Source organism: Mycobacterium sp. NGS40 (genome assembly GCF_059812735.1).
The window spans coordinates 1-57,671 of record NZ_JCALDG010000023.1 but is presented as its reverse complement, the minus strand read 5'-3'; the positions used below and the strand labels follow the sequence as shown (position 1 = coordinate 57,671).

The following is a 57,671-nucleotide window of genomic DNA, read 5'->3' as shown; positions in this document are numbered from 1 at the left end:
AGCCGCACGTGTTCGCCTGCGAACCGCAGGTCGCACGCGAGGGCGAGTTCGAGGCCACCGCCCATGGCGTTACCGTTGATCGCTGCGATCACCGGCAACGGCAGTGCTTCCAGATCGTTGAGGGCCCGTTGAATCGCGTTGACGAAATACGCAAATCCGGCAAGATCGATGTCGCGCATCACCTTGATGTCGGCGCCGGCGACAAACTGTTTTCCGTGTCCGGTAACGACGATGGCGCCGACCTCAGGCTGCAACGCTGTCTCCGAGGCTGCCCTGCTGATTTCGTGTACCACCTGCAGATCCAGCGCGTTAGCCGGCGGGCGGTCCACCGTCAACAGCGCGACACCTCTATCCACCTCGACGCGGACGAACTTCGTGTCGCCTACGGCGATAACCATCGAACCTCCAGTAGCGCTGACGCTTGCACCCTTGCACGCCAGACCTTATCGTAGTACTGATTATAAGGCAATGTGGCTATCCGCGCCGCCTACTGAACCGGGAGGCGCAGGACTGCACGCATGCCAGCTGCACCACACCAGGGGGCGTGTAGTCGCCGGGTGGTCGTCATGACCGAAACAAGGGAGTTCCGAATGCTCACGTTCCGCGGAAAGCCGACACCGGAGCAGTCGGCATTTGTCGAAGCCGTCGATGGCTTCTGCCAGCGCGAATGCCCACCGCACAAGCTCCGCGAGCTGACCAAGGGCGGGACCGTCGCCCACAATGACGAGCTGTACGGCAAGCTCGCCAGCACCGGCTGGCTCGGACTGACGATCCCCGAGGAGTACGGCGGGGTCGGGGGAACACTGTCAGAGGTCGCGCTGCTGACCGAGCGCCTGGCCTACCATCGCGTCCCGGTCGGCGGGTACCTGACCACGGTGATCACACTGCAGGCGCTGATCAAGTACGGGTCAGAAGAGCAGAAACGTGCCGTCTTGCCCGGCGTCGCTGCCGGCGACATCCTGTCCATCGCGATCACCGAGCCCGACACCGGCTCTGACGCAGCTGCGGTCAAGACGCGTGCCCGCAAGGAGGGCTCGCGGTGGACGCTCAGCGGTGAAAAGACCTTCACGAGCAACGCCAACCATGCCCGCTGGGTACTCGTGGTGACCCGCACCAACACCGAAGCGCCCAAGCATCAAGGGCTGAGCCTGTTTCTGCTGCCGATGGACCGGCACGGCATCAGCTTCGAACGGCTCGACATGCTCGGCCATATCGACACCAACATCACTCGCTATGAGGATGTCGATGCCGGCGATGACGAGATCGTCGGAGGAATCGACCAAGGGTGGCGGGTGCTGGTACGCGGCCTCAACAGCGAGCGGCTCATCATCGCGGCCGAGGCCCTCGGCATCGGGCAGCGCGCGTTCGACGACACGCTCCGTTATGTAAAGGAGCGGCGCCAGTTCGGCCAACCTATCGGTCGCTTCCAAGCACTCCAACACGGCCTTGCCGAGAGCGCGACGAAGTTGCTGTCCACCCGGTTGCTGGTGGAGCACACCGCCGCGTTACTCGCAGCCGGAGACCCAGCGCCGGGTGAGGCTTCCATCACGAAGCTGCAGGCGACGGAGACCGCAAAGGACGTAGCACTGCAAGGTATGCAGTTCATGGGCGGTATGGGGTACAGCATGGAAAGCGAGATGCAGTCCTATGTCAGGGACGCTCTGGTCATGACAATTTTCGGCGGCACGTCGCAGATTCAGAAGAACATCATCGCCGCCCAACTCGGACTTGCCGACTGATCCGAGAGTACTGCGGCACAGCAACGTTCGCGCTTTTCCGGGCGCGGGATGGTCACATCAAGAGGCACATCGAACAGGGATGAAGGGAACAATCATGGCAGTCGAGATCGACTTGACCGGGCGCTCCGCGATCGTCACCGGCGCGGGCAGCGGAATCGGGCGCGAGGTAGCAACTCTTCTCGCGCGCGCCGGCGCGAAAGTTGCGGCGGCGGATGTCAACGAGGCTGCCGCCAAGGAAACGGCTGCGATCGTCGAACAGGCGGGCGGCACTGCGATCGCCGTCACGGTGGATGTGCGCGACCCCCAGCGCGCGCGCGATGCGGTGAGCGCCACGGTAGAGCAGTTCGGTGGTCTGGATATCCTCGTCAACAACGCCGCGGCCTGGAGTGTGGATCTCTTCAAGAACCTCACCTACGAGCAGTACCAACTCGACGTCGGCGTCACCCTGATCGGCACGATGGTGATGACCAAGGCGGCCTACGACCACATGCGTGAGCAGAAATCGGGAACGGTGGTGAATCTGATCTCAGACGCCGGCCGGATCGGCGAACCATTCCTCGTTTCCTACAGCGCCGCTAAAGGTGGGGTCGTCGGCTTTACGAAGGCATTCGCCAAAGAAGCCGGCCGCTACGGCATCCGATGCAACGCGGTGTCGCCGGGCACCACGAAGACCCCAGGCGCCAGCGCACTGATCGAAAAGTGGGGTGGTGAGGAGACTTTGGTCAAGGCCTACCCGCTGGGCCGACTCGGCGAACCTATCGACCAGGCCAACGCGATCCTGTTCTTCTGCTCGGATCTCAGCTCGTGGATCACCGGTCAGATCCTCAGCGTCAGCGGTGGCTACAGCATGGTGGACTGATCGTCACCCTCTACAGCCCTCCGCGTATAGGATTGCGTTTTTTGTCATGTCAGCGAAGTGGTCAGGTAGGGGAATCACCGCATGCCGTCCCGTAACTTCACCGGGCGCGAAGCAGCGGAACAGAACCGCGGTGGTCCGCCTGGCCGGACCTACAGCGAACCGAGGCACACATAAACGAGGCATACGAGCATGACCGTCGCGGATGCTACCCCGCTGCCGTGGTCAGACGGCGACCGTCGGCGGTCGGGCCGGCACTTCTACTGCTCGCTTGGCAGCGGTTGTAGACCGCAGAATCAGCGGCTGGCGCTAACCGGCTTGGTAGCTTGGTAGAGCGCAGCGAACTGCTCGCGGAGCTGGTATTTGAGTATTTTGCCGCCGACGGTCTCGGGTAGCTTTTCGGCGAACACGACGCGCTTAGGGGTCTCGAAACCGGCGAGCCGCTGGCGGCAGAAGGCGACAATGTCCGACTCGGTGGGCGCGCGCCCGGCGTGGGACGTGACGATTGCTGTGACGGCTTCACCCCAGTGGGGGTGGGGCAGTCCGATGACCGCCGCACGCGCTACGTCGGGGTGGGTGTGCAGCACAGCCTCTACGCGCATGCTCGAGACGTTCTCTCCACCGGTCTTGACGATGTCTTTGTAGCGATCGACCATGATCCGCAGCCCGTCGCGGTCAATCGATGCGCTGTCGCCGGAGTGAAACCAACCGCCGCGGAATGCCTCGCGGGTGGCGGCTGGGTTGCGGTAGTAGCCGGCGGTCATGATGGGCGATCGGTAGACCGCCTCACCGGGCTGCCCGCGCACAGGTTGGCCAGATTCGTCGACGACGTCGGAGGCCAGCAGCGGGCTGGGCACACCGACGTAGTTGGCCTGCGGCGCGGTGGCGCGGTGCGCCTCGGGCCATTTTGCGGGCCAGAACCGGTGACATGCGATCGCCTCGGTCTGACCGAAGATGCCCATCGCCACCAGTTCTGGGCCGCAGCGCTGCACCAGCCGGTCGAGCAGCTCCGGGGCCAGTGCTCCCCACCCGTACACCAGCACGCGCAGGCTGGTTGGGTCGAACTCCGGGTGGGCCTCGAACTCGTCGGCTAGGGACGCAACGAACTGCGGTGAGCCGGCCCACAGCGCCGTGATCCGCCGGGCGTCGACAGCCTTGGCTACCACCTCGGGTACAGGCTTTCGGCCGATGAGCAGGCGGCCTCCGCTGAGAAACGCCGAGAACATGAAGATCTGGTCGCCGACGTGATAGGTGACCGGCAGGAACGTGGCAAGGCGCAGGTCGGATTCCACGGTGAGACCGCGAGTCAGCGAGAGTGCGAAGTTCATCGCCGCCAGGTAGGTGCAGTGGTGGGACATCATTGCGCCTTTGGGCATCGATGTGGTGCCGGAGGTGAACAACAGCTCCCAGATGTCGTCGCCGTGGATCTCCACGTCGGGCTCGGTGTCGGGTTTGCTGTCGATCAGCTCGGCGAAACTTGGCGAGCCAACCACAGGGGCGCCGCCGATGGTGATCGTCACACCTGGGCGCAGGCCGGCCGCGCTGAATCCGCGTTCGGCGCGGGGCCATAGCTCGGCGTCCACCACCGCGAAGGCCGGTTCGGTTTGTCCGATGAGGTGTTCAACCACATCGGGAGCCAGGTTGGGGTTGAGGGGGACGGCCACCATTCCCGCCTTCGCGATGCCGATCTTGGCGAGACAGGCTTCGACGGAGTTCTCGCAGAACAGCAGCACCCGCGCGCCAGGTTGGAGCCCCGCGCTGGCGAGCGCGTGCGCGAATTGGTTTGCGGTTTGGTCTGCCTCACGATAGGTCAGCCGGGCAAACCGCCGGTCCCCATAGGCACCGGGCCATCCGGCGATCGCGATCTGGTCGGGATAGCTCCAGGTGAGCCGTTCGAGCACATCACCTACCGATGTCCGTTCCCAGCGGCGCGTTGCTCGCCTGCCTCGCAGGGTGGTCACATCCGGGTCCATTGCAGCTCCTTGTGCGCGAGTCACGTTCAGAATGTCACGCCGATGCCGCGCGATCAATGCTCTAGTTACTCCTGGTTCACAATGTCTGGTGCTGGCGCCACCCCGAGACAGCCGTGCGCGGCCGTCCTGAGCAGCTCGGCGAGCCGAACTGGCGGTAGTCCGCTGCGGAAGAACAGGGTCGACTGGATGGCGCCGATGGCGGCATGCACCGCGACCCGCAACTCGGCGTCGGCCAGGTCGGGACGCAGGTGGCCGAGCACGTGGACCCACTCCTCCACGTAGTGTCGTTGGTCTCGGCGCAGTCTTCGCTGCTGTTCCGGCGCAACGTTGTGCCCCTCGCGGTGGTAGACGGCCAGCACCGCGCGGTCTTCGACGGCTATCCGGACATGGTCGTCGACCAGCGCCGACAGGGCTTCGGCATCGCTCGGCGCTGTCGAAATGATCGCCCCGGCACCGTGACTGAGCCGTCGCATCACCCTGTCGAGAAGTGCTACCAGGATCGCGTCCTTGCTGGGGAAGTGGCGATAGATCCCCGAGCCCACGATGCCCGCCCGGGCTCCGATGTCGACGAGGGCCACGCCGTGGTACCCGCGCTCGGCGACCAGTTCGGCCGAAGCGGTCAGGATCCGCTCCTTTCGTTGCGGGTCGCGCTGCCGTGCGTGCGTCGCACCGTCCCCCATCTGGCCCTCCTCGCCGTGCATGTCGTACAGTCTCCTACGTGAACAGTGAATCACATACCGTGCTTCTCGAGGGAACACTGTGCCGGTGCTGACATCGCAGCTCGATACGTCGAGCGAGGCTTATCAGGCCAACCGGGAGGCGCAGTTGGCGCTGCTTGCACAGCTCGACGAGCAGGTTGCACTTGCGGTCGCCGGGGGTGGTGAGCGGTATCGGCGGCGGCATCGTGAGCGGGGGCGGCTTCTGGTCCGGGAGCGTATCGAGTTGTTGCTGGACCCGGCCAGCCCGTTTTTGGAGTTGTCGACGTTGGCTGCCTGGGGGACCGGGTTCACCGTCGGCGCCAGCGTGGTGACGGGCATCGGGGTGGTGTCGGGCGTGGAGTGCATGGTGATTGCGCACGACCCGACGGTGCGGGGTGGGGCGATGAACCCGTATTCGCTGCGAAAGACGCTGCGCGCGCTGGAGATCGCGCGGGTGAACCGGCTGCCGGTGATCAACCTGGTGGAGTCCGGCGGGGCGGACCTGCCCCAGCAGGCCGACCTGTTTGTGCCGGCCGGCCGTATCTTTCACGAGCTTACGGAGTTGTCGGCGCTGGCGATCCCCACGGTCGCCTTGGTGTTCGGGAATTCGACGGCGGGCGGGGCGTATGTGCCGGGGATGTGTGACTACGCGGTCCTGGTGGACCGGCAGGCCAAGGTTTTTCTGGGTGGTCCGCCGTTGGTCAAAATGGCGACAGGTGAGGTGGCCGACGATGAGGCGCTGGGCGGTGCCGAGATGCATAGTCGGGTGTCGGGGTTGTCGGACTATTTCGCCGCGGACGAGCGCGATGCGATACGGATTGGCCGCCAGATCATGTCGCGGATCAACTGGCGCAAACTCGGCCCCGCTCCTGTGGGGTGCGCGGCGGCGCCGCTGTATGACCCGGAGGAGATTCTCGGGATCGTCTCGGCCGATGTGAAGGTGCCGTTCGACCCGCGTGAGGCGCTGGCGCGGGTGGTGGATGGCTCGGAGTTCGACGAGTACAAGCCGCTGTACGGGACATCGCTGGTCACCGGGTGGGCGCAGGTGCACGGCTATCCGGTGGGGATCCTGGCCAACCATCGAGGCGTGTTGTTCTCCGAGGAGGCCAAGAAGGCCAGCGAGTTCATCCTGCTGGCCAACCAGACCGATACGCCGTTGGTGTTTCTGCAGAACACCACGGGCTACATGGTCGGTGCGAGCTACGAGCAGGGCGGCATCATCAAGGACGGCGCCAAGATGATCAACGCGGTGACCAACAGCACGGTGCCGCACCTGACGATCACCATGGCCAGTTCGTTCGGTGCCGGCAACTACGGCATGTCCGGGCGCGCGTATGATCCGCGGCTGCTGTTCGCCTGGCCCGGGGCGAAGCTGGCGGTGATGGGCGCGGCGCAGTTGGCCGGGGTGATGTCGATCGTCGGGCGGGAGTCGGCGGCGTCGATGGGGCGGCCGTTCGACGAGGAGGCCAACCGCGAGCGCACAGCGGCGATCGAGGCCCAGATCGACACGGAGTCGCACAGTTTCTTTGTCACCGCCCGGCTGTATGACGACGGGATCATCGATCCGCGCGACACCCGCACCGTGCTGGGCATGTCGCTGTCGGCGGTGCACTCCAACACCGTGGCCGGCCGCCGCGGCTTCGGCGTCTTTCGGATGTGAGGCAGATGATCCAGAAACTGTTGGTGGCCAATCGCGGCGAGATCGCCGCCCGGGTGATGCGCACCGCGCACGCCATGGGTCTGGGGACCGTCGCGGTCTATTCCGACCCTGACGCCGACGCGCCGTTTGTCGGCCTGGCCGATGAGGCTGTGCGGCTGGCGGGCGCCGCGCCGTCGGATACCTACCTCAACGCCGAGGCGATCATCGATGCGGCCCGGTTGACGGGGGCCGATGCGGTGCATCCGGGCTATGGGTTCCTCTCGGAGAACGCCGGGTTCGCGGCCGCCTGCGCCGAGGCCGGGCTGACGTTCGTGGGGCCACCGCCGGCGGTCATCGCCGCGATGGGCTCAAAGGTCGAGGCGAAAGCGCTCATGGAGAAGGCCGGCGTGCCCGTGCTGCCCGGCGCAACCCTGGACGAGGACTCCGATCTGGCCGCCGAGGGTCAGCGGGTGGGCTACCCGCTGCTGGTGAAGGCGGCGTTCGGCGGTGGCGGGCGCGGCATGCGGATCGTGGAATCCGCCGACGCGCTGGCCGACGCGGTGGCGGCTGCCCGCCGGGAAGCGGCCTCGGCCTTCGGCGATGCGACGGTGTTCCTCGAGCGCTACGTCGTGAATCCGCGGCACGTGGAAGTGCAGATCCTTGCCGACACACACGGGGCGGTGGTGCATCTGTTCGAGCGCGACTGCTCGATTCAGCGCCGCCACCAGAAGATCGTCGAGGAGTCCCCGTCGCCGGCCGTCGACGACACACTGCGCGCCGAACTCGGTGCGGCCGCGGTGGCCGCGGCCAAGGCAATCGGTTATGTCGGCGCGGGCACCGTCGAGTTCGTGTTGTGGGCGGGCGGGTTCGCCTTCCTGGAGGTCAATACCCGGCTGCAGGTGGAACATCCGGTCACCGAGCTGATCACCGGCCTGGACCTGGTGGAATTGCAGCTGCGGATCGCCGACGGCGAGCCGCTGCCACCGGAGGCGTTCGATGCCCGCATTCGCGGGCATGCGATCGAGGCGCGGCTGTATGCCGAGGACGTCTGCGCCGGCTTCCTGCCCGCCACCGGCGTGCTGCACCGCTTCGCCGTACCGGATGACCCGGGCGTGCGGGTGGACACAGGCGTGGCCGACGGCTCGGTGGTCAGCCCGCATTACGACCCGATGCTGGCCAAGGTGATCGCGCACGGACCCACCCGGGCCGACGCCGCACGAAGGCTGGCGCGGACGCTGGCGCGCGCTCAGCTGCACGGCGTGACCACCAACCGCGACCTGCTCGTCGGGATCCTGCGCGAGGAGGAGTTCCTGGCTGGCAGCACCGACACGGGCTATCTCACTCGCCATGACCCGTCGGTGCTGGCGGCGCGCGTGCCTGGCGCGCTGGCCGTGCATGCGGCCGCGGCGGCGCTGGCCGCCCAGGTGCTAGACAGGTTGTCGAGCCCGGTGTTGCGGACCCTTCCTGCGGCGTGGCGCAACATTGTGAGGACGTCCCAACGCGCCAGCTACCGTTGCGGTGAGCGTGCTATCGGGGTCGCCCACCGCCAAGTCGGTGATCGGGTGCTGATCGAGGTGGACGGTGAGCCGCTGTCTGGGGTACGGGTGCAGGCGGCGGCGCCGCAGCGGGTCGTCCTGGAGATCGATGGCGTGCGTCGCTCGATCAGTGTGCATCGCGCTTGCGGTGTGTCGTATGTGGATAGCGCTTTGGGTTCGACGGTTCTGGTCGAGGTGCCGCGGTTCCCCGATCCGTCGTCGGCGCGGCACGCCGGCTCGCTGGTGGCCCCGATGCCGGGAACGGTTGTGCGGGTACTGGCTACCCCCGGCGCGGATGTCGCCACCGGGCAGGGGTTGATCGTGTTGGAGGCGATGAAGATGGAGCACACCGTCACCGCGCCCGCCGACGGGACCGTCGTCGACGTCTGTGTGGCGGCCGGTGATCAGGTCGACGCCGGCCAGACACTCGCCATTGTCGAGGACAGCAGCGCGGCCAGTGACGGAGGGCAGCAGTGAGCGATCCGGTGACCTACCAGGTCGTCGACGGCGTGGCCTGGTTGACCATCAACCGGCCCGAGGCGCGCAACGCGCTCAACGCCGCCGTGCGCGAGGGCCTGTGGGATGGGATCCGTCGGTTCAACGACGACGCGAACGCCCAGGTTCTGGTCCTGACCGGGGCGGGGGACAAGGCGTTCTGCGCGGGCGGGGACCTCAAGGAGATGGCCCAGGGCGGCCTGACCGTGCCGCCGCCGGATTTCGCCCCGCAGTTCGGCCGCAACATCGATGTCGCCAAGCCGACCATCGCCGCTGTCAACGGGGTCGCGTTCGCCGGTGGGTTCCTGCTCGCCCAGCAGTGCGACCTGGTGCTGGCCGCCGAGCACGCGACGTTCGCGATCACCGAGGTCAAGGTCGGCAGGGGAGCGCCCTGGGCCGCCCCGCTGTCATGGTTGGTGCCGCCGAGGATCGCCCTGCAGGTCCTGCTCACCGGGGATTCGCTCAGCGCGCACCGGGCACACGAGGTGGGGCTGGTCAACGAGGTGGTGCCGGCAGCCCGGCTGCGCGAGCGCGCCCAGGAGCTCGCGGAGCGGATCGCCGCCAACGCGCCGCTGTCGGTGCTGGCCGCAAAGCGCACGGCCTATTTGTCGGCGCACCACCGGCTCGATGAGGCCTACGCGCGCGCCGAGCAGATCTGGGCGCCGGTGTATCACTCCGAAGACGCGCAGGAGGGGCCGCGGGCGTTTCGGGAGAAGCGGGCACCGGTGTGGAAGGGACGCTGAGCGTGGCGGTATCGATGAATGCGCTGGCCGATGACCTGGCCGCCGAGACCGCCGACCTGCGCGACCTGCTACTGCCGCTGAGCGACGCCGATTGGCGCCGGTCTACGCCAGCGGAAGGGTGGTGTATCGGCGACCAGGTATCGCACCTGGCCTACTTCGATGACGTCGCCGTGCAAGCGGCGACCGACGCAGACGGCTTCCTCGCCGAGTTGGCCCGGCTGAACGCCGACGGCGGGGTCAACCCGGATTCGATCGCCACGCGCTATCACGAGATGTCCGGCGAGGAGCTGCTGGCCTGGCTGGACCAGGCGCGAAGCCGCCTGCTGGCCGTGTACAGCTCGCTCGACCCGTCCACACGAGTGCCGTGGTTCGGCCCACCGATGAGCGCCGCGTCGTCTCTGACCGCTCGGCTGATGGAGACCTGGGCGCACGGCCAGGACATCGCCGATGCGCTCGGCATCGGCCGCGAACCCACCCACCGGCTGCGCCACGTCGCCCACCTGGGCGTGCGCGCGCGGGCGTTCAGCTATACGGCCAACGGGCGTCAGGCGCCGGATTTGCCGGTGCGGGTCGAGCTCACCGCACCAAGTGGCGCGATGTGGAGTTGGGGCCCCCAGGACGCCGTGGATCGGGTGAGCGGGCCTGCGCTGGACTTCTGTCTGGTGGTGACCCAGCGGCGGCACCGCGACGACACCGCGTTGGTGATCAGCGGGTGTGCGGCGGGGGAGTGGATGGCCATCGCCCAGGCGTTCGCCGGACCCGCGGGAGCGGGCCGGAAGAGGGGACAGTTCCGATGACGGCGACAACCGATCGTGCCTCGGTGGTGCGGATCGCCAACTGTTCCGGGTTCTACGGCGACCGCATCGCTGCCGCGCGCGACATGGTCGAGGGCGGCCCCATCGACGTGCTGACCGGGGACTATCTGGCCGAGCTGACCATGCTCATTCTCGCCAAGGCGCAGCGGAAGGATCCGGGCGCCGGGTACGCGAAGACGTTTCTCACCCAGATCGAGCAGGTGCTCGGCACCTGCCTGGATCGCGGCATCAGGATCGTGGCCAATGCCGGCGGGCTGAACCCGGCGGGCCTTGCCGGCGCTGTCCGCGACGTGGCGGCTGAGCTCGGGCTCGACGCGCGGGTGGCCCACGTGCAAGGTGACGACCTGCGCGGCAAACTGACGGCCATCACCCCGCCGGTGGGCGGGGAGCCCGTCTCGGCCAACGCCTACCTCGGGGGGTGGGGTATCGCGGCCGCCCTCGACGCGGGTGTCGATGTGGTGGTGACCGGCCGGGTCACCGACGCGTCGCTGGTCCTCGGGCCGGCGGCGTGGTGGCATGGCTGGCGAAGCGACGACTGGGATGCGCTGGCCGGCGCGGTCGTCGCCGGGCACGTCATCGAGTGCGGGCCGCAGGCGACCGGTGGCAACTACGCGTTCGCCGAGGACCTGCCCGACTCACGCTATCCGGGTTTTCCAATCGCCGAGGTCGCCGCGGACGGGTCGTCGGTGATCACCAAACACCCGGGTACCGGCGGCCTCGTGTCGGTCGGCACGGTCACCGCGCAGCTGCTCTACGAGATCGGCCCGCCCGCCTACCTCGGGCCCGACGTCATCACGCACTTCGACACCATCACCCTCACCCAGGCCGGCCCGGACCGGGTCGCGATCCGCGGCACCCGGGGCAGCCCCCCACCGCCCACCCTCAAAGTTGCGCTCAACGACGCCGGCGGGTTCCGCAACACCATGACGATGGTGCTCACCGGGCTGGACATCGAGGACAAGGCCGCCCGCGCGGAAGCGATGCTGTTCGACGTACTGGGTGGACGCGACCGCTTTGCCGAGGTCGACGTGCGGCTGCTGCGCTTCGACACCGCCGACGCGCCGACCAATGAGCAGGCCACCGCTCACCTGCGGGTCACCGTCAAAGACCACGACCCCGCGAAGGTGGGCCGCCGCTTCTCCAACGCGGTGATGGAACTGGCGCTGGCCGGCTACGCAGGTTTCCACACCACCAGCCCGCCCACCTCGGAGTCGGCCTACGGGGTCTACCGGCCCGCGGCGGTGCCCCGCGCGATGGTCGAGCATGTCGTGGTGCTGCCCGACGGCGAGCGCCGTGTAGTGCCCGATCCACCCGCAGCCGCCGCGCTCGTGGTGGACCCCGTTGCTGCCCCGCCGGCGTGCCAGCCGGCCGGGCCGACCCGGCGCGCCCCGCTCGGCCGGGTCTGCGGCGCCCGCTCGGGTGACAAGGGCGGCGACGCCAACATCGGGCTTTGGGCACGCCACGACAACGGGTACGCGTGGCTGCGCGAGTACCTCACCGTGCAGCGGATACGCGAGCTGCTCGGCCCCGAGGTCGCCGACCTGAAGATCGACCGGTTCGACCTGCCCAACCTGCGCGCGATCAACATCGTTGTGCACGGCCTGCTCGGCGACGGGGTGGCCTCCTGCACCAGGCCCGACCCGCAGGCCAAGGGGCTGGGGGAGTACCTACGAAGCCGCATAGTCGACATCCCCGAGGCGCTGCTCGACAGCTAACCCGACCACAGACCACCCGCCGGCCGAGACCGACGCCCCATCCGCGCGCGGTTGATCAGTCGATGAGCTCGACAATGGTCGCGTTGGCCATGCCGCCGCCTTCACACATGGTTTGCAGCCCAAAACGAATGCCCTGATCACGCAGGTGGTGCACGAGCCGGGTCATCAGGATCGCCCCCGACGCGCCCAGGGGATGCCCGACCGCGATCGCGCCGCCCAGCGGATTCACCCGCGCCGGATCGGCACCCGTCTCCGCCAGCCAGGCCAGCGGCACCGCCGCGAACGCCTCATTCACCTCAAACGCCCCGATATCACCGATGGACAACCCGCCACGGCGGAGCACCTTCGCCGTCGCCGGGATCGGTCCCGTCAGCATCACGACCGGATCATTTCCCGCCACCGCGCCGGCATGGTAGCGGACGACGGGGGACAGGCCGAGTTCTTTGGCCCGCTCCGGCGAGCTGACCAGCACGGCGGCGGCCCCGTCCGAGATCTGGGAGGCGTTACCGGCATGGATGACCCCGTTTTCGAGGAAGGACGGTGTCAGTTTCGCCAGCTTCTCGACGGTGCTGCCGCGGCGCACCCCTTCGTCGGCCGCCAGGCCGGGGGCTTCCGGGACCGCGACGAGCTGGCCGTCGAAGGCGCCGGCGTCGATAGCCGCCGCGGTCTTGGCGTGGCTCGCGCAGGCAAATTCGTCGAGTGTGCGCCGAGAAAAGCCCCATTTCGCCGCGATCATCTCGGCTCCACGGCCCTGATGGAAGGTCCCTCCCTCGAGGGCCGTCTCGTAGCGGCGTAGCAGCCGTGGCCCGTAGGGCAGCCCGACGTCGCGACCGGCGCCTAACGGAACCCTGCTCATGCACTCCACGCCGCCGGCGACGACGAGATCGTACTGGCCCGACATCACCATGGCGGCCGCGAAATCCAGCGCCTGCTGGCTGGAGCCGCAGGCCCGGTTGACGGTGGTGCCGGGCACGGTGTCGGGCCAGCCGGCGGCCAGCGCCGCGGAACGGCCCACGTTCGCCGACTGGTCACCGACCTGGTTCACGCAACCCCAGATGACGTCGTCGATCAGGGCAGGGTCCACCCCGGTGCGCTCGACCAGCGCCTCCAGCACCCGTGCGGACAGATCTACTGGGTGCACATCTGCCAGCGCACCGCCCCGCTTGCCGATGGGCGTCCGTATCGCTTCGACGATCACCGCCTCAGGCATGCCAACCTCCCATACCCATTACCGAATAATCTCTAATAAGCATTGTGATGATCACCTCTGACGTGATGGATCCAACTCCGGTTTCGTGCTCGCTTTACGTCTACCGTCGGCGCATTGACCACATTTGCGGGGCGCGCTCGGTCTGTACAGCCACGTCCCAGCCCAGTGCCGGCGGCCCTGTCTCCAGCCGGAAGGTGCGCGCCATGGCGCGGGCAAGCGAAGGGTCTTTCGCCGCTTCGCGGGCAAGTTCGAACGCCTGTTCCTCGACGGCCTCGTCGGCAACCGATTCCCACGCAAGGCCCAATTGCGCCGCGCGGTCTCCATCGATCTCCGCGCCACACAGCGCCATCGCGGCGGCCGCTTCGCGGCCGGCGAGGCGGGAGAGCAGCACGAAGTGTCCCCCGCCCGGGTGCAGACCGATGCGCTGGAAGCCCGACATCAGCCGCGCGGTGCGAGCGACGATCCGCAGGTCGGTGGCCAACGCGAGGTTCAGGCCCGCGCCGACGGCCGGGCCGCGCACGGCGGCAATCGTCACCGCCCGGATCGACCCGATCCGGGTGAACGCGGCATAGATGGCGGACAGGCTGGCATAGGTGCTCTCTTCGGCGGGGTCTGATCCAGCGTCGCCGAGCGTCGTGGTGTGCGCTCCCGCGCAGAACGATCCGCCGGAGCCGCGGATCACCAGCGCGCCGATGGAGTCGTCGGCGTCGATTCGATCGGCGGCGGCGACCAGTTCCCGGGACATCTCCGGTGTCAGCGCGTTGCGCCGCTGGGGCGCGGCCAGGGTGAGGGTGGCCACGCCGCTTTCGACGGTGAGCTCGATCTCCATGTTCCTCCGTTCAGGCGGGTTACATGCCGGTGATCGTCGGCCACAGCCCGTCGCCGCCGCCCGCGATGACAGCGCGGCCCAGCTCTCGGGCCCAGTGTTCGGCGGAGCCGCACTCTTCGCGCCAGGCCCACAGCCGGCGGGTCAGGTGATGTAGGCGGTGTTCCTGGGTAAACCCGATCGCCCCGTGTACCTGATGGGCAATCCGGGCCGCTGGTCCGGCCGCGGCGCTGGTACGCGCTTTGGCCGCGGCTATGGCCAAGGTCGCGCTGTGCGGATCGGCAGCCACTGCGGCGACCGCTGCCTGGGCGGCAGCGCCGGCACCCGCAGCCAGGCAGGCCAACTCCGCGATCTGATGGGCCACGGCCTGAAACTGCCCGATGGGCCGACCAAATTGGACCCGCTCCCCGGCGTAGCGCACCGTCGCGTCCAGCACTGCATCCAGGGCACCGGAGAGTTGGACCGCGCGGGCGAGCGCACCAAGTCGGCGCAGGTGGCCCGCGGTGCCTGGCGGAACTTCGGCAAGCGCTGAGCGGGGTATCCGGACTTCATCGGCAGCCAGGTCGTCGCGCGGCTCACCGGCCAGATTGTCGATGCTCACCAATCGGCAGTCGGCAGGGTCGACAAGCGCCGCCAGCGCGGGCTGCGGATCGTCGGTCACCACCAGCACGCGTTGAGACACCCGTGCATACGGCACCCGGTTGGCCACGCCGCGGACGACGGCTCCGGCGCCGTCCGGCGTGAGGGTCAGACCGGCCCCGTAGGCGACCGTCACCGGCCCATCGGGCAGGGCAAGCCCCGACACGGTGCACCCGGCGGCCACCGGGAACAGCGTCTCCGCCAGCGGGACGGGCGCGGCGTGGCCGGCAGCGACACGCAGCACCGTGGCCGCGTCGGCAATTCCACCGCCGGCGCCCCCCAGCCGTTCGTCGACGCCGATCCGGGTCAGCCCGATTTCCTCGAGCCGCTGCCAAAGCTGTGGGCTCCACGAGCCTTCAGCCGCGGAGATCAGCTCCGGCGTGCAGTGCCGGTCCAGCAGATCCGCTACGGTGCGTTCGACCAGATCGATGTCGCTCACCGCAACCCCAGCCCGCGCGCCACGATGCCGCGGAGCACCTCGTTCGTGCCTCCGCGCAAGGTGAACCCAGGCGCGTGCAGTACCGCCCGGGCTAACTCCCGTTCCAGGGGATGAGGTGAGTTTCGGCTCGGCTCGACCTGCGCCAGCGCCCGCACGACATCGATGATGTCGTTTTCCACCGTGGTGCCCGCGTCCTTCACCAAGGCGGCGGCGACATCGGGGGCCTCCCCCCGATCAAGCGATCCGGCTATTTGCAGCGAGAGCCGGCGCAACGCCCACAGCTGCGCCACGAGCGCGCCGACTTCGGTCGCCTGACGCTCATCGTCGGGGTCGGCGCCGCGCACCAGTTCGCGCAGCAGCGGCAGCGTCGACAGGAACCGCTCCGGCCCGGAGCGCTCATAGGCAAGTTCGGAGGTGACCTGCCGCCAGCCCGCGCCGACCTCGCCCAGGACCATGTCGTCGCCGACCCGGACGTCGTCGAGGACGACCTGATTGAAGTGATGCTCGCCGTCCAGCAACCTGATCGGTGTGATTGTCACTCCCGGCGCGGTCAGATCGACGATGAACTGGCTCAGGCCCGCGTGCCGGTCTTCGTGCTGCAGCGGGGCCGTCCGGCACAACGCGATCATGTAGTGGCAGCGGTGGGCCTGGCTGGTCCAGACCTTCGTCCCGTTGAGCACCCAACCGTCTCCGTCGCGTCGCGCGCCAGTCCGGATGGAGGCCAGATCCGAACCGCTATCGGGCTCACTCATCCCGATGGCGAAGAAGCACCGGCCTGCCGCCATCGCGGGCAGGAGCTTCTCGCGCTGCGACTCGGTGCCGTAGCGCAGCAATGCCGGCCCGCTCTGCCGGTCGCTGACCCAGTGCGCCACTACCGGCGCTCCGGCGGCGAGCAACTCCTCCACCACGACGAACCGATGCAGCGCTGGTCGCTCATGACCGCCGTAGCGGCGCGGCCAGGTCATCCCAAGCCAACCGCGATCCCCGAGGCGCGCCGAGAAGGCCGGGTCGAAACCGGCCAGCCAGGCGTCGGTCTGCGGCTCGAACGCGCCTCGGCGCAGTTCTTCGTTGAGGAATGCCCGGACCTCATCGCGCAATTGTTCGGCCTCGGCGGGAAGTTCGACGTCCGGCAGCCTTAGCAGCGGCGAGGCCATCGTTGACGTCGCCATCAGCCGACCACCTGCCAAGCGAGGCTCGGTCCCGATCCGTCGCCGCGCGGGCTGTGCGTGCACTGATCATGCGGAATGGCAGGCACGATCCCGTTCTTCCGGGCTAGAGCTGGGCGAGCAGGGGAGGTACTCCGATGTCCGGCGGCCATGGTCTCAAGACTACCCTATAGATCGTAATCATTATGATCTGATGCCCCGGATTGATTACCGGGGATTCGTCACCGCGGTGCCCAGCCGATGTCGGTGGTCCGGGTGGGCCAGCTCGCGCATGCCCGATGGTGTGGAGTCCCCAACAGGTCGGCGGCGCCGTGCTCGGTCACCACCGTCGGCGCACGCTGTGCTGGCCGGACCGTCCAAGCGGTCCACGATGCGCGAGACGGACCCGTGTGTTTGCCGCCGATGGCAGTGCCACCACGCCCACCCTCCTGGTGACATGGCCCCGCCGTGCAGGAAGTCGACCTGACCACTGACCACCGATCGCGCCGCGCCGGCATTCGGCGCATTCTCGGCAGGACCGGAAGGTGACTCGACTCGCCCCGGATGAGTCGGAGCCGTTGGCTGGTCTACCCTCACGGCCGAACCGAAATGCCATAATCATTCGAACGGATTAGAAATTCACGACCCGCAGGATGGGCGGTCAGACGTTCACTGCACGGCTGTGCCGTGCCAGATCGCAGGAGGACCGACATGGCGACGAACCCGCCGCGATTGCTTTCCTCGTCCGAGGACAGGCTCCCGGGTGAGGAACCGATTCCCGCCAACGAGATGCCGCTCAGTCTGGTCGGCGCCCGATGAATTCACCGGTGACGGTGAAGGAAGCTGGGTTCGGCGTGATGCTGCCCAATTTCGATCCCCTACGGCTTGGCGCGCCGCCGCTCCTGGCCGCCGCCCGCCTCGCTGAAGACCTGGGGTTTGACTCAGGGTGGGTTGGCGATCATCTGAGCTTTCATCCGCCAATATTGGAGCCGTGCGGGGCGCTCGCGGCCGTCGCTGCTGTCACTCAGCGGCTGGTGCTGGGCACCGGCGTGTTGCTCCTGCCGATGCGCAATCCGGTATGGACCGCCAAGCAGCTCGGGACGGTCGCCGCGCTCGCGCCGGACCGCCTGATCGTCGGAGTCGGTGTGGGCGGGGAGAACCCGGCGGAGTTCAAGGCCGCCGGGTACCCCGTTGCACAGCGTGGCCGCAGGCTCGACGAGGCGATGGTTGTCGTCGACGCGCTGATGCGCGGCGAGGCCGTGGACCATCCAGGCCCATTACTTCCGGTGCGTTCGCCGAAGCTGGAGCCGGTGCCATCGTCTCGCCCGCCGCTGGTTGTCGGTGGCCGATCCGCTCACGCGGTGCGGCGCGCGGCCCGGCTCGCCGAAGGCTGGTTTGCGGTGTGGCTGAGTCCCCGTCGTGTGCGTGCGGCAGTCGAAGATCTGCGGGCTCACGCAGAGGAGTTCCGCAGGCCGGTGTGCACAACGGTGATGTTGATGTTCGCGCACATCACCGAAGACGCGGAAACCGGTCGCGCCGAACTCCAACGATTCGTCGCGGGCCAGTACGGCATGCCCGTCGAAGCAATCGAGAAATGGTGTGTCATCGGAAGCGAGGCGCGGGTGGCCGACGCGCTCGCGGAGTACCGCGACGCCGGCGCCGAGTCGTTCGTGATCATGCCGACCGCCGCCAACGTGCTGGCACAGTACGATCGCCTCGCCGCGGTTCGGGAGCGGCTTGCGACGTCCGTCTGACGAGTCGACCGCGTCCCCAGACCGAACTCGCAGCTGCCTACGGAGCGAACTCTCGCCCCAGTAGATGGCGGGCAACAACCAGCTTGGCAACCTGCGCCGTTCCATCGGCGATCTCGAACGCCAACACGTCGCGCAGCCGCTGTCCCTGCAGACTGTCGGTTCCCCATCCAGCGTGGCCGAAGGTCAGCAGCGCCTGGTGCACGACCTCACCCGCGGTCTTGGGCGCGAACCACTTCGCCATGTTCGCGGCCACCGTGTGATCCAAGCCCTGGTCCTTTCGCCACAGCGCCTCGTAGCAGATGTGACGCGCCCCGGCCAGCCTGGTGGCGTGCTCGACCAGCGGGAACGCCACGCCCTGGTTGCGACCGATCGGACCACCGAAAGCCTGCCGCGTTCGCGCATACTCCAGTGCGTCGTCGAGCGCCGCCTGGGCGATGCCGACGCACATCAGGCCGATCACCGCCCGCGAGTAGTCGAAGCCTCGCATCACCGAGACGAATCCAGCGCCCTGTTGTCCGATCAGCTCGTCGCAACCCACTGGCACCCCATCGAAATGCAGCGACGCTCGCCCTATGGCTCGGCCGCCGTGGTCATCGAGCGCGGTTCGCGCGATCCGCTCGTCGTTCAGGTCGACGTAGAACGCGCTGACTCCACGGGCCCCGGGCCCTCCCGTGCGCGCGAACACCACACCGGTGTCGGCCAACATCCCCAGTGAGATCGAAGTCTTCTCTCCCAGCAGCCGCCACCCTGCCCCGTCGCGCTGCGCACGCAGCGACAGGTTGGCCGCGTCGGACCCGTGCTCCGGCTCGGTGAGCACCAGCGCCGACAGGGTGGAGCCATCTGCGATCGGAGGTAGCCACCGCGCCAGCTGCTCCTCGTCGGCGTTGCCGACCAAGATGTCGGCGTTGAGACCGGCGATCAGCAGGATGTAACAGGCGTTGATGTCGGCCCGCGAGATCTCCTCGGCTGCTATGCCGGTCGTGACGGCGTCGGCCCCCTGGCCGCCGAAACGCCCCGGAATGCGCAGGCCGGTCAGGCCCATCGCCGCCATCTGGCGAGGTAACTCCGGGCGCATCCGCGCGGCCCGGTCATCGGCCTGATAGTGCGGAGCGAGCACCCGCTCAGCGAAAGTGGCGAGTTCACGCCGGAAGGCCTCCTGGTCTTCGTCGAAAGCGTAGTGCACGTGCGGCTCCCCGATAGGTTGCTCGGGCGACGGAAGTAGTGTCCGTCACGCCAATTGCGCTGACATTGTCCCTTGTAGTTGGATCCTGGTGAACCCCGGTTCGCCCGGCGTCGCGGCGCTTCGCCTGACCGTGGCCACCGTCAGTCTGCCAGCGGCGAACAGGCGCGGCCTCGACCGGTACTTCCCGAAACCGCTGCCAGGTAGCTGAGGCCGAGACGCCGAACAGTCCCGCACTGATCAAGCGTGGATGGCCGCCACGATCCCTCCCTTCCGGGCTAAAGCCGGGCGGGCAGGGGAACCGACCCTGGGTACGCTTGCCACGAGCCCAAGAGTGCCGTTTGGATAGTAATCATTGAGATCTAACCCGTCGATCGATCACCCGGCACCTGCGACCGCAGCCCTCAGCCGATATCGATGATCCGGGTGAGCCAGCTCGCATATCGCCGCGGTGCGTGCGACCGTGTCGAGTCCCCGCAGGTCGGCGGCACCGTACTCGGTCACCACCCAATGCACATCCGCGCGCCCGGTGGTGACTGGACCGTCCACGCGGTCCACAATGCGGGAGACCGATCCGCGGTTGGCGGTCGACGGCAGCGCCACCACGCCTACCCCTCCCGCAGACATCGCCGCGGCGCGTAGGAAATCGACCTGACCGCCGATCGCGCCGCGCCGTCGGCCGCCGATCACCTCCGCGTTGACCTGGCCGGAAAGGTCGACTTGCAGGGCCGAGTTGACGGCGACGAAGCGAGCGATCCCGCCCGCGACCGCCGGGTCGTGCACGCGCTCGACCGGCCGCACCTCGACGGCCGGGTTGTCACGCAGAAACTCATACAGCCGGTCGGTGCCCACGGCGGTGCCGGTAACCACGGCTGGCCCGCCCGGCTCCCAAGCGAGCGCACCCGACTCGGCGAGACCCACGACCCAGTCCCCGACCAGGCCACTGTGCACGCGCAGGTTCCGGTGCCCACGCAGGGCGGTCGCGACCGCCGAGGCCAGGCCGCCGATCCCCAGTTGTACGGTGGCGCTGTCGGGCACCAATTCGGCGACCTGCGCGCCGATTTGCGCGGTCACCGGATCGGGCTCCGGGTCTGGAATCTGGATCAGACAATGGTCTGCGGTCACGGTGGCGGCCAGACGCGAGTGCGGGACCGGCGGCGAGCCGCGCGTGCGGGGTACGGCCGGGTTGACCTCGCCCAGCACGACGCGGGCGACATCAAGCGCACAGGCGAGGTAGTCGACCGTGACGCCCAGGCTGTGGTTGCCGTCAGCATCCGCCGGGGACAGCTGACACAGCACGACGTCGGCACGCAGACGGCCCGACCGGAGCAACTTGGGCAGCGCAGACATATGACAAGTGATCACCTCGAGCGGCATGTCGGCCGCAGCGCCGAGCGCGCCATAGGAGCGCAATCGAAGCCCCGGGGCCGCCAGACGCGGGTTGTAGGTCAGGCCTACGAATCCGACGACCCCACCCAGCCGCTCGGCCTGCTCGGCCAGCGCCGCCGTGAGCGTCAGCGGCTCTCCGGCACCCTGGCCCCACAGAATCGTGTCGCCCGGCCGCACGAAGCGGCTCAGGTCGATGTCGGCCGCGGGCACCGTTGGAACCGGCCAGTGGACGCGCTTACCCTGATCGCCCACGCGGGTTCAGCGCTGCGGCCTTAGTTGCTCGGCCCGCGATCGCAGCGCGTAGCGCATGAACTTCCCCGTGCTGGTCAGCGGGAACGACTCGACCATCTCGACCGCCTCCGGCCACTTCGTCCGGCTAACCCCCTTCTTCTCCAGGAACGCGGTAAGTTCGGCGAGGTCGAGGTGGTCGCCCGGTGAGCTCGGGACGATAAACGCCGCGGGCCGCTGACCGAGCCGTGCATCGGGCATGGCCACCACCGCCGCCTGACTCACCCCCGGGTGCTCGTAAAGCACCTCCTCGACCTCCCGTGGATCGATCTTGTACCCACCCCGGTTGATGAGGTCGTCGCGGCGTGACACGAAATATCCGTAGCCGTCGGCGTCGAAGCGGGCCACATCGGCCGACCGGAACCAGCCGTCGACGGTGAACATCTTGGCCGTCGTCTCCGGCTGGCCGTAGTAGCCGACGATGAAGCTGGGCCCACGCGCCCACAGCTCACCCTCTCCCGGCAACGGCACCTCGCGCTCGGCCTCGCCCGCCTCCACCAGCTCCATCAGCCGCTGCTCCACGCCGCGGATGGCCTTGCCGAAACTTCGGCTGGTGATCGAGATCGGGTCGCCGGGCCGCGTCATGTGGGTCACGCCCGCCTCGGTGTAGCCGTAGAACGCATTTACATCGGCGCCGAGGTCGGCGTTGAGCCGGTTGAGGATGTCGGCCGGGCACGGGGCGCCGGCATAGCAGATCCCGCGCACCGAGCGCACATCACGCTCGCGCAGCTGCGGAAACCGGGCGAGGTCGATCAGCATCGGGGGGGCCCCGAGCAGGTAGCTGGGGCGGTCCCGTTCGAGCAGTTCAACACAGCGGCCCGCGTCCCACGCCGCCAGCAGGGTGAACGCCGCCCCCCGGTGCAGCGCCGAGAGCACACCGATTCCCAGGCCCGTCAGATGGGCGATCGGGGTGACGATGATCCACCGCGCGTCGGCGGGAAACCGCTGTTCGGCCTCGAAGTTCTGGATCCAGAAGAGGTTGTTGGCGTGCGTGTGCAGCTCGGCCTTGGGCCGTCCGGTGGTGCCGGAGGTGAACATGACGAAAAACGGGTCGGCCCCCGTCGGGCGCAGTGCTGCAAGGTCATGTTCGGGGCCTTCGGCGCTGACGAGGTCCTCGAAGCGGATCGTCCCGGCCGCGCTGGCACCGCCGACGGCGATCACGTGCTCCAGTGTGTCGATCCGCTCGCGCATCGCCAGAGCCAGTGGGACGTACTCGCGGCTTCTGAGGCGCTCCGGCACGACAAGCGCCCGCGCCCCCGTGAGACCGAGCACATAGTCGAGCTCATGCTCGTCGTAAGCCATGTGGCAGAACACGGCCAGGAGTCCGGCGCGCGCGCAGGCCAACAACGTCAGGCAAAACTCGCTGGTGTTGGGCAGCTGCATGGCCACCCGGTCGCCCGGGCGCAGACCCAACTCCAGCAGCGACCGCGCCAGCCGACACGTGCGTTGCTCATACTCACCGTAGGTGGTCCGACGCCCGTCCTCGTCGACGATGGCCAGCGCTTCTGGGCGCTCGGCGGCATGCCGCTCGAGGTCGTGCACAAAACTCTGCTCGGTCCAGGCTTCCTCGTCGACATAGCGTTGCAGATCCTCGCGTGTGACCCAGGTGTCCTCGCGCGCGGCGAGCGCATCTAGCCGCGCATTCAGTCGATCGCCCACGTTCTCACTCCTGTGTCTCGTGCTGCTCCGCACGGTGCGGCGCATGTCCTGCGCGGCGGGGGCACCGAAGGCATTGCGAACTTGCTCTTCGGTCGAGAAGACCCGTTCCCGGCGCTGTAGCGTCACCGCATACCACCGGCCGATTTGTTATAAGCATACGGAGGTATAGTACAGGCTTTGTGATCCCTGTCACCTCACCCTGCGGGCGTGCATATCAGACGATTGGCGGGTGCGTGCATGACGGTATCGACGGCTGACGAAGGCGGGGCGATGGGTTCTTCAGACTCTGCTTCCAGCACGGGCAGGCCTTCCCTTGTTTGTTTCGGCGCCGACATCGATCAGTTGCGCGACGCGGCCGTCGCAGCGGAAAAGGCCGGCTTCGAATCGGTGTGGGCCGCGGAGTTCTACGATCGATCCGCCACGATCGCCCTGGCCGCGATGGCCACCGCGACATCGACGATCGAACTCGGCAGCGGCATCGCCTACGGGTTCGGGCGAACGCCGTTGGTGCTCGCCGCTGAGGCGCGCGATCTCGACGCGCTCTCCCGCGGTCGGCTGCTGCTGGGCCTGGGCACCGGCACCACGCGCATGCAGCAGGACTGGCACGGACTTGATGGCCTGCACCCGGCAGCGCGCATCGAGGAACTTGTCGGCCTGTTGCGCAACCTGTGGCGGCTGCACGAGGGCCCGATCGCCCACGACGGGCGCTTCTACCGCCTGCATGTCCAGCCGACCGCCGCGGTGTCGGCGCCGCTGCGCACTGACATCCCGATCTATCTCGCAGGCGTGAACCGGCGCATGGTGCAGGCCGCGGGCGCGGTGGCCGACGGTCTGGTCGGCCACCCCTTGTACACCCGTGATTACGTCGAGCAGGTGGTTCGGCCGATGCTGGCCGAAGGTGCCGCGCGCACCGGCCGGCGGCCGGATGTGCCCATCGCGGGATACCTCATTTGCTCGGTGGACCTCGACGAAGAGCGCGCCCGCGCCCGCGCCGCGGCGCAGATCGCGTTCTACTCGACCGTCAAGACCTACAACCCGATCCTCGAACTCGGCGGGTTCATGCGCGAAGCGGAGGCGATCCGAGCCGCGTGGAAAGAGGGATCGAAGGACGCCATGCTGGCCGCGGTCAGCGACCCGATGATCGACGCGATGGCCGTCGCCGGTACACCCGAACAGGTGCGCCGGCAGGTCGAGCAACGCTGGGCGGGGGTGTACGACCGAACCCTGCTCTACCCGCCGACCTTTGGCGGTGAGCCCGACCTTCGCTTGTTGATCGACAGCTTTGCCCAGTGAGCAGCCGCTGCACGCCTGACTCACAGCAGCGCCCGGCCTGCGCGGGCTGGCACAGGGTGAGGTAGCCGTCAGTTGACCCGCTCGAAGACCGCGGCCAGGCCTTGGCCACCCCCGATGCACATCGTTTCGAGGCCGTAGCGTGCCTGCCGGCGGTGCAGTTCACGCGAGAGCGTGGCGAGCATCCTGACGCCGGTGGCGCCGACCGGGTGGCCGAGCGAGATGCCGGAACCATGCACGTTGGTGCGGGTGAGATCCTCCTCGGTGAACTTCCACTCACGCATCACGGCGAGCGCCTGGGCGGCGAACGCCTCGTTGAGTTCGATCACTTCCATGTCCGCGAGCGTCAGTCCGGCGCGGGCGAGAGCCGCCTCGGTGGCCGGCACCGGGCCGATGCCCATGATCTTGGGGGGAACCCCGGCGACCGCCCAGCTGACCATCCGGACGAGTGGACGAAGGCCGAGTTCGTCGGCCAGCTCGGCGGTGGTTACGAGGCACATCGCAGCGGCGTCGTTCTGGCCGCTTGAGTTGCCCGCGGTCACGGTGGCCTCGGGGTCCGAGGAGACCAGGATCGGCCGGAGTTTCGCCAGTGTTTCGAGCGTGGCGCCCGGGCGCGGATGCTCGTCGGTGTCGATGACGGTGTCACCTTTGCGGCCGGACACTGTGACCGCGACAATCTCTTCGGCGAGGACGCCGGCCTGCTGGGCCGCGACTGCGCGCTGATGGGAGCTGACCGCGAGCCGGTCTTGCTCCTCGCGTGGGATGCGGTATTCGCGTCGGAGGTTCTCGGCGGTCTCCAGCATTCCGCCGGGCACCGGGTGGAACCGGCCGCCGGCTGTGGACCGCGCTCTGACCAACCCGTCGTGCATCCGAACACCGGTGCGCGCGCCGCCCCATCGGATGTCGGTGGAGTAGAACGCCGCGTTGCTCATACTCTCCGTGCCGCCGGCGACGACCAGGTTCTGGGCGCCGGTCAGCACCTGCATCACCGCGTTGATCACGGCCTGCAGGCCCGACCCGCACCGCCGGTCCAGGTGCTGTCCCGGGACGGTGACCGGCAGCCCGGCGTCAAGGGCGATCACCCGGCCTATCGCCGGTGCTTCGCTGTTGGCGTTGCAGTGCCCGAGGATCACGTCGCCGATCCGGTCCGGGTCGATGCCGGTGCGGTCCAGCAGGCCGCGCAGGGCGGTGACTCCCAGGTCGACGGCGGTGAGGTCCTTGAACATGCCGCCGTAGCGGCCGATGGGGGTGCGAACGGGCTCGCAGATGACGACGTCACGCATCGCTCGCGCCTTTCGGGGTGTCGGTTGCCTCGCGGTCACATGAACCTCGGTGCGAGCGCGTTCAGGAGAGGTCATCGCAGGTACAGCCGCACTGTGTCGATCTCCTCGCGTAGCAGGCGGACATCCTCCTGGGTGGGGCGGGCCGTCTCACAGACGTCGGGTGCGACACGGATGTCCCAGCCGGTTGCGGCCTTGACTTCCTGGACCGTGAGCCCCGGATGTACCTCGCTGATGAGCAACTCGCCGAACTTCTCTGGCCGGCGAAGGACCGCCATAGGAGTGATGACGGTCGACACTCCATGACCAGGGGGCACCATCCGCACATCCTCGTCGCGCACGCGCACCGGGCTGGGCGAGGTGCAGAAGTCCAGCCGTTGCGGAAGTGCACCGGGGTCGTGTCGGCGCAGCACGACGATGCACTCTCCGGCGTTGGGCATGATCTCGGTGGCGCCACCGGCTCCGGGCAGCCGCACGCTCGGCTTGTCCCAGTCGCCGATGATGCTGGTGTTGAGGCTGCCCCAGCGGTCTACCTGCGCGGCGCCGAGGAAGCCCACGTCGATGTGGCCGCCCTGCAGCACGTAGCCGAAGAGCGCGTGCATGCTGATCACCGCCTCGGCGCCCGACACCAGAACGGAGTCTGCGATGCCCTCGGCCAGTGCCTCGGGGTGGGCGCCGCAGACGCCGGACTCGTACACGAGCTCGAGGCCGGGGTTGATCGTGCGCCGCGCCAGGTCGACGGCGAGGGTCGGCAGCCCTACACCGGCGAAGACCCGGGTTTTCCCGGCCAATTGGCGGGCAGCGACGGCGGCGAGGAACTCGGTGCTCGACGGGGCAACGGCGGAGGGCGGCGGAGTCGTCATGAGTGCTCCAAGACTGGGCTGGCCCGACCACCGTAGTTGACAGGCTGTGATGGCCGGTCGGCGACGCGGAGGCCCGTCCAGCGTTCCTCTCCGAGCCGCTCGAGGTATGCCTCCCGGTCGGGCACTTCGTAGACCCACTGGGAGAGCCACGCGAGGACTGCCGCGCGGTCACGGCTGATCGGCGTCCACTCGCGGTAGAAGGCGTTGTCGCGGTCGTAGTAGCCCTGGCTATACGACGGGTGCGCGCCACCCGGGCAGTGGGCGACCGCGGTGACGGCGTGCCCGGGGATGACAGTGCGGTTCGGATCCGACCTGATCACCTCGGCGTCGACGATCTCCTCGACGGTGACGATGACGGTGCGCGCGGCGTAGGCGGCCTCCTGCTGGGCGCCTAGGATGCCCCACATCTGAACATTGCCGCAGCGGTCGGCACGCTGGGCATGCACGACCGTGACATCCGGCCGGAGCGGGGGCACGACGTAGACGTCAGGTCCGCCATAGGGATCGCCGACCTTGCGGATCTGAGCGTTGAGCTTCGGCAGGTCACTGCCGGCATAGGACCGCAAGGGAAAGAACGGCAGGCGCGCGGCGCCCGCTTGGTAGCGGCAGACCATTCCGTAGTGGCTGTACTCCTCCACCTCAAGGGGTCTCGGGTCGGCCCGTTCGATGCGCCGGCGCACTTCGTGCAGGGATCCGGCGGAACCGCTTGCGAAAAACGAGGCGACCAGCCGACGCGCGCAGCCGGCCGCGATCAACTGGTCGGCCAACAGATCGGGCGTCATCCGGCAGAGCGTGAGCTCGCGGCGACCTTGGCGGATGATCTCATGGGCCGCCGCGAATGGAATCAGGTGGCCGAAGCCCTCCATGGCGATCACCATGCCGTCGGCCACATGCGCCGCGACCGCCGACGCGAGGTCGGTGACCTTGCTGGTTTCGGCCATGCGGGCTCCCTGAAGAACTCTGGTGGAGGCGAAGCGACTTTCAGCGTCCCTGATGGGAAGGTCAAAACTCCAATACTTCTTGGCTGGTCGATTCATGCACTCACTGGTATCAATCGTTCGCAACAGATATACCGCCCGACGGCAAAACGCCGCAGAATTCCAGCCTCGACCCTCACGTTCGACGACGTCGGGGTTTCTGGCGACAGCCAGCTAAGTGGCGCTGGTCAGGGCCGCCGCAGCCGGTAACCAGTCAGTGCGCTCGGTTTAGCAGGTCGGGCGTGGGCAGCGCCTCTTCCGAGGCACGCAAGACCTCCCGCAACGCCGGGTTCGTGTCGCCCTTTCGCCAGGCGAGCCTGGAGTACGTCGGCGTCCGGCCCTCCTGCAGCGGAACCACGGAAATGCCGTCCTGGATAACGTTGGCGACCGCGACGTCGACGGTGAAGGTGATTCCGACACCCGCCGCCACCAGCGCCATCACGGTCCACGAGTCCGGAGCGGTCTGCACGATGTTCGGCGGGTAGCCGGCGTCGTGGGCCGCGCGGGTAAACGCGTCGCGCAGGCTGGATCCGGGGTCGGCCGGCAGCGCGACGAATGCCTCGTCGCGGCACTCCGCCATGCTCACCAGATTTCGCCCGGCGAGCCGATGCCCCTTCGGGACCACGAGCACGTAGTGCTCCACGGTGACGATCCGGTGCGAGATCGCGGGCGGTTCCACCGACCAGCGCACGATCGCGAGATCGAGACTCCCGTCCATCACCGAACGCAGCCCCTCGGCGGCATACGTCGTGCTCTGCAGGCTCAACTCGATGCCGGGATGGCGCTCGCGAACGAGCCGACCAAGCTGACCGACCAAGAGGTGCGACGACGGGCCGGCGAAGCCCATTCGGACGCACCCGGTCTCACCGCGGCCCGCCGACTGCACGGCGCGACGCGCGGCGCGGCAGCTCTCGAGTGCCTGCCGCGCCGGATCGAGCAGAGCCTCGCCGGCGCTGGTGAGCCGCACGCTGCGGGTCGTGCGCTCAAAGAGGTGGGCCCCCAGGTCGCGCTCCAACTGTTTGATCGTGCGGCTCAATGGGGGCTGGGCGACATGCAGCCGTTCGGCCGCCCGGCCGAAGTGCAGTTCCTCGGCGACCGCGAGGAACGCCTCGAGGTGGTGCAGCTCCACAGCCCGCAACTCTTGCACAAGCGGCAACAGTGCATCCCCGATTGCGTTTTGGACGCGCAAGAGACGGTGTCGCACCGTGGAATCCGAGGAATTGCATTAGTTCTCGACGCCGTCCGAATGTTCGTCCGAAAAGACGTCGTCGCGGCCGAGCACGAGATACGGATCGAATTCCCGACCGGATCCGGGAGAAGGCCGCCGCTATGGGCTATGGGTCTGTTCGGATTCGCCATCCCGGAGGGTACGGCGGGCGCGGGCTCTCGATGTACGAAGAAGATGGAGCTGGGCTGGACCAACCCGGCCTTTCGGTCCATGCGCGGCACCAACAACGGCATCGCCGGACAGGTCCTGGTCAACTACTGCCACGCAGGAACACCGGAACAGGTACCGACCCGGTCTGGCCGGTGGCCTAATCGTCGCGTCCTTCGCACTCACCGAATTAAACCTGGCCGACCGGGCCGTCCAGATCCACGGCGGCATGGGATACATGCACGGGGTACCGGTCGAGCAGTTTAGCGAGACGCCCGGCTGTTTCGCCTCTACGAAGGCACCAGCGAGATCCAGCGCCGCATCATCGCCAACCAGCTCGTGCGAGGGTTCCAATCGTGACGCCCGGGCTCCGGCGCGGGCCGCCCCGGCTCGCCGAGATCCGGTCGCACCGTACTTGACCGGGTCGGATGCATCGTCAGCCACCGCTCGTGGTGGTGAACATGGTGTCGGGGCAGTCGATGTGGAGGGAACGGATCTTGCGGTACAGGGTGGTTCGCCCGATCCCAAGCAGTGCCGCCGCCTTGGAGCGATTGCCGTTGGCTTCCTGGACGGCAGCAAGGATTGCGTCGCGTTCGGCTCTTTCATAGCCGGTCAGCTGACGTTTGTGCGCCGCGTCCCTCAGGCTCAGAGGCAGATTCTCGAGTTGGACAAGCCATCCCGGCCTGGTGGCCGCAACGTCGACCATCGCCTGGCGAAGCTCTTTGATGTTGCCCGGCCACGGGTAGGCCATGAGCGCCTGTCGGGGGGCGGATGCCAAGGTGGTGCCGGGCCGGATTCCTTCCAGGCCGGAGAGGATGGCCTCGGCGATTGCGGGTATCTGCTCCTTCATGTCGCACAGGTTGGGCAGCGTGACAACGGTCGCCGCGCCCTTCACCAATTCGGCGACGTGATCGCTCGCCGCTCGCAGGTCGACGGTGAGCAGCAGTCGACCCTTCCCGCCGCCCGCTGCGGTGGTCAACGCCGTCAGCGCCGTGACCTTGTCGACCGACCCAGGGTCCAGCAGTTCCAGGTGGCGCACGATGACGTGGCCGCCGCTCGACAGCGCATCGGCCGCATCCGCGAGCCACCCGGTGTCGCGCTCGGCGGCGAATGCTGCGACGTCGACCACCCGCGTGGGGCACTGCGGGGTGGTCTCGGCGATTGTTCGGGCCAGGTGGTACTTCCCGGTGCCAGCCCGACCGTCGATCGCGATCGTCCTTGAAACCCGAAGTGCGTACTGCAGCCGCTCATCGATCGCCGGCAAAGGATGCAGGAACCGGCCCGTTTCCGGTGCACGTCGGCGAGCTGCCCGGCTGCTTTTCGAATCTTGACTGAACTCCAGCCGGTAGGCATGACCGGTGGGGTCGCTGAGCCGCTCCGCCACGGCGAGCACGCGTCCGCTGGGCAGGTCGAGTTCGATGGTTCGCGGCTCGCTGCCCCAGGTCTGGTTTGTCACGGCCTCCCACAGCAATGGGTGGTGCTCGGGGGTGACGAACTGAAGACCCGCGGTGTTGGAAACGACCGCTTCCGGGGTCAGTACAACCATCGGCGCCCGGCCCGCTGCGCCCGACTTGGGGTTGAGCGCGGCGAAAAGGGCCCTGTTGCGCCCTCCGTCCAGGTCGGCCATCACCTGTTCGATTTGCCGGGCGGCGTTCACCGCCAGGGTCAGCATCATCGGGTTGGTGGCTTCAACCGAGCAGGTCAGGGCGATCGAGCCGAGGACGCGACCGGCCGGAGCCATGCGGATGGGTGCACCGGCGCAGGTCAGCGGCTCCAGCAGGTCGTTGAAGTGCTCACCTCCGCGGACGAACAGCGGGGCCTTCTCCTCGAGGACCGTACCGATGCCATTGGTTCCCACAGCACACTCGGAGAAGTCGAACCCCTCTGCAGCACACGAGCCGTCGAGCTTCCTTAGCTGCACGTTGCCGGCGGCCCGCCGGGACAGGATCCGACCCTTGTGGTCGCTGAGAAAAACCGCCACACCGAGCCCGTCCAGGTCGGCCTGCAGGCGATCCAGCACGGGATCGGCCGACCGGCACAGCAGCTCGGAACGTCCATGAGCATCGAGATGCTGAAAGGCAATCCGGCCCGTGGGCACGCCCTGGCTCGCCGACCGGCGCCAGCTACGCATGATCGATTCCCGGACTGTGCCCGACACGTCGACGTGGTGCAGCACGCCTTGATCCCGCAGCCGCTCACGGGCCGCTCGCAAGCGGTCCAGCTCGATGCCACTGGAAGGCCTCTCCATCGTTCCTCCGAGGGCTGACGGGACTCACGCAACCACTGTCAGGCGCCCGGTCCGCCGAGAGGAATTCGCCCCGCCAACCCGTTCTCAAGCGAGCCGTGCCGGCGCGTCCGCAAGAGCGCCGGGAACAAGCCTACCGCTGAGGATGGTGATTTCGGGCGGCCTTTCGTCTTGGCCGGGGGTTGGCCAGCTGTGGAAGCCCGGAAACGTGTGGCCGCTGCCGCCCTGTTTCAAATCGGAACAGTCGTTGGTATTGCGCCGCTCACACACTGTAACTCAGTTGTCCACATCACAATCCCCGGGCAACTGTGATCCGAAAGGCAACGCTCGTGACCGTCTCCGCCGAAGCCGGCTTTCTCGAGGCGCTCTACCGGGACTGGACCAGCCGCATGGCCGCCGACCCGCAAATGTCCATTGGGATGCTGCGCAGCATGTTCGACGAGTGGCACCAGCCGACTAAGGAGCCCGAGGCCGTGACGTACCGGTCGGACATCGTCGCCGGTGTCGAGGGTATCTGGGCACTCCCGCTCGGCGCGGACACGTCGAGGGTCGTCCTGTACACCCACGGTGGCGGCTTCGCCGTCGGATCCGCGGCCAGCCACCGCAAGCTCGCCGCACACCTCGCCAAAGCGCTCGGGACGACAGCGTTCGTCATCGATTACCGGCGAGCGCCCGAGCATCCCTTCCCCGCGCAGATCGAGGACGTCACCGCGGTGTATCGCGCGCTGCTGGACCGAGGCTTCGCGCCCGGCAGCATCATCACCGCCGGCGACTCCGCCGGCGGCAACCTGGCCGTCGCCACCGTACTGAAGCTCCGCGACGACGGCTCGCCGCTGCCCGGAGCGGTGATCGCCCTCTCGCCATGGCTTGACATGGAGCTCGCCGGCGAAAGCTTGACCACCAACGCGGACAGCGATGGCCTGGTCAGTCGGCAGATCCTCGAGGGGATGTCGGCGATGTTCCTCGGCGAGACCGGCAAGCCCGATGATCCGCACGCCAACCCGCTGTACGCCGACTACACCGGTTTCCCGCGGCTGTACATCAGCGCCGGCTCGGCGGAAACGCTGCTGGATGACGCAACCCGGCTCGCCGACCGGGCCTCGGCGGCGGGCGCCGAGGTGACGCTCTCGGTCGTCGACTGCATGCAGCACGTGTTTCCCTGCCTCGCCGGGCGCGCCCCGGAGGCCGACGCGGAAATCGCCCGGATCTGCAGCTGGTACCGCCGCTGACCCTCCCGGCGGACGAACTCGGACAGACGAACTCGGGCACGAAGAGAACAGAGGACCGACTGATATGAGCACTCACCACGATGCGATCGTTATCGGCGCGGGCTTCGGCGGGATGTATGCCCTGAAGAAGCTGCGGGACGAGCACGGCTTGAACGTGCGACTGTTCGACAAGGCCGGCGGCATAGGCGGTACCTGGTACTGGAACCGTTACCCGGGCGCACTCTCGGACACCGAGTCGTTCGTTTACTGCTACTCCTGCGACAAGGACTTGCTGAAAGAGTGGGACTTCGACACCCGCTACGTCACCCAGCCGCAAATCCTGCGCTACCTCGAGCACGTGGCCGACCGCTGGAACCTGCGGCCCGATATTCAGCTCAACACCGGGGTCGTCGCGGCGCACTTCCACGAGAATGACAACCTCTGGCACGTCAGGACCGACACCGGCGAACTGCACACCGCGAAGTACCTCGTCACCGCGGTGGGGCTGCTGTCGGCCACGAACCTCCCCGACCTCAAGGGCATCGACACCTTCCAAGGCGTCCACGTGCACACCGGCCAGTGGCCGGCCGACCTCGAGCTGGCCGGCAAACGGGTCGGTGTGATCGGGAACGGATCCACCGGAGTCCAGGTCATCACCGCGATCGCTCCCGAGGTCGACCATCTGACCGTGTTCCAGCGCTCGGCCCAGTTCACCGTCCCCGTGGGCAACGGGCCGGTCTCTCGGGAGTACGTCGCAGACGTCAAGGAGAACTACGAAGCCATCTGGGAGCAGGTGCGCAACTCGGTCGTCGCCTTCGGCTTCGAGGAGAGCACCACCACCTACGAGTCCGTGTCGTCGTCGGAGGCGCTGGCGATCTTCGAGCGAGCGTGGGAAAAGGGCGGCGGCTTCCGGTTCATGTTCGAGACCTTCGCCGACATCGCCACCAGCGAGGTCGCGAACAAGGCCGCACAGGACTTCATCAAGGGCAAGATCGCCGAGATCGTCACGGACCCCGAGACGGCCCGCAAGCTGATGCCGAAGGACCTCTATGCCAAGCGGCCGCTGTGCGATGGCGGGTACTACGCAACCTTCAACCGTGACAACGTCGAACTCGTGGACGTCAAGGAGAATCCGATCACGGAGATCACGCCTGCCGGCGTCAGGACCGCCGACGGGGTGGAGCACGAGATCGACATCCTGATCTTCGCCACCGGGTTCGATGCGGTCGACGGCAATTACAAGCGCTTCGACCTGCGAGGCCGCAATGGCCTCACGATGGCGGACTACTGGAAGGACGGACCGTCCAGCTATCTCGGGGCGGCGGTCGCGAACTTCCCGAACATGTTCATGGTGCTCGGGCCCAACGGCCCCTTCACCAACCTGCCGCCGTCGATCGAGACACAGGTGGAGTGGTCCACCGACCTGATCGAGCACGTGGAGCAGACCGGTTACTCCGCCGTGGAGCCGACTGCCGACGCCGAGCAGGACTGGACCGCCACCTGCCGCGAGATCGCCGACGCGACGCTGTTCCCGAAGGCACAGTCGTGGATCTTCGGCGCCAACATTCCCGGCAAGAAGAACACGGTCTACTTCTACCTCGCCGGTCTGGGTGCCTACCGCAACGTGCTCTCGGAATGCAAGGACGCCGGCTACAAGGGCTTTCAGTTCAGCTGAGCGGGCCGCAGCGCGCAGGCCGTAATCCGGCCACCCGCGCCGAAGCTCGTTGACTCCCATCGAAAGGAACGTTCTGGTGTCTCGCACGGTCACCGTCAACTTTCCCGGCACCGCACGCCAACACACCATCCCGACCGGACTACACGTCGACGGTGAATGGATCGACCTCGGCGACACCTTCGACGTGGTCGACCCCGCGACGGGGGAACCATTCGCATCCGTCTCAGACGCGACAAACGCTCACACGCGAGCTGCCCTCGACGCCGCCCACGCCGCGCAGGCCGCGTGGGCCGACGTGGCACCGAGGGTGCGCGGCGACCTCATGCATGGCATCCACCAGCTGCTCTCGGAACGCGCGGAGGCCTTTATCGACCTCATGGTGCTTGAGGCGGGGAAGCCACGATCCGAGGCCGCAGGCGAGATGGCGCTGACGCTCGATTTCGTCAAGTGGCTGGCGGAGCAGGCGGCTCACGTGCATGGCTCCTTCGCCCGAGGTTCGCGCGGCAATTTCCGGATCATCGCCACGATGCAACCCGTCGGTCCCAGCCTGCTCGTATCGCCGTGGAATTTTCCCGTCCTCGTCCCGGGTCGCAAGGCCGTCGCTGCGCTTGCCGCGGGATGCACGGCAATCATGAAACCCGCGGAGCAGACGCCGCTGAGCTCGGCACTGCTGATGCAGGCCGTCATCGACGCGGGCATTCCCGCAGGCGTGTTGAATCTGGTCCATACCTCTCGTCCGGGGGAGCTGTCTACGGAACTTATGCACGACCGGCGGCTGCGCAAGGTCAGCTTCACCGGCTCGGTCGCCGTCGGCTCGTTGATGATGCGCCAGGCAGCGCGCAATGTCGTGAGTGTTCAACTCGAACTCGGAGGAAACGGCCCGTTCATCGTCCTCGACGACGCCGACGTCGAGCATGCCGTCGCAGCAGCCGTCGCCGCGAAATTCCGCAACGCGGGGCAGGCCTGTGTCGCCGCGAACAGGATCATCCTGCAGCAGGGTATCGCCGCGGAGTTCACCGAGTTGTTCGTCGATGAGGTGCGCAATCTGGTCGTCGGACCGGGGTACCGGCCGGGGGTCGACGTCGGGCCGATGATCTCCGAAACACAGCGGCAAGCGATCACCGGCATAGTCCAAAGTGTCGTCGGCGCGCAGGCCGATGTGCTTGTGGGCGGTAAGCCGGTGGGCGGCGACGGCTACTTCTTCGAGCCGACAGTCCTGGCGATGCGGGACAAGGCTCCCGAGTTTTCCGGTCAGGAACTCTTCGCCCCGGTGGCGCCCCTGTTCGTCGTCGACTCGATCGATGAGGCCGTCTCCTTCGCAAACGATACGCAGTACGGACTTGCGGGCTATCTGTTCACTCGAGACATTTCGCGCGCGGTGTCCATCAGCGAGCGCCTCGACGTCGGCATGGTCGGCGTGAACCGTGGCCTGATGGCCGACCCGGCTGCGCCGTTCGGGGGGGTCAAGAGCTCGGGTCTCGGTCGCGAGGGCGGTCACCACGCGCTCGAAGACTTCATGGAGACGAAGTACATCGCCCTCACCACGGATTGAAACCGCCGGCACGCCCGGCCAGCGCCGCAACAACTGGCCGACAACCACTATCGGAAAGAGAGACGCAGAAATGACGAACCGCCTCGAAGGCAAGGTTGCGCTCATCACCGGAGCCGCGCGCGGACAAGGTGCAGCGGAGGCCCGGCTGTTTGCCGCCGAAGGTGCCTCCGTCGTCATCACCGACGTTCGTGACGACGCGCTGGTGTCCCTCGAAAAGGAACTTCTGGACTCGGGGGCTACGGTGTCAGCCACCCGGCTCGACGTTGCCGACGAGGCGGATTGGGACCGCGCGGTCCAACACGCGACTGCCGTGTTCGGTGAACTGAACGTATTGGTCAACAACGCCGGGATCCTGGACATGGCCGGTGTTGAGCAGACCTCGCTGGAGGTGTGGAACCGGATTGTCGCCGTGAACCAGACCGGGGTTTGGCTGGGCATGAAGTCCGCCATTCCTTCCATGCGCAGGGCCGGCGGGGGCTCGATCGTCAATGTCTCTTCGATCTACGGCCTGATCGGCAGTGGTGCGGCCGCGGCCTACCAGGCGACCAAGGGTGCGGTGCGCCTGCTCACCAAGACCGCGGCGATTCAGTACGCACCCGAGGGCATTCGGGTGAACTCGCTTCATCCCGGCGTGATCGACACGGGAATGGTGGATGAAGAGGTCCCGGCCGAGTCTCGACCGGCGCTGATCGCCGCCACACCGCTGGGGCGGATGGGAAGACCCGAGGAAATCGCCAGTGGCGCGCTGTTTCTCGCATCGGACGAGTCGTCGTTCATGACCGGTTCAGAGCTCGTCCTGGACGGGGGATACACCGCCCAATAGCCAATGGGAGGCCCCGGGCGGATACTTCGCGTCTGCTGGCGATGCTGAGGTGCAGGCTGCTGACCCATTGCCCAGACGGTTGGTCGCATGTTTCGATCGGTCGAGGAAGGGTTCTGAGTTCAGTTGAACCGGTGCGACGGCGAACCCACCGCAACGTGCAGAAGGAGGAGAAAATGAAAACCAGGGCGGCTGTGTTGTTCGAGGCTGGCAAGCCCTTTGAGATCGTCGAGTTGGATCTTGACGGCCCCCGGGCAGGCGAAGTGCTGATCAGGTATGTGGCCGCCGGTTTGTGCCACTCCGATCTGCACCTGACCGACGGCGATCTGGTGCCTCGGTTCCCGATCGTCGGCGGCCACGAAGGTGCGGGCATCATCGAGGAGGTCGGCGCGGGCGTGACGAAGGTCAAGCCGGGTGATCACGTGGTGTGTAGCTTCATCCCGAACTGTGGACGGTGTCGCTATTGCGCGACGGGGCGCTCCAACCTGTGCGACATGGGTGCGACGATTCTCGATGGCAATATGCCCGACGGGTCGTTCCGCTTCCACATGGGCGACACCGATTTCGGCGCGATGTGCATGCTGGGCACCTTCGCCGAGCGCGCGACCATCTCCGAGCATTCGGTGGTGAAGGTCGATGATTGGCTGCCGCTGCAGACAGCCGTTTTGGTGGGCTGCGGTGTGCCGACCGGGTGGGGGAGTGCCAATTATGCGGGCGCCGTCCGTGCCGGTGATACCACGGTGGTGTATGGCATCGGCGGCATCGGCATCAACGCGGTGCAGGGCGCAAAGCAGGCCGGCGCGAAGTATGTGGTCGCGGTGGATCCGGTCGAGTTCAAGCGCAATACCGCGGCGAAGTTCGGCGCAACGCACGTTGTCGCGACGGCCGAGGAGGCCGCCGAAAAGGTGACCGAGTTGACCTGGGGGCAGATGGCTGATCAGGCCATCATCACCGTCGGCACCGTCGATGAGCAGGTGGTGACCGAGGCCTTCAACGTCGTCGGGCGGGGCGGCACGGTGGTGATCACCGGGTTGGCCAACCCGGAGAAGTTGACCGTGCATGTCTCTGGCGGGGTGATGACGCTGTTCGAGAAGACGATCAAGGGCACGCTGTTCGGTTCGGCCAATCCGCAGTACGACATCGTCAAGCTGTTGCGGCTCTATGACGCCGGTCAGCTGAAACTCGACGAGCTGGTCACGAAGACGTACACGCTCGAGCAGGTGAATGAGGGCTACCAGGACTTGCGGGACGGCCACAACATCCGGGGCGTCATCACCCATGCGCAGTGAGCCCGGTACGCGTTCAGACGTTGCGAACGGTACTGGCTAACCGCCGTTGTCTGATGATCGCGTTGTCGTGACGCCGTAGGGCCGGCGGGTGTTTCGGGGGCGAACGTACGGCACCGATGCCGACGGCGCGTCAGCTGCGTCGGTGGGCTCTGGCGGCGCGGTGTCATCGTCGGGGTCGAGCGGTGTGGTGAGAGACCGGGCAATCTGCTCGCCGAGTTCCTCGGGGCTGGCCGCTCCGTCGGCTCGAAACCACTTGTAGCACCAGTTCGCCGCTCCGAGGCACATGTTCACGTAGACCGTGGGGGTCATCCCCACGAGTTTGCCGGGGTGCCGTGCGAGGTGCTCCCGCAGAGCAGCGAGGAAGAGCTCCTCGAAGGTGCGTCGACGTTGCAGCACCTCGGTGAGGAGCTCGACGGGCAATTCCTGCTCCTCCTCGAAGCACACCGTGAGCAGTGCCTGATTGCGGCAGGTATAGGCCACCCGCGAGGCGATGAGACTGCGGATTGCGGCCAGCGGGGAATCCGCTTCGGCGACTGTCTTTCGGCCCATCTCCAGACTCTCGTCGAGCATGTTCAAGTAGAGCCGCACCAGCAGTTCTTCCTTGCTTCGGAAGTAGTGGTACAGCGTGGGTTTCGACAGGCCGACGGCCGCCGCGATTTCGTTCATCGAGGTGGCGCGGAAGCCACGTCTGCTGAAGATTTCCATCGACTCGGAGAGCACCCGCTGCCGCTGAGCGTCCGCTTTCCTGAGCGACGCCTTGTACGGCGCGCTCCGCGCCATATCTGCTCCCGTCTGCCGACCGACCCGGAGTGTCCACGGTATCTCTCGTAGGGGTTGACACGGGCAGCCGCCTCCGGGAAAAATCTCGACCGTCCGGTCGGTCTAATTTTACGGGGCGATGCGATGCCGTGGGAACTCGACGACGATCACGCGACTTTTCGCGAGGTATGTCGCGACTTCACCGACCGGGAGGTCCGTCCGCTGGTCGACACCGCCGAATCCGGTGGCGTCTTCCCCGCCGAACTGTGGAAACCGTTGGGTGCCGCCGGCCTGCTGGGTCTGATGATGCCCGAGGAGTACGGCGGATCGGGCGGCGACGCGCTTGCCGTCGCGATCCTTGCCGAGGAACTCACCCGCGCGAGCGGCGGTATCGCCGTGACCGCCCTGGTCAGCGCCTACATGGCGGGCCCTCACCTGGTCCGGGATGGCACCGACGAGCAGCGGCAGCGCTGGCTTGCGCCGCTCGCCGCGGGTGAAGCGGTGGCCGCCATCGCGGTCACCGAGCCGGGGACCGGGTCCGATGTCGCGGGCATTACCACGCGGGCCCGCCGTACCCACGACGGCTGGGTGCTCGCCGGGCGGAAGATGTTCATCACCAACGCGGGCCTGGCCGACGTGATAATCGTGGCCGCCCGTACCGGAGGGCCGCGGCATTCGGGTATCACTCTGTTCGCGGTTGAGCGTGACACCCCGGGCTTGGCGGTGGGTCGGCCGCTGCGCAAGATGGGCTGGCACTCCTCGGACACTCGTGAGGTCATTCTCGACGAGGTCGCCGTGCCGGCCTCCGCCGTCGTCGGTGCCGAGAACCGCGGCTTCCACCAGATCATGCAGGGATTTCAGCTGGAGCGAATCGCCCTCGCCGGGATGGGCCTCGGGCATGCCGCTGAGTGCTTGGACCTGGTCAGGGCCTACGTGCGCGAGCGGGAGGTCTTTGGCGCTCCGTTGGCGCACCTGCAGACGGTTCGACACCGAATCGCGGTGATGGAAATCGAGCTGGAGGCGGCCCGGTTGCTGACGTACCGGGGCGCGGTGCGGCTCGATTGTGGGCATCCCGAGGCGGGTTCATCGGTGGCCCGGGCGAAGTACTTCGCCGCGGTGGCGGCCAACCGGATCGTCGACGAGGCCGTGCAATTGTTCGGTGGCGCCGGCTTTGTCGAAGAGGCGCCGATCGCGCGGCACTACCGCGACGCCCGGATTTTGCGGATTGGCGGCGGCGCCGACGAGGTGCAGCTCGAGATCCTGGCCAAGGCGATGGCGTCGTGACGGCGACTACCACCACCGTGCCGAATGTGGCCGCCGATGGTCGACCGACCACCCGGGATGTCGCGGCCGCCATCGACCACGCCCGCCGCGGCGGGGACTGCACCCGCTGGCCGGAAAAGCTGCCCGTCCGGGACCGTCTCGCGGTGCTGTTCGATCCGGGGACGTTCGTTGAGGACGGCTTGTTGGCGTCGGCTGCCGACGCCGGGTTGCCGGCCGATGGTGTGATCACCGGTGTCGGCGGCGTGGAGGGCCGTCCGGTCGCCGTGATCGCGCACGACTTCACGGTGAAGGCCGGCTCCTGGGGGGCGTTGACCTGCGAAAAGCAGATCCGCATTCTCGAACGGGCTGATCGAGACCTGCTTCCGGTGGTATATCTGGTCGATTCCGCGGGCGGGCGGCTGACCGATCAGATGGGTTTTTTCCCGGGCCGCCGCGGCGCGTCGGCGATCTTTCACATGCAGGTGCGGCTGTCCGGGCGGGTGCCGCAGATCTGCTGTCTGCACGGACCGTCGGCCGCCGGCGGCGCCTACATGCCCGCCTTCTGCGACTGGGTCGGCATGGTCAACGGGAACGCATCGATGTATCTGGCCAGTCCGCGTGTCGCGGAGAAGGTCACCGGTGAGCGCACCACGCTGCAGGAGATGGGTGGGGCGATGATGCACGCGACCGTCTCCGGGTGCGGCGACGAGGTGTTCGACACCGACTGGGAGGCCATCGCGGCGGCCCGGCTGCTGTTGTCGTACCTGCCGGACGACTTTCGCGCCCCGCCCGCGCGGCGCGGGGCCGCTGAGCCCGAGCGGCCGCTGGGGGACGTGGTTCCCGACGACCCCAACACCGCCTACGACGTCCGTGACGTGATCGACGGCATCGTCGATGGTGGGTCATTCTTCGAGATCAAAGCCCGCTGGGCGCGGGAGATCGTGGTGGGCCTCGCCCGGCTGGACGGCCGTGTCGTCGGCATCGTGGCGAACCAGCCGAGCGTCCGAAGCGGGGCCATCTTCGTGGACTCCGCGGACAAGGCGGCGCGGTTCATCTCGATGTGCGATGCGTTCGGCATCTCGTTGGTGTTCCTTCAGGACGTTCCCGGCTTCATGGTCGGCGTCGAGGTCGAGCGCCAAGGCATCATCCGGCACGGCGCCAAGATGGTGGCCGCGATGTCATCTGCAGAGGTGCCGAAGTACACCGTCGTGCTGCGCAAGGCCTACGCTGCCGGTTACTACGCGATGTGTGCCCCCGGCTTCGAACCCCGGGCCACTCTCGCGTTACCGACGGCCACCATTGGAGCCATGTCCGCCGAGGCGTCGGTGAACGCGGTGTACGCCAACAAGATGGCAGCCATCGCGGACGAGGATGAGCGCGCCGCGTACATCGCTGCCCGTACCGTCGAGCAGCAGGCCGACGTCGACCTGTTCCGGATGGCCAGCGATCTCGTCGTCGATGCCGTCGTCGGCCCGGGTTCGCTACGCGCCGAGCTGGTCGCCAGGATGGTCGACGCCGACCGTTGGACCCGGTCGTCGCGACGCCGCCATCACCTGATCAGCCCCGTGTAGCCAGCTACCCGCCCCGGAGGACAACGATGTCGCAACGCAGAACTCAGGACACCCCGCGCAACACTTCGTCCGACCCGCTGACCCAGCTCATCGCCGACCCACTGCGCCCCCTTCCGCCGGCGTGGGTCGTGCCGGGGCGGGTGGCCGCGTTGGAGCACGCCCGGTCCTTCGTGACCGCCGACGACTACTGGGAGTGGGTGGCGCGCCAGCAACGCTGGTCACAACCCTGGCGCACCGTGCGTACCGGCGATATGTCCGACTTCCGCTACTTCGAGGGCGGACGGATCAATGTCGCCGACAACTGTGTGGACCGGTGGGCCGAGCAGCAGGCCACCGCAGAACGGACGGCGGTGATCTGGGAGGGCGAACCCGGTGACGTCCGCACACTGAGCTATGCCGAGTTGGCCGACGAAGTCTCACGTCTGGCGGCCGGACTGCTCGCGCTCGGCGTCCGCAAGGGTGACGTCGTGGGCGTTTACATGCAGAACCTGATCGAGGCGTTCACCACCATCCACGCCTGCAACCGGATCGGCGCGATCTACACCGTCCTGTTCTCCGGGTTCGGCGAAGACGCGGTCGCGTCGCGGCTGCAGGCGGCGCGCGCCTCCGTGGTGGTGGTGGCCGACGCGAGCTACCGGCGCGGCCGGCTCATCCCGCTGCTGGAGACCCTGCGCTTGGCCCGCACGCGCGCTCCCTCCGTGCGCGCCACGGTCGTGGTGGACCGAACCGGCAACCGCGTCGCGCTCCAGGAGGGCGAGCACGCCTACGGCGCAATCCTGGAGGCGGGCGCCGCGGGCACACCGCCGGTGCCGCTCGACCCGAACGAGGCGTCGTTTCTGATCTTCACCAGCGGCACGGAGGCCAAACCCAAAGGCCTGGTGCACACCGTCGCCGGTTTCCTCCTCGGCGCGTGGGCGAATGCCCACTGGCAGGTCGGCTACGAGCCGGATGACGTGTACTGGGTGGCCGCCGATGTCGGTTGGCTGACCTTTCCGATCCAGGCCGTCGTCGGCGGGCTGGCCTGCGGCATGACAATCGCCTGCTACGAGGGCGCCCCCGACACCCCGACCGCCGCCCGGTTTTACCAGATCTGCCAGCGGCATCGAGTCACCAAGGTACTTGCCGCACCGACTTTCGCCCGCATGCTGCGCAAGTTCGGCGACGACCTGGCCGCCGAACATCCTCTGAGCCTGAAGCTGATCACGATGCAGGGCGAGCCGCTCGACGCGGACACCTTCGAGTGGACGACGAACACCTTCGGCATCCCGGTGGTGAACGCCTACGGCCAGACCGAGACCGGCTCGACCTGGACCTACCCGGTGTATGGGGTGGAGGCACTGAAGGCCGGTTCGGTCGGCACCCCCGCCCCGGGGCATGAGTACGCGGTGGTCGATCGCGACGGCGAGCCGGTCCCGCCGGGCGTCAAGGGGAACCTGGTGCTGACCGCCCCGTTCCCCACACTTGCGCGCACCGTGTGGGATGACCACAACCGTTACCTCGCCACCTACTTTTCCGATTTCCCCGGCCGCTACGCGACTCACGACGAGGCGGTCGTCGATTTCGACGGGCACCTGTGGGTGCTGGGCCGCGCGGACGATGTCATCAATGTGGCGGCGCACCGCATCTCGACGATGGAGATCGAGGCCGTCGTCACCGCGCACCCCGGCGTCGTCGAGGCGGCGGTGGTCGGGGTGCCGCACGAGACCAAGGGGACGGTGCCGGTCGCGTTCGTGACGCTCGGCCACGACGTCGCGCTCGAGGACGTACGGGAAGACATCAAGCGCCGCGTCGTCGATGAATTGGGCGGCTACGCCCAGCTGGATCGCGTTTACCTCACCGAATCGATGCCGAAGACACGGACCGGCAAGACGATGCGCCGGTTGCTGCGCGATTTCGTCGTGCACGGGAAGCCGACCGGCGACACCAGTGCGGTTGAGGATCTGTCCGCATTGGACGTTGTCGCGAACGCGGTCCGGGAGTGAGCGCCATGCGCACCACGCGCTCCAGGACCTCCCGAGCAGGGGCGGCGACCACGCAGCCCGAATTCTCCGCTGACCCCTTTCCCGGCAGGAGGACCGATGACAGGAACTGACGAGCGCGCGGTGTCCGGCCGCTGGTTCGAAGAGCTCGAGGTCGGGACCATGGTCCGGCACGCAAACCGGCGCACCGTCACCGAAACCGACAACGTGCTGTTCACGACGATGACGATGAACCCCGCGCCACTGCACCTGGACGCGGACTACGCAGCCTCGACCGAGTTCGGCCGTCCCCTGGTCAACAGCATGTTCACCGTCGCGCTGGTGGTCGGGCTGTCGGTTCCCGAGCTGACCCTGGGCACAATCGTCGCCCAGCTCGGGCTTGACAACGTCAGCTTTCCGAAGCCGGTGTTCCCCGGCGACACCGTGCGCGTCGAAACCGAGGTCGTCGCGGCCCGGCCTTCGCGATCACGGCCCGACGCCGGTCTCGTCGTGTTCGAGCATCGGGCCTACAACCAGCGCGACGAGTTGGTCTGCCGGGCCCGGCGGACCGGCCTCATGCACCGGCGACCTCGCGGCCCTCGCGACGATGGCGTGCCGAATGGGGGCCGCACCAAGAGCACCAAGACCACTTGATCTACTCCGAACGCGGGCTCGACCGCCTTCTATGTGGTCGCGCTCGCGTGATCGCCCGTCGAACAGGAGACTCCCGGTGCTGACCGACGAACCGCCCGCACCGCTGAGAAGCGTTCTCGTCGCTAACCGCGGCGAAATCGCCGTGCGGGTAATCCGCGCGGCCCGCGACGCCGGACTGCGCAGCGTCGCCGTCTACGGGGAGCCCGACCGTTACGCCCTGCATGTGCGGGAAGCCGATGAGGCTGTCGCCTTGGGCGGCACCGATTTGGCGTCGACCTACCTCGATCGCAGCGCGCTGGTCAGCGCTGCCCTCGCGGCTGATGCCGACTGCGTGCACCCTGGGTACGGCTTCCTGTCCGAGGATGCCGATTTCGCCCAGGCCGTGCTCGACGCAGGGCTGGTCTGGATCGGCCCGCCGCCCAACACGATTCGCCGGCTGGGCGACAAAGTCGCCGCCCGCAAGATCGCGCGCGACGTTGGTGCCCCGCTGGCCGAGGGGACCACAGCACCCGTTCGCGATGCCGCGGAAGTCGCGGACTTTGCTCGGCGCCACGGATTTCCACTCGTGATCAAGGCGGCCTTCGGGGGCGGCGGCCGCGGACTCAAGGTTGTGCGCGACGAGGCCGAAATCCCCGAGGCCTTCGCTGCGGCCACCCGCGAGGCAGCCGCGTCATGTGGTCGCGGCGAGTGCTTCGCCGAGCGATTTCTCGACCGCGCCCGCCACGTCGAGGCGCAAGTGCTCGCCGACACTCACGGAACCGTGCTCGTTGTCGGGTTGCGGGACTGCTCCCTGCAGCGCCGCAACCAGAAGCTCATCGAGGAGGCGCCCGCACCGTTTCTCACCCCAGACCAGGAGCAGGCTCTGCGTCGCTCGTCACAGCGAATCTGTCGTGCCGCCGGGTACGTAAGCGCCGGCACCGTCGAATATTTGCTCGGCGCGGACGGCACGCTGTCCTTCCTCGAGGTCAACACCCGACTGCAGGTCGAGCACGCGGTCACCGAGGAGAGCACGGGCCTCGACCTGGTGGCCGAGCAATTCCGCATCGCGGGGGGAGCTGCGCTCGCAACCGACGCACCACCGGCACGCGCCCACAGCATCGAGTTCCGCCTCACCGCCGAGGACCCGGCGATGGGTTTCCTGCCTTCGCCGGGCACACTCACTCGTTTTCAGCTGCCAACCGGACCGGGGGTCCGGGTCGACACCGGCGTTGTCGAGGGCGACACGGTCGACGGCCGATTCGACTCGATGTTCGCCAAACTCATCGTGACCGGGCGCGACCGCACCCAGGCCGTCGGCAGAGCTCGGCGGGCCCTTGCGGAAACACGAATCGAGGGAGTGCACACGCCGGTCTCGGTTTACCGTCAGATCCTCGACCATCCGGCGTTCGCCGGCGACTATGCGTTCGAGGTACACAATCGCTGGATCGAGGAAGACCTCGATCAGATCGTGCTCGAGCCCGAATCAGCCGGTGACCACCTCAACGTCCGCGTGGGGCGCCGGCTGATGTCGGTGCACGTTCCCGGTCTGGCAACTCTGGGGGACAGGGCTGTGGCGATTCGCCGGGAATCGGGGCAGCTTCGGCACGCCGACGACGAAGAGGTCGCCGGTGACGGCGTCACCGCGCCGATGAATGGAACCCTGGTCCGCGTCGCTGTCGCCGACGGACAATCCATCAACAAAGGAGATTTGATCGCAATAGTCGAGGCGATGAAGATGGAGAACCCGGTGCTGGCGCACCGTGCAGGAACCGTGATGTCTCTTGCAGTGTCGGTCGGCATGTCTGTCGCGGCCGGGACCACGCTCTGCACGATCGACGACTCCTATTAGAACACCAGCCGGGTCGAACCCGATCGCGGCCAGAACATATCCCGCTGATTTCACCTACCGACAAGATATCCCGCTGATTTCACCTACCGACAAGTTTCTGATCGTGGCTGGCGATACCGATGGCGGGCGGTCCGGCAGTTAAGTCAACCCAGCGGCTTGGGCGCGGCTTGGGGTATCGCCTCCACAAAACCCAGCTGGGCACCCGATGCCGCCAACCGAACCAACCAGTGCGACCATAGCCAGTCCCGCCGCCGTAGCAGGTCATCATCGGAGCCGAAGCCCGATTCGCGCACGGAGAGCCTACTGTCGTTTGGCCCGTCGGCATGGACATCGATGGTGCTGACTAGCGGCCGCCCCCAATCCGCGGCCTGCCAACGCACCACCAGCCGCTCCGGCTCGAGCACTTTGAGGAACTCGCCGACGACCTCCGGCCACCCGGACATCCTCACCCGGATCTCGCCGTCGACGGTCGGGTCGATGGTCACTTCAGCACCCATCCAGTGTGACGCCGCGTCTTCGGACACCAACAGCTCGTACAGCTTGGCTGCGGGCACGGCGTAGCGCAGCGATTTATCCAACACCGCCTCGGTTCCGCCGGCCTCCGAATCCGGTGGCGGGCTCGTGTTTGCAGTCAATGTCGTTACTCCGTTCGCTTAGCCGGCGCGTGGCCGATGCGGTGGTCTTCCGCCCCCAGCGGGTTGCCGATAGTCAGCCGCTCAATATGACCTCGGCAGCCCAAGTACGTGCTCGGCGATGTAGTTGAGCACCATCTCCTGGGAAACCGGCGCGATCTTCATCAGCCGCGCCTCGCGGAAGTACCGCTCCACGTGGTACTCGCTGGCAAAGCCGAACCCGCCGTGGGTCTGGACGGCGTGGTCGGCGGCGAAGAACCCGGCGTCGGCGGCCAGGAATTTGGCGCTGTTGGCCTCGCGGGCACACGGCTGGCCGTGGTCGTACAACCAGGCCGCCCTGTTGGCCACCTGCTCGGCTGCATCCAGTCGCATGGTGGCTTCCGCCAACGGGAATGCGATGCCCTGGTTCTTGCCGATCGGACGATCGAACACCACCCGCTGGTTGGCGTAGTCCACAGCGCGTCGGATCGACGCTCGGCCGATTCCGATCGCCTCGTGCGCAATCAGGATGCGCTCCGGATTCAGTCCGTCGAGCAGGTAATGAAACCCCGTGCCTTCGTCGCCGATTCGGTGATCGGCGGGGATGCGCAGGTTGTCGATGAACAGCGCGTTGGAATTCACGGCGTTGCGGCCCATCTTCGGGATCTCTCGGATCTCCACGGCCGACCGGTCGAGCGGTGCCAGAAACAGTGTCATCCCGTCGACCGGGCGGGCGCACTCCTCGCGGGGCGTCGTGCGGGTGAGGAGCAGCAGGTAGTCAGCCTGCTGGGCCTTGGTGATCCACACCTTCCGGCCGTTGACGACGTAGTGGTCGCCGTCGCGACGAGCCCGGGTCGTGATCCGACTGGTGTCTGTGCCCGCGTCGGGCTCGGTGACCGCGAAAGACACGTGCAGCTCACCGGAGACAACCTTGGGCAGCAGCTGCTTGCGCAGCTGTGGGGAGCCGTGCTTGACCACGGGGTTCATCCCGAAGATCGTCAGGTGGATGGCGCTGCACCCGTTCATCGCGGCACCTGACTGCGCAATCTCCTGAAGTAACAGCGACGCTTCGGTGATGCCCTGCCCGGCGCCGCCGTACTCTTCAGGAATCGCGATGCCGAGCCAGCCGCCCGCGGCCAGCGACCGGTAGAACTCGTCCGGGAAGCGGTGGTCCCGGTCGCAGGCGGCCCAGTAATCGTCATCGAATCGTGCGGTCACCTGGCGCACGCCCTTGCGCAGGGCTTCATGGTCCGGGTTCGGGGCGAAGTCCATCTCTACCTCCACAGCCGATAGCCGGCCCAGCAGGCCCCGTTCAGGGCAATGATTATACAACTTACCTGACGGGGAGTGCGACTAGCCTGACTCGTCGCGCGATGCGTCATCCCAGAGGCCTGACTCCGCGAGTGAGCGTCGACCGGCGCGCAGCCGCATCGCAAGCTGGAGGCGGAAGCGCTGTTCGGGGTCGGTCAGGTCGACATCGATGACCTCGGCAATCCGGTCCAACCGATAGCGAAGCGTATTCGCGTGCACGACCAGCTCGTGGGCCGCCCGGCGGAGGTTTCCACCGGTGTTCAGGTAACTGGCCAGGGTCTGCCGGCCGTCGAAGCGCAGCGTCGTCGCTGCCTGCTCTAGTCGTCGGATCGGCTCCTCGAACTCGGGGTCGCCCGCTTCGGCGCCGGGGAGCAGTAAACGGTGTACGCCGATCGCGGCGAAGTCCAGGAACCGTTGGCGGGTGCTTACCGCCAGCTGGCAAGTATAGACCGCCTGCCTCGCCGAGGATGCCAGCTCCATGGGGTCGCGCACAGTTGATCCAAGCCCCACAGCCACCGCGCGTGGCCGCAGCGCGCGCACCAGCCGGTCCACGGAGCTGTCGTTGGCTTGGACCAACGCGATCACCAGGCCCATGTGTTCGCCGTGCGGGAGGCCCAACGAATCGAGCATTCGGCGCAGCGCGCCGTGCGAATCGCCATGATCGTCGGATGGTGCGTTCGCTGCCGGCACCGTATCGGCTGTTCTGATCTCGTCCAGAGCGGCCACTCGCGCGCCGAGTGACCCCACGAGGTGCTCGACCGCCAATTTGGCCGAATGCCGACTGAAGGCGCCCTTTGCCAGCAGGCTCACCATCTGACGGCGGGTCTCCGAGCTCAGTCTCGGCCATGAGGCGCGGTGCGCGATTTCGGCGGCGGCCACCGGAGCAATGTGTCGGAGCCATTCGACAGCCGAATCCGTGTTCCTGCCACGTGCCGTCGTCGAAAGGTAGCCGAGCGGTTTCTTGGAGCCGAGCCGCGCGACGATCCGGTATCCGGCTGCAGGCGTCCCCAGCCGAACCAGTTCGGGTACGCCCGGTTTTAGTTGCTCGGCCAGTCGCCGCAGCCGGCCAGGGGTGATCAACTCGGAAAGCGAGGAGGGGGGCCGGTCAGGTGGGTGCCAGATGACCGGAACGAAATCGGCGTCCTCTAACAGGATTTCGTCAGCGGCGTGTGACGATGCGGCAGCCAGCATCTCGACGAGAAGGCCGTCGGATGTGGCGAGCGCCCCACACACCGCGGCGCAATTCGCAGCCCCAGAAGCCTTGACGCCGGGGCTTGAAGCTGCCTGCGAGGAAAGCGCGCGCAGCCGGCGGGCGACCAGACGCTCGACGGCGCCGCCGCTCAAGGTGGAGATCGCGGGGGACATCGCGAGATGGTGTACCTGGGCGGGGCTGTCGAGCTGGTCGAGCAGGTGGTCCAGCAGCAGGAGGCGGCCCTCCGGCGACCGAACATTGACCTCATCCCCGTCGGCCCACAGGACGGTGTGCCGCAGCAGTGCGGGAAGCCCGGCGCCAGCGGCGTGGGAGTCCGCGAACAGGCAGGTAAACGTGGCGGAGTCCGGCAATAGGTAAGCGACCCGCGAACAGTCGTCCGGGTCTGCGGCGGGTACGCCGTCGGACGCCTGCGAATGAACCACCAACACGTGCGGTGGGCCGGTCCCGCGGTCAGCGATCCGAACGGCGGCGGCACTGAGTCCGGCCTGGCCAGCTCCTCGATGCAGGAATTCGACCGACCCGCCGCCCAGTGCGTCCGCGCGATCTCTTTCCTGCAGTTCGAGCTCGATCTGTGCTTGCTCGATCGCTCCGCTGTGCAGAACCAAGACCGGACGCCCGACGGAGGCCTCGATCAGGTCGGCGGCCCGAAAGGCAAGCCGATCCGCCCGCTCGAGAACCGCGCGATGACCGGGCTGCGACTCAGTTTTCATGCAGATGCACCAATCCAGACGGAATCATTGTACGTTCCGCCGATGCGCCCGCGAAGTCTCGTGCTTAGTGTGATTCCTATCACCAAGGAAGATTGGGATGATCATCCTCACCAATGAGGGGCAATGAAGGAGAGTATCGATGCGTAACTTGATCAAGGCGCATGAGCGGGTCAAGGACTTCGACTGGGAGCATTCGTACGCCGAGAAGCCCGACCGCTATCCGACCAAATACGTCATTCCCCGCAAGACCAAGGATCCCTTCCGCCATCTCATCCGCGATTACGTCTCGATGGAGCAGGAGAAAGACGACCGCCAGTACGGTGCCATGGAAGACGCCCTGGCCAGGTCCAACTCTGCAGGCAAGGCACAGCCGCGCTGGATGGAGATCTTGAAGATCGCGCTGCCGGTCGTGAACTTCGGTGAGTACGCGGCGATGAAGTGCTGCGGCCAGCTGGTCGATACCGTGGAGAATGCCGAGCTGCGGCAGGGATACATGGCGCAGATGATCGACGAAGTCCGGCACACCAACCAGGAGCTGTACCTCAACCGGTACTTCGCGAAGCACGCGGCCGACCCGGAGGGCTTCCACATCGGGATGAAGGCGCGTGCGAATAACCTGTTCGGAGTGGCCGGGCGGGCGGCCCTGGAGACCTTCTTTGTTGGTGACCCGATCGAGGGCGCGCTCAATCTGCAGGTGGTTGCCGAAACCGCGTACACCAATCCGATCTTCGTCACGCTCACCGAGGTCGCCGCGGCCAACGGAGACAACGTCACTCCAAGTGTGTTCCTAAGTGTCCAGTCCGACGAGGCACGGCACATGGCCAACGGCTACTCGACGCTGGCCGCGGTAGTTTCCAACGAGGACAATCTCAAGCACCTGCAAACCGACTTCGACCGCGCGTTCTGGCGCCAGCACTCCTTCCTGGACCCCTTCCTGGGAGCCGTGTACGACTACTTCCAGAAGGACCGCGGGCACTCCTACCTGGAGAAGTGGACCGAGTGGATCGAGGAGGACTGGGTCGGCTCATACATCTCCAAGATGGAGCCCTACGGCCTGACCGTGCCCGAATGCTTCCACGTCGCGAAGGAACAGATGCGCTGGAAGCACCACACCGCCGCGATGCTGGCCGCCGCGTCTTGGCCGCTGCATTTCTGGCGCTGGGATCCGCTAACGGAGTCCGACTTCGAATGGTTCGAGAACAAATACCCGGGCTGGTATGAGCACTACGGTCCCTTCTGGGAGAACTTCCGCCAAATCACCAAGGCCGAGGACGGTGTGAACCCGATGGCGGCGTTTGAGGCGCTGCCGCCACTGTGCCAGGTCTGTCAGATGCCATGCATCTTCCCGCGGCTGGACTGCAGCGAGGTGCGGTTCGGTGAATACGGTGGCCGCACGGTGCCGTTCTGCGGGCCGATGTGCGAGAAGCTGTTCTTTCAGGAGCCCATCCGCTACGCGCAGAGCCGAAACTTCTGGCAGCACCACGACGGGATGGGGCTGGCGGACTTCATCGTGCAAAACGGCTTCTTGCGCTCCGACGGCACGACCCTGATCGCGCAGCCCTCGCTGGACACCGAACGCATGTGGACCATCGACGACGTCCGCGCCTGGGGTATGGAGATCAGAGACCCGATGCCGGCGATCACTGCGCAACTCGCCGCTGCCGGCGCTTCCGGGAACGGGGCGGGCGCATGACCGCGATGTTTCCCGGCGCCGTCGAGTGTGCGGGCAAGCCGACCCGTGACTTCACCTACATCCCGTCCCGCCGCCGTAGGCTGTCCGAGTACGAGGCGGTCACCTGCTGCGCCCAGCCCGACGTGGACGGGTTCGACCAGCAGGGCTGGCTCCTACGCGACGTCAACGGGCGAACGCCCTGGATCCGGGAATCGACCGCGCTGGTCCACCCGAACTGGTTCCTGTTCCGCGACCCCGCGTCGCACTGGCAGCGCACCTACGTACGCATGCAGGCCGAACAGGAGCGCGCGATCGCGCGTTCGGCAGAAGACGCGGCGGCCAACGGGGTGTTCAACGAGTTTGATCCGGTGTGGACCCGGGAGATCCTTGGCCGGCACTACCGGGCCTGGGCGTACGCGGAGTACGGGTTGTTCCGGGCGTTCGCCGTGGCACAGCGCGAGGCGCTGTCGGACACGCTCGGCAATGTTTTCTGCTTCGAGGCGTTCGACCGGATGCGGCACGCACAGGACATTGTGCTGCATCTGCTCGAGCTTGAAGACCACGTCGACGGCTTCGCCGACGACGGCGCGAAGGCGGTGTGGCTGGAGGACCAGCGGTATCAACCGACTCGTCGGCTGGTCGAGGAGCTCCTGGCGGGCAACGACTGGGCGGAGCTGGCCGTGGTGACAAACCTGGTGTTCGACCCGATCCTCACCGAGCTGGCGGTCAGCCAACTGGTGCGCCGGTTCGGCCCCTTCCACGGCGACCCGGTGACACCCCACCTAGTGGGCACCACCGACCGGGACCGGCGCCGCAACCTCGCCTGGACTCAGGAGTTCGTCCGCATGGTCACCGACCCGACGGTGCCGGAATGTCAGAAGAATGCGGCGACCATGAGCGCCTGGCTGGATTCCTGGACGCCCAAGGTTCTCGAGGCCGCGAAGGCGATGGCCGACGTCTACGACGTGCCGCCGCTGCAGGTCGCACGGTTCGACGAGGTGTTCGCGGTCGCCCGGCAGAACCAGGAGGAGCTGGTCGCGGGACTGGATCTGAAAGTGGGGACAGCCGCATGAGCACACCGGCCATATCCGCAGACAGCAAGGTGGCGATGGTGCTGATGAAGAGCGAGGAGGCCGACGCCACCATCGACGTGCTGCAGGTTGACCAGCCCGATGTCAAGATCGTCGATCGGGGGCCCTACTGGTACCTGGAACACCCTAGTGAGATCCGCGTCGACATGGCCCGCGTGTCGCAGGAGATGGGCGGCAAGGACATCACCATCGGCCAATGGCTGGTAGTGATGACCACTTTCGTCGGCCGGGCAGAGACAGACGACAACAGCTTCCGGGTCACCTCCGAGATGCTGGAACTCAACGACCCCGTGCCTGCTGCGGCGAGCTGACCACGAGGTGGTGGCGGTGTACTCGGCCCGGGTCGAACCCGGTGGCACAGAGTTCTCGATAAAGCCCGGTGAGCCGGTTCTGGACGCCGCACTGCGCAGCGGGGTCTCGCTGAAGTACGGATGTCGGCACGGGAATTGTTCGAGCTGTAAATACCTGGTGACGGACGGTGAGGTGGACTACGGCAACGCCTCGCCGTACTCGCTGTCCAACGCGGAGCGAGATGAGGGCTGGGTGTTGCTGTGCTGCGCTACTGCTCTCGACGACCTAGAGATCCAGGACGACCGTGTATTCGACCAGCGGCAACGGTCGCTGATCACGCCGGGGGAGTTCGACGGGCAAGTGAGCGGGATCGACAAATTGACACCGTCGCTGCGTCGGCTGCGGATCCACACCGAGCAGCCGGTCGCCTTTTATGCGGGCCAGTTCATGGAGATCGCGGTGCCGGGCGCAGTGGGTCAGTGGCGGTCCTACTCCCTGGCGTGCGCCCCCGTTGCTATGGAGGAGCTCGAGTTCGTCATCAAGGTAATCGACGGTGGCGCGTTCTCGGGCCAGCTCGACGTGCTCAAGGTGGGCACTCGACTGCGGGTTCGGGGTCCATTCGGTGGCGGTTACCTGCGGGAGGGAGACCGCCCCGTTCTGCTGGTGGCAACCGGCTCCGGCATCTCGCCGATCCTGTCAATCCTGGAGCACGCGGCCCTGTGCGGGGACGAACGCAAGTTCACTTTCTTCTATGGGGCTCGGGTAGGCGCCGAGCTTCCATGCGAGGACCGCATGGGTGAGCTTTGCGGGTTGCTCGACCTGACGTATTGCCCGGTACTGTCGAAACCCTCGCCGGAATGTGGCTGGCCCGGTGAACCCTCACGAGTAACCACCGGAGTCCAGCGTCGGATCGGTGACGGCGCCCCATATGACGCCTACGTCTGCGGCAAGCCCGAGATGTGCGACGCCGTCATCGCATTGCTCGAAGCAAAAGGCACTCCGGAAGAGACAATCTTCAGTGACAAGTTCTTTCCCGCAGTGGAAGACGATCCGCCGACACCTCCCTCGGGCCGCGCGAAAGTCGCACCCAAGTGTGCCACGAGTTGGTCCGGGTCGACGCCAGGGCCGGCAAGACCGAGGTAGCCGTCGAGACGGACCACGTACGCCGAAGGACCGGCCGGCCCGCTTGTGACTGCCAGTTCGCGAAGAAGACGAGGAGGTGGGGGTCGAGGCGCCCGCGGTCGTAGTAGTCGCGCTTGTAGTGCGAGAAGCCGCGTTCGGCGCTGTCGAGGTAGCGCGTATCGCCGGTCAGGCGGTGGGCTTCGAGAAGCGAGCATGGCCTCGGCGGGATAGAGTTCCTCGCCACTGTCCGGCGCATCGTCGAAGAAGACCTTGTGCGACCCGTCCTGTCTCTGCTGCCCGACGATGCCGTCGGCGAGCCGTGTGAGCCGCTCAACTTCGTCGGGAAGCTCCGAACGCGCCAGGGCAAGGACCAGGAAGGCGCTGTAGGCAGTGGACGACGCCGCTTTTTCCGGCGCCACCGTCGCGTAGCCGTCGCGCCCAATGAACAGCTGGCCGAAGTGCGCGAGCGAGCGCCGGATCAGGCCCGCCAGGTCGCCGCGTTCCAGAAATGCGCTCAGGACCTCTAAGGTGAAACACCGGCCGGCTGAACCGCGATCGGGGGAAGCCGCAGAACAACTCGGGCAATCGCCCATCGAAGGCGTCTGCCCCATCGAGCAGACCGTTCGCTAGCCGCTCGGCGAGTGCCACGGCGCCCGGCACGTGGCGGCATCGCATCAGGCCGGCCACCGCGATGGCGGTGTCGTGCGGCCACGCCGATCCGTCGTGGTAGCTCGTCGGGTTGTAGGCGCCCATCGTCGTCGCTAGCGTGCTCTACCCGACCCCGGAATCCATCTCCTCATGCGATAGCCCGCTCAACGATGTCGGCCGCGTGCTCGTCGGTGGCGATCCCGGTCCACAAGCAGTGGGCGACGTTGCTGGACAGCGCGTCGACGCGACGTTTGCTGCCATCCAAAGCGATGGCGTACCAACCCTTTCGGGAAGCCAAAACGCTTTTAAAAACTTCCCGCGCAGGGTGTCGGCCCGATCCCGCAGGCGGGTGGCCGCCGCCGGATCGCCGAACGCCTCGGCCAGCTCGGCACGCCCGAGCAGCGCGGCACACAGATAGCCCTGCACGTCGCACAGCGCGATGGTCGGCTCGGCCAAGCGCCCCTCGGCGTCGTTGATCGCGTCGAAGCTGTCCTTCCAGCCCTGATGGATCGGACCGCAGGTGGTGGCCCTCTGGTATTCGATGAAGCAATCGCCGTCGCGGTCGCCGTACTCGTCGGCCCAGGCCAGTGCGGCGTCGGCCGCGGGAAGCAACGACCGCGCCGAACCCCCGTCGGCTCCCCACCGCCAGGACTCGGCCAACAGCATCACAGAGAGCGGGGTGGCGTCGACCGAGCCGTAGCAGGCGACGCCACCGAGGGAGTCACCGCTGCCCGAACCGCGGCGCAGCTCGTGCAAGATCCGACCGGGTTGCTCCTCGGTCATGGGATCGATGGGCCGGCCCTGCAGCCGGGCGAGCCGCTGCAGCGTGCCGATCGACAGGCCAACATCAAGCGGCAGCGCCATCCACGCGGTCAGCAGGCTGTCGCGGCCGAACAACGTCATAAACCAGGGCGCCCCGGCCGCGACGAACGGCCCGGCGCCGGCGTTTTCGTCGCGGATCAGCAACGCCCCCAGATCGCTCTCGGTTCGGCGCAACACCTGGGCGAGCACCGGATCACCGGCTGTCACGTCTGTTGCGGTGTCACGCCACGCTTCGAGTCTGCGGGTAGACCCGGCGGTTTCGACGATCTCAGGTCTGCCAGCGCTGATGCGGTGGCAGCACGATCTGCCACGACAGCACTCCCGGTATCACGGTGGGGTCCCCAGACGCGATCACGGACAATCCGCGTGCGGGATCCCCTAGGACGCCGAGCACAAGTTCAGTGCCGGCTGATGTCAGCCAAGCTAGTCGACGCAATCTCTGCTCGAATCGAATCACGTTGGGCTGCAACAGAAATTCACTATTTCAAAGGCCCACAACTCCGGATGCGATGGCGCATCACCGCCGAGGCCGGTCCCAGGCATCGCTCAGGGAACGGCGGGTTGGTCGGATCAGCTGGCCGCCTGCACCGTGACGTGCTTGTCAGCCGGCGCCGCCAGTGCAGGTACGGCCACCGAGACCGTCAGGATGCCCTTGTCGTAGGTGGCTTTGATGTCTTCTTCATTGGCGCCTGCCGGCAACATCACCGAGCGGACGAATGAGCCATAACGGAACTCCGACCGGCCCTTGGCTTCCTCGTTTTCGGTCCGTTCAGCCTTGATTGTCGGGCGGCCGTCACGCACCGTGATGTCGACGTCTTTGCCTGGATCGATGCCAGGGATTTCAGCGCGCGCCACGTAGCGGCCATCTTCCATCTCATCCTCAAGCCGCATCAGCAGCAGGCTGTCGGTCCAAGAGGTAGATAACCTCCTCGAGCACGGCGACTCACCGAGGGTGAAGTGCCGGTCGACATCGACCTGCACGATCTGGACGGCGGCGTCGAGGTCACGTTCGCGATGGTCGACGCGACCACGCTGCCCCAGGTCGGCGCGGTGCCAAAGACTGTGTCCCTGAACGCGATTCGAATGTCACAGGGTCGGGACGGCTGGTGAAGCCTGGTGACGCTGGATGTGTGAGTGAGGCCAAGCGCATCAAGATTATCGAGGAAGCCCCGTACCGATTCCGGATCGAGCAAGAAGGCGCGATGCGCTTGCCCGAGCTGTCCGAATTATTCACCGAGCTCCCGGCGTAGGCTGATCTTCCGTTGCTCGGCCCGCCCGGTTCAAAACGTCGGCGACATATCGGTTGCGCGGGCGGTGGCGGCTGCTTCCGCAGCCGTGCGCGAACACCACGATGCCCGTTGGATGTTGGGGATGGTCAGGTGTCCGGCCACCGTCACCGGGTCAGCGGCGGTGCTCACAGCGGATTCCACAAAACGGTCGCGGGCGCGGTCGAGCATCGCGAGCGCCTCGTCGTCAGAGGTTCTGCGGAACCGGCGGTAGCCCTGCCCGACAGTGGCGTAGACATAAAAGGTGGGGGTTATGGGGAGAACTCCGGGGGTGGCCGAACGGACTGATCGTTGTCGGCCAGAAACTGGGCGGCACCCTGCTCGCGGCGACCAAGTACACGTGAACATCCGGATAGCGCTGCATCCAGGCGCCGAGAGTCTCTTCGGGCTGCCGTTCGTGATCGATCGCACCGCCGGACCGGCCTTGCGACCTCTGGCCAAGGCGGGTCCCCGGCGGCCCGATGGCCTTGCGGCCGAGGGCTTCGTCGAGCGCCCATGCGGCCGCCCGAAGTGCCGCACGTGAGCCGCCGACAACAACCGGCGTCGATGCCTGTTGGCGCCCACTCATCGTGTCCTCCCCGGCCCGAAGCAACGTGCGGTGTCAAGACAGATCAAGACGGTAGGTAGCGGTGGCCACCATTGGACTGAGCCCCTTCGCCCCTGCCTGTGGTCCTTTGACCCCAGGGTCGCCGGTCCAACAGTGAGCGGTGACCGATGACCACTGCCATTGGTGCATAGGCCGTCCGACCCTAGAGGCACCAGCCCGCCGCGGTGATGATCAACGGGTCAACATCCAGCAGGTTGGCTCAAGGAGTCGTCATGGACACACACACACTCTGCGCCGACCGCGATGGCGGATTGTGCGGGTTTTGGGCCGTAATCCGTTGGTGCGCACCAGTGATCGCGTCGAGTCAGTGATATTGGTGCTCGCCGTGGTGGTATCGATTCCGGCCGCCCCGGCCGCCGCTGCCATCGGCACCGCGGTGCACGAGTCCATGAGCGACTGCTACACCGAGCATGCCCAGACTCGGCATACCGTCACCGCGACCGTGATCAACGACCGCGCCGCGGACCAGCCACCGTCGACAAGGAAGACGATCACCGTGGATGCGTGATGGTTTGTCGGCGGCCGCGAATACACGCGCGCAGTCACCGCGCGACGGTCAAGACTGGCGACCGAATCGACCTCTGGGTGGACAACGACGGTCCATCAGGTCGACAAGCCCGACACCGATTTCTAATGCCGAAACCGACGCGGTGCTCGCCGCAGTCGGAATCTGGTCGAGCGTGGCTGCCGCAGCGGCCCACCCTGTTCGCCTTCACTCGGTTTGTGCTTGACAGCATCCGCGCCACCGCGTGGCAACACGACATCGATGACCTCGGCGGCCACGGCGGCGGGCGCACAAGCAGCCAATTCTAAAACCAGCGCCTGAAGCCCACACGTTTCAGATCGTGGAGGCGGTCATCACAGATCGGTTCCCATAACGGCGTGGCCCATGATCCCGCACGTCGACGCGTTCCCAAATCCACCGGACCACGTTCTCAACCGT

The 57,671-nt window shown here is 67.1% G+C and carries 46 protein-coding genes and 3 pseudogenes (1 of these 49 running past the window's edge); 27 read left to right on the top strand and 22 right to left on the bottom strand.

The features are described from left to right. Positions 1-398, bottom strand: partial view of an enoyl-CoA hydratase/isomerase family protein gene (locus AC5Y5O_RS26400; protein ID WP_099250704.1) — the 5' portion only. Its footprint begins 394 nt before the window's first position; the window shows 398 of its 792 coding nt (coding positions 1-398); the start codon lies at positions 396-398; its stop codon lies beyond the left edge, outside the window. A gap of 168 nt (positions 399-566) precedes the next feature. On the opposite strand from AC5Y5O_RS26400, the gene AC5Y5O_RS26395 reads away from it, so the two are divergent. Beyond that, positions 567-1,739, top strand: coding sequence for an acyl-CoA dehydrogenase family protein (locus tag AC5Y5O_RS26395; RefSeq protein WP_171055141.1), 1,173 nt, complete (start codon positions 567-569; stop codon positions 1,737-1,739). A 94-nt stretch (positions 1,740-1,833) separates the two neighbouring features. Further along, entirely contained in the window at positions 1,834-2,598 is a 765-nt protein-coding gene (locus tag AC5Y5O_RS26390) for an SDR family NAD(P)-dependent oxidoreductase (RefSeq protein ID WP_158230623.1), read from the top strand. A 293-nt stretch (positions 2,599-2,891) separates the two neighbouring features. Here AC5Y5O_RS26390 and AC5Y5O_RS26385 read toward each other — a convergent pair whose 3' ends face one another. Then, positions 2,892-4,568, bottom strand: coding sequence for an AMP-binding protein (locus AC5Y5O_RS26385; RefSeq protein ID WP_095785376.1), 1,677 nt, complete (start codon positions 4,566-4,568; stop codon positions 2,892-2,894). 65 nt (positions 4,569-4,633) lie between these two features. After that, complete coding sequence (locus tag AC5Y5O_RS26380) at positions 4,634-5,269, bottom strand: TetR/AcrR family transcriptional regulator (protein ID WP_233211444.1); 636 nt, start codon at positions 5,267-5,269, stop codon at positions 4,634-4,636. A gap of 58 nt (positions 5,270-5,327) precedes the next feature. Here AC5Y5O_RS26380 and AC5Y5O_RS26375 point away from each other — a divergent pair, with 58 nt between their 5' ends. From AC5Y5O_RS26375 to AC5Y5O_RS26355, 5 genes are read left to right on the top strand one after another with little or no spacing between them, the layout of a single operon-like run. Continuing rightward, a complete protein-coding gene (locus AC5Y5O_RS26375; RefSeq protein ID WP_095785377.1) occupies positions 5,328-6,926 on the top strand; it encodes an acyl-CoA carboxylase subunit beta in 1,599 nt (532 codons plus the stop codon). 5 nt (positions 6,927-6,931) lie between these two features. Then, on the top strand, positions 6,932-8,917 hold the full coding sequence (locus AC5Y5O_RS26370; RefSeq protein ID WP_095785378.1) for an ATP-binding protein: 1,986 nt from the start codon (positions 6,932-6,934) through the stop codon (positions 8,915-8,917). Beyond that, positions 8,914-9,678, top strand: a complete 765-nt coding sequence (locus AC5Y5O_RS26365) for an enoyl-CoA hydratase/isomerase family protein (protein WP_095785379.1) — start codon at positions 8,914-8,916, stop codon at positions 9,676-9,678. Before AC5Y5O_RS26370 ends, AC5Y5O_RS26365 begins: the two co-directional genes overlap by 4 nt. Before the next feature lie 2 nt (positions 9,679-9,680). Then, positions 9,681-10,475, top strand: coding sequence for a TIGR03084 family metal-binding protein (locus tag AC5Y5O_RS26360; protein ID WP_095785380.1), 795 nt, complete (start codon positions 9,681-9,683; stop codon positions 10,473-10,475). After that, entirely contained in the window at positions 10,472-12,208 is a 1,737-nt protein-coding gene (locus tag AC5Y5O_RS26355) for an acyclic terpene utilization AtuA family protein (protein WP_095785381.1), read from the top strand. The genes AC5Y5O_RS26360 and AC5Y5O_RS26355 overlap by 4 nt, the downstream gene beginning before the upstream one ends. Positions 12,209-12,263: 55 nt before the next feature. Here AC5Y5O_RS26355 and AC5Y5O_RS26350 read toward each other — a convergent pair whose 3' ends face one another. The 4 genes from AC5Y5O_RS26350 to AC5Y5O_RS26335 form a co-directional block, all read right to left on the bottom strand. Continuing rightward, a complete protein-coding gene (locus AC5Y5O_RS26350; RefSeq protein WP_099250707.1) occupies positions 12,264-13,418 on the bottom strand; it encodes a thiolase family protein in 1,155 nt (384 codons plus the stop codon). 100 nt (positions 13,419-13,518) lie between these two features. Then, positions 13,519-14,247 carry an enoyl-CoA hydratase-related protein gene (locus tag AC5Y5O_RS26345; RefSeq protein ID WP_095785383.1) on the bottom strand — a complete coding sequence of 243 codons (729 nt, stop codon included), beginning with the start codon at positions 14,245-14,247 and terminating at the stop codon, positions 13,519-13,521. A gap of 19 nt (positions 14,248-14,266) precedes the next feature. Then, the gene (locus AC5Y5O_RS26340; protein ID WP_095785384.1) at positions 14,267-15,322 is read right to left on the bottom strand and encodes an acyl-CoA dehydrogenase family protein; all 1,056 of its coding nucleotides are present in this window, start codon (positions 15,320-15,322) and stop codon (positions 14,267-14,269) included. Further along, positions 15,319-16,491 carry an acyl-CoA dehydrogenase family protein gene (locus tag AC5Y5O_RS26335; RefSeq protein ID WP_232530505.1) on the bottom strand — a complete coding sequence of 391 codons (1,173 nt, stop codon included), beginning with the start codon at positions 16,489-16,491 and terminating at the stop codon, positions 15,319-15,321. The genes AC5Y5O_RS26340 and AC5Y5O_RS26335 overlap by 4 nt, the downstream gene beginning before the upstream one ends. Before the next feature lie 803 nt (positions 16,492-17,294). Here AC5Y5O_RS26335 and AC5Y5O_RS26330 point away from each other — a divergent pair. After that, the gene (locus AC5Y5O_RS26330; RefSeq protein ID WP_158230624.1) at positions 17,295-18,221 is read left to right on the top strand and encodes an LLM class flavin-dependent oxidoreductase; all 927 of its coding nucleotides are present in this window, start codon (positions 17,295-17,297) and stop codon (positions 18,219-18,221) included. Between the two features lie 37 nt (positions 18,222-18,258). On the opposite strand, the gene AC5Y5O_RS26325 is transcribed toward AC5Y5O_RS26330, so the two are convergent. The 3 genes from AC5Y5O_RS26325 to AC5Y5O_RS26315 form a co-directional block, all read right to left on the bottom strand. After that, positions 18,259-19,404 carry an acyl-CoA dehydrogenase family protein gene (locus AC5Y5O_RS26325; RefSeq protein WP_095785387.1) on the bottom strand — a complete coding sequence of 382 codons (1,146 nt, stop codon included), beginning with the start codon at positions 19,402-19,404 and terminating at the stop codon, positions 18,259-18,261. A 375-nt stretch (positions 19,405-19,779) separates the two neighbouring features. Then, on the bottom strand, positions 19,780-21,000 hold the full coding sequence (locus AC5Y5O_RS26320; RefSeq protein ID WP_095785388.1) for an acetyl-CoA hydrolase/transferase family protein: 1,221 nt from the start codon (positions 20,998-21,000) through the stop codon (positions 19,780-19,782). Positions 21,001-21,048: 48 nt separating this feature from the next. Continuing rightward, positions 21,049-22,737 (bottom strand): class I adenylate-forming enzyme family protein, encoded by a 1,689-nt coding sequence (locus tag AC5Y5O_RS26315; RefSeq protein WP_158230625.1) that lies wholly within the window; start codon positions 22,735-22,737, stop codon positions 21,049-21,051. A gap of 270 nt (positions 22,738-23,007) precedes the next feature. On the opposite strand from AC5Y5O_RS26315, the gene AC5Y5O_RS26310 reads away from it, so the two are divergent. Beyond that, positions 23,008-24,030, top strand: a complete 1,023-nt coding sequence (locus AC5Y5O_RS26310) for an LLM class flavin-dependent oxidoreductase (protein WP_179299266.1) — start codon at positions 23,008-23,010, stop codon at positions 24,028-24,030. A 68-nt stretch (positions 24,031-24,098) separates the two neighbouring features. On the opposite strand, the gene AC5Y5O_RS26305 is transcribed toward AC5Y5O_RS26310, so the two are convergent. From AC5Y5O_RS26305 to AC5Y5O_RS26290, 4 genes are all read right to left on the bottom strand, one after another. Beyond that, a complete protein-coding gene (locus AC5Y5O_RS26305) occupies positions 24,099-25,310 on the bottom strand; it encodes an acetyl-CoA C-acetyltransferase (protein ID WP_095785391.1) in 1,212 nt (403 codons plus the stop codon). 71 nt (positions 25,311-25,381) lie between these two features. Next, positions 25,382-26,170: a CoA-transferase subunit beta gene (locus tag AC5Y5O_RS26300; RefSeq protein ID WP_095785392.1), complete on the bottom strand. Its 789-nt coding sequence runs from the start codon at positions 26,168-26,170 to the stop codon at positions 25,382-25,384. After that, entirely contained in the window at positions 26,167-27,111 is a 945-nt protein-coding gene (locus AC5Y5O_RS26295; protein ID WP_095785393.1) for a CoA transferase subunit A, read from the bottom strand. The genes AC5Y5O_RS26300 and AC5Y5O_RS26295 overlap by 4 nt, the downstream gene beginning before the upstream one ends. Before the next feature lie 250 nt (positions 27,112-27,361). Then, positions 27,362-28,276 carry a LysR family transcriptional regulator gene (locus AC5Y5O_RS26290; protein ID WP_095785394.1) on the bottom strand — a complete coding sequence of 305 codons (915 nt, stop codon included), beginning with the start codon at positions 28,274-28,276 and terminating at the stop codon, positions 27,362-27,364. A 525-nt stretch (positions 28,277-28,801) separates the two neighbouring features. On the opposite strand from AC5Y5O_RS26290, the gene AC5Y5O_RS26285 reads away from it, so the two are divergent. Continuing rightward, positions 28,802-28,882 carry a hypothetical protein gene (locus AC5Y5O_RS26285; protein WP_142305035.1) on the top strand — a complete coding sequence of 27 codons (81 nt, stop codon included), beginning with the start codon at positions 28,802-28,804 and terminating at the stop codon, positions 28,880-28,882. Positions 28,883-28,958: 76 nt separating this feature from the next. Here AC5Y5O_RS26285 and AC5Y5O_RS26280 read toward each other — a convergent pair whose 3' ends face one another. Further along, positions 28,959-30,770 (bottom strand): sigma-54-dependent Fis family transcriptional regulator, encoded by a 1,812-nt coding sequence (locus tag AC5Y5O_RS26280; protein WP_095785396.1) that lies wholly within the window; start codon positions 30,768-30,770, stop codon positions 28,959-28,961. 326 nt (positions 30,771-31,096) lie between these two features. Between AC5Y5O_RS26280 and AC5Y5O_RS26275 the strand changes: the two genes are divergently transcribed. From AC5Y5O_RS26275 to AC5Y5O_RS26255, 5 genes are all read left to right on the top strand, one after another. Next, a complete protein-coding gene (locus AC5Y5O_RS26275) occupies positions 31,097-31,996 on the top strand; it encodes an alpha/beta hydrolase (RefSeq protein WP_095785397.1) in 900 nt (299 codons plus the stop codon). A 64-nt stretch (positions 31,997-32,060) separates the two neighbouring features. Beyond that, the gene (locus AC5Y5O_RS26270) at positions 32,061-33,650 is read left to right on the top strand and encodes a flavin-containing monooxygenase (protein WP_095785398.1); all 1,590 of its coding nucleotides are present in this window, start codon (positions 32,061-32,063) and stop codon (positions 33,648-33,650) included. 76 nt (positions 33,651-33,726) lie between these two features. Next, positions 33,727-35,202 carry an NAD-dependent succinate-semialdehyde dehydrogenase gene (locus AC5Y5O_RS26265; protein ID WP_232530506.1) on the top strand — a complete coding sequence of 492 codons (1,476 nt, stop codon included), beginning with the start codon at positions 33,727-33,729 and terminating at the stop codon, positions 35,200-35,202. 70 nt (positions 35,203-35,272) lie between these two features. Continuing rightward, the gene (locus AC5Y5O_RS26260) at positions 35,273-36,025 is read left to right on the top strand and encodes a glucose 1-dehydrogenase (RefSeq protein ID WP_095785399.1); all 753 of its coding nucleotides are present in this window, start codon (positions 35,273-35,275) and stop codon (positions 36,023-36,025) included. A gap of 173 nt (positions 36,026-36,198) precedes the next feature. After that, positions 36,199-37,311: an NDMA-dependent alcohol dehydrogenase gene (locus AC5Y5O_RS26255; RefSeq protein ID WP_095785420.1), complete on the top strand. Its 1,113-nt coding sequence runs from the start codon at positions 36,199-36,201 to the stop codon at positions 37,309-37,311. 36 nt (positions 37,312-37,347) lie between these two features. Here the strand turns inward: AC5Y5O_RS26255 and AC5Y5O_RS26250 are convergent, their stop codons facing one another. After that, positions 37,348-38,091 carry a TetR/AcrR family transcriptional regulator gene (locus tag AC5Y5O_RS26250; RefSeq protein WP_095785400.1) on the bottom strand — a complete coding sequence of 248 codons (744 nt, stop codon included), beginning with the start codon at positions 38,089-38,091 and terminating at the stop codon, positions 37,348-37,350. 123 nt (positions 38,092-38,214) lie between these two features. On the opposite strand from AC5Y5O_RS26250, the gene AC5Y5O_RS26245 reads away from it, so the two are divergent. From AC5Y5O_RS26245 to AC5Y5O_RS26225, 5 genes are all read left to right on the top strand, one after another. Continuing rightward, complete coding sequence (locus AC5Y5O_RS26245) at positions 38,215-39,354, top strand: acyl-CoA dehydrogenase family protein (protein WP_095785401.1); 1,140 nt, start codon at positions 38,215-38,217, stop codon at positions 39,352-39,354. Then, positions 39,351-40,904: an acyl-CoA carboxylase subunit beta gene (locus AC5Y5O_RS26240; RefSeq protein ID WP_198419701.1), complete on the top strand. Its 1,554-nt coding sequence runs from the start codon at positions 39,351-39,353 to the stop codon at positions 40,902-40,904. The genes AC5Y5O_RS26245 and AC5Y5O_RS26240 overlap by 4 nt, the downstream gene beginning before the upstream one ends. Positions 40,905-40,930: 26 nt before the next feature. After that, complete coding sequence (locus tag AC5Y5O_RS26235) at positions 40,931-42,886, top strand: AMP-binding protein (protein WP_095785402.1); 1,956 nt, start codon at positions 40,931-40,933, stop codon at positions 42,884-42,886. 120 nt (positions 42,887-43,006) lie between these two features. Continuing rightward, entirely contained in the window at positions 43,007-43,516 is a 510-nt protein-coding gene (locus AC5Y5O_RS26230; RefSeq protein WP_198419703.1) for a MaoC family dehydratase, read from the top strand. 79 nt (positions 43,517-43,595) lie between these two features. After that, positions 43,596-45,344 (top strand): acetyl/propionyl/methylcrotonyl-CoA carboxylase subunit alpha, encoded by a 1,749-nt coding sequence (locus tag AC5Y5O_RS26225; RefSeq protein WP_371277653.1) that lies wholly within the window; start codon positions 43,596-43,598, stop codon positions 45,342-45,344. A 143-nt stretch (positions 45,345-45,487) separates the two neighbouring features. Here AC5Y5O_RS26225 and AC5Y5O_RS26220 read toward each other — a convergent pair whose 3' ends face one another. The 3 genes from AC5Y5O_RS26220 to AC5Y5O_RS26210 all read right to left on the bottom strand — a co-directional run bounded on the left by AC5Y5O_RS26220 (position 45,488) and on the right by AC5Y5O_RS26210 (position 49,189). After that, a complete protein-coding gene (locus AC5Y5O_RS26220) occupies positions 45,488-45,979 on the bottom strand; it encodes an SRPBCC family protein (RefSeq protein WP_095785405.1) in 492 nt (163 codons plus the stop codon). Positions 45,980-46,060: 81 nt separating this feature from the next. After that, positions 46,061-47,227, bottom strand: coding sequence for an acyl-CoA dehydrogenase family protein (locus tag AC5Y5O_RS26215; protein WP_095785406.1), 1,167 nt, complete (start codon positions 47,225-47,227; stop codon positions 46,061-46,063). A gap of 81 nt (positions 47,228-47,308) precedes the next feature. After that, entirely contained in the window at positions 47,309-49,189 is a 1,881-nt protein-coding gene (locus AC5Y5O_RS26210; RefSeq protein WP_095785407.1) for a PucR family transcriptional regulator, read from the bottom strand. 139 nt (positions 49,190-49,328) lie between these two features. Here AC5Y5O_RS26210 and AC5Y5O_RS26205 point away from each other — a divergent pair, with 139 nt between their 5' ends. The 5 genes from AC5Y5O_RS26205 (at position 49,329) to AC5Y5O_RS26185 (ending at position 53,892) form a co-directional block, all read left to right on the top strand. After that, the gene (locus AC5Y5O_RS26205; RefSeq protein ID WP_064914592.1) at positions 49,329-50,882 is read left to right on the top strand and encodes an aromatic/alkene/methane monooxygenase hydroxylase/oxygenase subunit alpha; all 1,554 of its coding nucleotides are present in this window, start codon (positions 49,329-49,331) and stop codon (positions 50,880-50,882) included. Continuing rightward, the gene (locus AC5Y5O_RS26200) at positions 50,879-51,934 is read left to right on the top strand and encodes an aromatic/alkene monooxygenase hydroxylase subunit beta (RefSeq protein WP_064914593.1); all 1,056 of its coding nucleotides are present in this window, start codon (positions 50,879-50,881) and stop codon (positions 51,932-51,934) included. The genes AC5Y5O_RS26205 and AC5Y5O_RS26200 overlap by 4 nt, the downstream gene beginning before the upstream one ends. Then, a complete protein-coding gene (locus tag AC5Y5O_RS26195) occupies positions 51,931-52,263 on the top strand; it encodes an MmoB/DmpM family protein (RefSeq protein WP_064914594.1) in 333 nt (110 codons plus the stop codon). Before AC5Y5O_RS26200 ends, AC5Y5O_RS26195 begins: the two co-directional genes overlap by 4 nt. 7 nt (positions 52,264-52,270) lie before the next feature. Further along, complete coding sequence (locus AC5Y5O_RS26190) at positions 52,271-53,386, top strand: 2Fe-2S iron-sulfur cluster-binding protein (RefSeq protein ID WP_064914595.1); 1,116 nt, start codon at positions 52,271-52,273, stop codon at positions 53,384-53,386. 251 nt (positions 53,387-53,637) lie between these two features. Next, positions 53,638-53,892: a hypothetical protein gene (locus AC5Y5O_RS26185; RefSeq protein ID WP_179299264.1), complete on the top strand. Its 255-nt coding sequence runs from the start codon at positions 53,638-53,640 to the stop codon at positions 53,890-53,892. Positions 53,893-53,899: 7 nt separating this feature from the next. Here the strand turns inward: AC5Y5O_RS26185 and AC5Y5O_RS26180 are convergent. Continuing rightward, positions 53,900-55,211, bottom strand: a pseudogene (locus tag AC5Y5O_RS26180) (amylo-alpha-1,6-glucosidase); the annotation flags it as partial. Between the two features lie 194 nt (positions 55,212-55,405). Further along, positions 55,406-55,729, bottom strand: a pseudogene (locus tag AC5Y5O_RS26175) (Hsp20/alpha crystallin family protein); the annotation flags it as partial. A gap of 63 nt (positions 55,730-55,792) precedes the next feature. Here AC5Y5O_RS26175 and AC5Y5O_RS26170 point away from each other — a divergent pair. Continuing rightward, complete coding sequence (locus AC5Y5O_RS26170) at positions 55,793-55,945, top strand: hypothetical protein (protein WP_232530508.1); 153 nt, start codon at positions 55,793-55,795, stop codon at positions 55,943-55,945. Positions 55,946-56,095: 150 nt separating this feature from the next. Here AC5Y5O_RS26170 and AC5Y5O_RS26165 read toward each other — a convergent pair. After that, a pseudogene (locus AC5Y5O_RS26165) lies at positions 56,096-56,358 on the bottom strand (phosphoribosyltransferase); the annotation flags it as partial. Positions 56,359-57,008: 650 nt separating this feature from the next. Between AC5Y5O_RS26165 and AC5Y5O_RS26160 the strand changes: the two are divergent. Continuing rightward, positions 57,009-57,236 carry a hypothetical protein gene (locus AC5Y5O_RS26160; RefSeq protein ID WP_099250709.1) on the top strand — a complete coding sequence of 76 codons (228 nt, stop codon included), beginning with the start codon at positions 57,009-57,011 and terminating at the stop codon, positions 57,234-57,236. The last annotated feature ends 435 nt before the right edge of the window (positions 57,237-57,671 follow it).

Bases quoted from the DNA above. Each gene is read 5' to 3' on its own strand.
- AC5Y5O_RS26395 (WP_171055141.1), top strand. From the start codon at position 567: ATGACCGAAACAAGGGAGTTCCGAATGCTCACGTTCCGCGGAAAGCCG.
- AC5Y5O_RS26390 (WP_158230623.1), top strand. From the start codon at position 1,834: ATGGCAGTCGAGATCGACTTGACCGGGCGCTCCGCGATCGTCACCGGC.
- AC5Y5O_RS26385 (WP_095785376.1), bottom strand. From the start codon at position 4,568: ATGGACCCGGATGTGACCACCCTGCGAGGCAGGCGAGCAACGCGCCGC.
- AC5Y5O_RS26380 (WP_233211444.1), bottom strand. From the start codon at position 5,269: ATGCACGGCGAGGAGGGCCAGATGGGGGACGGTGCGACGCACGCACGG.
- AC5Y5O_RS26370 (WP_095785378.1), top strand. From the start codon at position 6,932: ATGATCCAGAAACTGTTGGTGGCCAATCGCGGCGAGATCGCCGCCCGG.
- AC5Y5O_RS26355 (WP_095785381.1), top strand. From the start codon at position 10,472: ATGACGGCGACAACCGATCGTGCCTCGGTGGTGCGGATCGCCAACTGT.
- AC5Y5O_RS26350 (WP_099250707.1), bottom strand. From the start codon at position 13,418: ATGCCTGAGGCGGTGATCGTCGAAGCGATACGGACGCCCATCGGCAAG.
- AC5Y5O_RS26345 (WP_095785383.1), bottom strand. From the start codon at position 14,247: ATGGAGATCGAGCTCACCGTCGAAAGCGGCGTGGCCACCCTCACCCTG.
- AC5Y5O_RS26335 (WP_232530505.1), bottom strand. From the start codon at position 16,491: ATGGCGACGTCAACGATGGCCTCGCCGCTGCTAAGGCTGCCGGACGTC.
- AC5Y5O_RS26310 (WP_179299266.1), top strand. From the start codon at position 23,008: ATGGGTTCTTCAGACTCTGCTTCCAGCACGGGCAGGCCTTCCCTTGTT.
- AC5Y5O_RS26305 (WP_095785391.1), bottom strand. From the start codon at position 25,310: ATGCGTGACGTCGTCATCTGCGAGCCCGTTCGCACCCCCATCGGCCGC.
- AC5Y5O_RS26300 (WP_095785392.1), bottom strand. From the start codon at position 26,170: ATGACGACTCCGCCGCCCTCCGCCGTTGCCCCGTCGAGCACCGAGTTC.
- AC5Y5O_RS26295 (WP_095785393.1), bottom strand. From the start codon at position 27,111: ATGGCCGAAACCAGCAAGGTCACCGACCTCGCGTCGGCGGTCGCGGCG.
- AC5Y5O_RS26280 (WP_095785396.1), bottom strand. From the start codon at position 30,770: ATGGAGAGGCCTTCCAGTGGCATCGAGCTGGACCGCTTGCGAGCGGCC.
- AC5Y5O_RS26270 (WP_095785398.1), top strand. From the start codon at position 32,061: ATGAGCACTCACCACGATGCGATCGTTATCGGCGCGGGCTTCGGCGGG.
- AC5Y5O_RS26260 (WP_095785399.1), top strand. From the start codon at position 35,273: ATGACGAACCGCCTCGAAGGCAAGGTTGCGCTCATCACCGGAGCCGCG.
- AC5Y5O_RS26255 (WP_095785420.1), top strand. From the start codon at position 36,199: ATGAAAACCAGGGCGGCTGTGTTGTTCGAGGCTGGCAAGCCCTTTGAG.
- AC5Y5O_RS26250 (WP_095785400.1), bottom strand. From the start codon at position 38,091: ATGGCGCGGAGCGCGCCGTACAAGGCGTCGCTCAGGAAAGCGGACGCT.
- AC5Y5O_RS26245 (WP_095785401.1), top strand. From the start codon at position 38,215: ATGCCGTGGGAACTCGACGACGATCACGCGACTTTTCGCGAGGTATGT.
- AC5Y5O_RS26235 (WP_095785402.1), top strand. From the start codon at position 40,931: ATGTCGCAACGCAGAACTCAGGACACCCCGCGCAACACTTCGTCCGAC.
- AC5Y5O_RS26215 (WP_095785406.1), bottom strand. From the start codon at position 47,227: ATGGACTTCGCCCCGAACCCGGACCATGAAGCCCTGCGCAAGGGCGTG.
- AC5Y5O_RS26210 (WP_095785407.1), bottom strand. From the start codon at position 49,189: ATGAAAACTGAGTCGCAGCCCGGTCATCGCGCGGTTCTCGAGCGGGCG.
- AC5Y5O_RS26205 (WP_064914592.1), top strand. From the start codon at position 49,329: ATGCGTAACTTGATCAAGGCGCATGAGCGGGTCAAGGACTTCGACTGG.
- AC5Y5O_RS26200 (WP_064914593.1), top strand. From the start codon at position 50,879: ATGACCGCGATGTTTCCCGGCGCCGTCGAGTGTGCGGGCAAGCCGACC.
- AC5Y5O_RS26195 (WP_064914594.1), top strand. From the start codon at position 51,931: ATGAGCACACCGGCCATATCCGCAGACAGCAAGGTGGCGATGGTGCTG.